This window comes from Marinagarivorans algicola (assembly GCF_001292705.1).
In the GTDB taxonomy this organism is placed as follows: Bacteria; Pseudomonadota; Gammaproteobacteria; order Pseudomonadales; family Cellvibrionaceae; genus Marinagarivorans; species Marinagarivorans algicola.
The window spans coordinates 1-57,671 of sequence record NZ_LGAK01000015.1 but is presented as its reverse complement, the minus strand read 5'-3'; the positions used below and the strand labels follow the sequence as shown (position 1 = coordinate 57,671).

The window sequence follows — 57,671 nt, the reverse complement described above, 5'->3', positions numbered from 1 at the left end:
CCGGGGTTTTTCATTAAAAAGGATTGCGCCAACAAGCCGACTAAGTAATAGCCTTCCATAAAAGCGCCATTTTCATCAAAGAAAAAACAGCGGTCAAAATCACCATCCCACGCGATACCGAGGTCGGCACCATGCTTTTTAACAGCATCAGAGGTAACACCTTGGTTTTCGAGTAACAAGGGGTTTGGGATACCGTTAGGGAAGCTGCCATCTGGCGTATTATGAATTTTGATAAATTCAAAGGGCAAATGCTTTTCGATGGCGTCCAGTACTAAGCCGGCTCCACCATTACCGGCATTCACAACAATTTTAAGAGGCTTTAGCTTGCTAACATCAACATAGGTCAGCAAGTGCTCAATGTAAGTTGGGCGCATATCTCTATGTGACACACTGCCTTTTTGGGCAGCTTTAAAATTACCCGCTTGCGCCATGGCCTGAATATCATTTAAGCCCGTATCACCCGAAATAGGTCGCGACCCCTTACGGACTAGCTTCATGCCGTTGTAATCCATAGGATTATGACTAGCCGTGACCACAATACCGCCATCAACACCTAGCTCAAATGTTGCAAAGTACACCTCTTCGGTGCCACATTCGCCAATATGAACCACGTCGGCACCGGCATCGGTTATGCCATTAACCAGCGCATCGGTTAATGCTGGGCTTGTTAAGCGAATATCGTGACCCACAACAACAGTTTTAGCCTCTAAAAACTCAACATAGGCACGCCCTATACGGTAAGCGACATCCTCATTAAGCTCATCAGGTACTCGACCGCGAATATCGTAGGCTTTAAAACAGGTAATTTCCATCAATTCACTTAACCTTTGTAAATGTTTTCGTAAACAAAATTAGTCGCACTCACAAACCCTTCAACACTACCGCAATCAAAACGGTTGCCTTTAAATTTATACCCCATCACACAACCTTGCTGAGCTTGAGTAAGCAGGGCATCGGTCAACTGCACTTCGCCGTTTTTACCGGGTGGCGTTTTTTCGAGGATTTCGAAGATATCGGGAGTAAGGATATAGCGGCCAATAATCGCCAAATTGGTAGGCGCTTCTTCTTTGGTGGGCTTTTCAACCATATCTGTCACTTGATAAATACCATCTTTGATGGCTTCACCAGCAATAACACCAAACTTATGAATTTGATCTTCAGGGACTTCTTGAATAGCCACAATACTACAACGGAACTGCTTATAAAGCGCGACCATCTGCGTCAAGACACCGTCACCGCCGTCATTCGCTACACACAAGTCATCAGATAACACAACGCCGAAGGGCTCATCACCAATCAAGCGCTTGCCGTTTAAAATAGCATCGCCCAAACCGCGCATTTCGCGCTGACGAGTAAATGAAAACGCCCCTTTTGCCATCACATCACGAATAGAACTCAAATATTCTTCTTTAGCAGAGCCTGCAATTTGATGCTCCAACTCATAGCTCACATCGAAATGATCAGCAATCGCACGCTTACCACGCCCCGTAACAAAGCCGATATCAGTCAAACCGGCTTCTAGCGACTCTTCTACTCCATATTGTACGAGTGGCTTATTCACCACAGGCAGCATTTCTTTTGGCATTGACTTAGTAGCAGGTAAAAAGCGAGTACCGTAACCGGCAACGGGAAATAAGCATTTTTTAATCATGATTTATCCTTAGATTTGAAGATCAATGACTTAGCAAGACATCGAATATACCACAAGGCATATTTCGATTGCATGCAAATAGGCGGCCGAGTGAGAAGACAAGCCAGAAAAAAAGCGCGACGCTGGACAACACCAGCTTTGACGTTAGAATGGCACCCCCTGAGTTTTGAATTGAACTTTCATTCTAAACCAATTACTTTTCAATAATCAGCCTTTGCACCTTACTGGAGCATTAACCCCAGCTTGGAGCATTAAAGGCCCCAGCGTCAAACATCAACGAGCTATCTATGCACACCTTTGAACCAAAGTCTTCTTACGAGCGCGATGAATTACTCGCCTGTGGTCACGGCGAACTTTTTGGCCCAGGCAACGCACAACTTCCTGTGCCTAACATGTTAATGCTCGATCGCATTAAGTTAATTAGCGCAACGACTGGCGAGCATGGCAAGGGCGAAATTGTAGCCGAGCTCGACATCACTCCCGACCTCTGGTTTTTTGACTGTCACTTCCCCGGCGATCCTGTGATGCCTGGTTGCTTGGGTCTTGACGCTATGTGGCAGCTGGTTGGTTTCTTTTTGGCTTGGAAAGGCAACAAAGGAAAAGGCCGCGCACTGGGCTCTGGAGAAGTGAAATTCACTGGGCAAGTTTTGCCGACGGCAAAAAAAGTAACCTACCGTATTACACTCAAGCGTGTCATTGAACGCAAACTGGTGATGGGTATTGCCGACGGCACAGTAGAAGTTGACGGCCGCGAGATCTATAGCGCCAAAGATTTACGAGTTGGCTTGTTTACCAATACTGATTCATTTTAATTGTAACAGTCTAGCTTAATACTCATTATCGCCGCCGGCAGTCGGTGGCGTCATAATCATTCACTATAGAGAGGGTCGCCATGAAACGCGTTGTGATCACAGGCATGGGCATTGTATCTTGCATAGGTAATGACCTAAGCACCGTCCTTAGCTCACTTAAGGAAGGCAAGTCCGGCATTCGTTTTAACGAAAGCTATGCAGAGCAAAAATTCAGAAGTCAAATTTCCGGCTCTGTTGATATCGACCTTGCAGAGCATATAGACCGCAAACAGATGCGCTTTATGGGTGATGCCGCTGGTTTTAACTATGTTGCCATGCAGCAAGCCATTACGCATGCTGGGCTTGAGCCTCATGAGGTATCTAATGAGCGCACGGGCATCATCGTCGGCTCAGGTGGTGCATCGACTCGCAGCGTTGTTGAGTCTGCCGATATTATTCGCAGTAAGGGCGTTAAACGTGCAGGTCCTTACCGTGTTACCCAAACGATGGGCAGCACCACGAGTGCCTGTCTGGCGACTCCCTTTAAAATCAAGGGTGTCAACTACTCCATTTCTTCTGCTTGTGCCACCAGTGCACACTGTATTGGCAATGCTATGGAGCTGATCCAACTTGGCAAGCAAGATATTGTATTTGCTGGCGGCGGCGAAGAAGAGCATTGGACTCTCACTGGCCTCTTCGATGCTATGGGCGCACTATCAACTAAATACAACGAAACACCCGATCAAGCGTCGCGCCCCTACGATGCCGATCGCGATGGCTTTGTCATTGCTGGTGGTGGTGGCTGTTTGGTAGTTGAGTCACTCGATCACGCTCTGGCGCGCGGCGCTAATATTCTCGCCGAACTTGTTGGCTATGGCGCCACCAGTGATGGCTACGATATGGTAGCCCCTAGCGGCGAAGGCGCAGCACGCTGTATGCGCATGGCAATGCAAGGGAGTGATTTACCTATCGATTACATTAACTCGCACGGTACCAGCACACCCGTAGGGGATATGGCCGAACTAGGCGCTGTACGCGAAGTATTTGGCCAATCTACCCCTCCTATTGCTTCAACTAAATCTTTGACTGGCCACTCACTGGGCGCCACCGGCGTACAGGAAGCCGTTTACAGCTTACTCATGATGCAGCACGGCTTTATTAGCGCTTCCGCCAACGTCAACACACTCGACGAGAAAGCAGCCGGCATGGATATTGTCAGTAGCCTGCGCGAGACACAGATCAATAGCGTTATGTCTAATAGTTTTGGTTTTGGTGGCACAAATGCCACTTTACTGTTTAACCGCTTCAACGGATAAGCCTCAACAGCACACCGCGAAAGGGCCTGCCGCCAATAGGTGCAGGCCCTTTTTTTATACGCCACTTGTTTGAGTCTGCGATGCCTGTTTATAAGTGATCTATTTTACAAACAATCCATTTTAGCCAAAATCACAGATCGAATGCCGGCTATTTCCATCGGCGATAAACCACTCACCTTGTTTAAATTAATCGAATGCAAATGCAAACTTGGCGTCCCCTCATCAAGCTCGCGAAAATCCCCCTTGACGAGTAAAGGGAGTAAAGGCTGATCGGGTGGGCGGCGGCTATTAATGAGTTTTAAGCCCTTATTTAGGGGAATAAAGCGATAGGGTTCATTCCCTTGACGCAACGGAATACGCAACATCATTTTTTGCTTCTTAGCGCTGTAATAATCCGGGATAATCATTAAACCTGTAGGCTTAACTGCAACCTCTGGCACCTCTTGAAAGATATCATGAAAAGCAAACGGATTCGGTAAGATGACTAACTGTCTGTTTTCTTCCTTTGGGAAAAACACATTGTAATTAGTATAAATTTTAGCCACCGAAGCTGAATAAATACACAGCCGATTTTCAAATTGTAGCGCAAACTCCTGTGCGAGTTTTTGCTGCTTAAATTGATCTAAATTCCAGACCAAATCACTGTTATCAATGTCGTCACCTGCGATAACCGGCTCTAAATCAAACGCTTGAGAAAGATTAACCCTTGATAACGCCATAATCTGCTCCTTCCTATTGAGTTTACGCAACCGTCATTCCAAAAGTAATGCAAGGCAGCGTATGCACACTGGATATAGCTCAGGCTTTTAAGGCCAGCCAAAAAAAACAAAAAAACGTGATGCTTATCACAAAAAAAGGGGGTTAATAACTTTTAAAGAGACAAAAAAAGCCAAGCACCTTTTGAGTACTTGGCTTTTTTTGGCACGGCACAACTAACGCTGTTAGGCGCTGTGGCGCTTTTTACCACCTGCTTAAATTGCGAGGGCCGTGTCGAGTTACGTAAGAGGCACCTTAGAGAGGTTACTGCTCTAGGGCAATAACATCATCAAGTAGCCCCACAAGATCACTGATTTTCTTTGTGCTTAACTTTGCACTCAGCTCATCATAGTTAGCTTGCACCTTAGGCTGAACCTTCTGGTGTAAACGCTTACCTTTAGCGCTTAACGAAATAATTAATTCTCGTTGATCGCCTGGCGAGACTTTACGTAACAAAAAGCCCTCTTCTTCTAAGCGATTTAATATACGCGACAAGCTAGGGCCTAAAATTGCACTTTGCGAGGCCAGAGTTTGTGCGTTTAATTCACCGTTAAGGTAAGTTGTGCGAATAACGCGCCACTGCTGCTCAGTGAGGTCAAAACCCGCGAGTGTTTTACGTGCAGTCAAGACTACTGACTCACGCGCTTTTTGCAAAAGAATTGGTAAACTTTCAAAATCGACTTTCATATAAATTCACATATCAACACAATTGTAGAAGAGGTTAAATTTTAACCAATTGTTGATTTATGCGCCACTCCGTTAAGTAACATGAGCGGCAATTTATGACAAAAAGCCCTACTTTTGCATGGGTTTCCGACGAATAACGCATTAGTTAGCATGATATGTAAGAGAAAGACTGCTTTTATTCCCGTTTTTGCCCCTAAACCCACCTAACGAATACATTAAAAATTATAGCGTCCCCTGTACAATCGGCTCAAATGCAGTCAATTGATCCATGCGCTCAGCCCCTCCTAAACCATGCTTAGGAAAAATCTCAATCAACCGGTTTTGATCGCCGTGCAAAGCAAGATAATTTAACACTACCGTTTCTACTAAAGAATTGACGTTATTAGCTGCGGGGCTAGAAGAAGTTTCAACATCTCCACTAGCACGCATGAAACCAATTTGCTGATGTTGCTCAGGTGTTTTATTGCCAGTTTGCAGTAAGGTTGCTCGAGCGCCGGGGTTAAAGACTAAAAAGAAGGCACTGGCGGTTTGTTGGTCATCACCTGTCCACACCCCCTTACCGCGGCCGCCCTCGCTACTATCGACTGTACCATTAGAAAAAACAGAGCCATCACTAAAGACATACATCATAACGGGTTTACCTTTACGCGCAGCATACTCCAATACGGCTCCCATACAGCGCCCTGCACGTAGATCACGGGCCTCACCCGTTGAGCGATCCCCGGTGTGATAGTCATAACCACCAAGCGTCACAGTGCCTGCACCGGCATAAGCGCCTGGCTGACCATTACTACGAGAAGGGCCATCTAGCACCAGCTTCATCACCGATGCTGTTTTACTAAACTCTCTATCGCCCATTTCTTCAATGCTAAAAATACCTGTCTCACCAACAATATCTGGATCAGATAAAGGGCTTAAATCTAAGCCGCCAAACTGCGAGACGATATCGGCACTTTTCGCATAACTACACCGTACATGCTGTTTGATCACGGCATCACGCGCGCGCTGCGTCTCTACGGCACCCAGCTTGGCATCACTGATGCGATACATCGACTCCATAACCGCAACGGTATCCTCTTTTGATAGTAAGCCAACGAGCCCTCCGGTATCGACTAAGCCTGTCACGTCCGTAGGGCGATCAATTTTGGTTGGCCGAGCTGCGGGGTCTATCATGCTCGCCGGTGCCATTGAGTTACCGCCAGAGACGCTACTGGTAGACCCACACAGTGGCAATAAAGCACCCGCCGCACCGGCCTTATAAATACCGTACATAGGGTTATGGGGGTTATTACCTGTATCATTCTCACTGCGTGCCGCGATCACCGCGCCATTAATCAGCGAGCGTGTTGCCGCAGAGGTTTTTTCAAGAATACCCGCCAAGAATTGACTGTCAGAATGGAACGCTAAGCCAAGCTCTTCATTAATAAAGTCGTTTGTCTCGGTATCGGGGTTCACAACCGAGGGCGCCATATCGCCTGGTAAGCCTTGCTTAGAATAACCACTAGCACTTAAAAAATCTTTTTGCCCGCCAGGGCCACCAACTAAAACATTACTACCAGCAATATTAGCGCCGCCAGCCAAATCAAAGCAGATGAAAGGAATCTTATTGGCCCCTCCGTATTCGAGCTGACAGTTGTTGCCATTATTTCCTGTGACTACATCAGACGACAACGCGGCCATTGCCTCATTGGCTAACCAGGGTGCACCTAAAACACTGGCGGCACCGGCGACAAACCCTTGTGAAATCATATCGCGGCGTGTTTTGGGCTTGTGATGGTCGGGGTGTGCCAAGGCATCATCAGGGTGAAAGTGCTGTGTTTTAAAACGCTGCTTTTTCATGGTTTATCTCCTACTGCACAAGCATTGCAGCACTGCCTAAAGCAGCGGCACAAACGGCGGTGGCGGTATTAAGGGTTGTGCCTGCAGGGCAAGAAGTGCCACAGCGGGTCATAATATCAACGAGTTTATTTAGCTCAGTGCGCGTTGCCTGCACAGAGGGACCTGAATTCAACTCCCCAGCGCTTGATGTAATAACCAAGGCATTTAATAGAGGGGTAATCATTGCCGCTCGACCCCTCACACTGAAAGCTGTACTAGGCTGAGCATTAAAGTCAAAGTCGGGGAATTTGGGATTACGTAAGGCAGGGCTATTAATCAGTGCATTACAATAAGTCACCGCCAACTGCGTCACTCCCATATGATGAGCGGGTAAAAAGCCCTCCATATTTTCATCAACAGGCAATTGTTGTCTTACTTTTTGATAGGTTTCTTTCACCGCTGGGTTTGTTGCGCTGACGCCCGTCATTTGCGCTAAGCTAGCGTTAATTTCAGCGAAGGTTTTAACACCTACAGTCGCTGGCTGATCACCCTCGGGAGTATCCTCTGGCTCGACCTGCGGTGCTGTCACTTCGGCAGGACGAATAAAGGTTTTTGCCTCTAGCGTATCAAACGTCAAAAAGAACTCATCCAATGACTTCCCTTGCTCTACAGGAATCAGAGCACCTAAAGACGACAGCGACTGCCCTTCACCTGCGATATAATTTTGTGTATTGATCAGCGCTTTGACATTGGCATACGCTTGACCAATCAGCGTTTCACGACCATTTACACCAATGCGCATGCCCTCTATCTGGATATCCTTCAGAGGTACAGGTGCTGTCGATGTCGCTGTTTTATTTGGATCGAGAATATAAAAGAAGGGGTTGGCAAACAAATAGCTATAGCTATCGTAGGGTTCTACCTCAAAAACCACATAAGCTTCTGCTCCTTCACTAATAGCACCTGCACTTAGGTTATCGGTCACGCGAAACAATAAGAAGAACTTTTCGCCAACACCCGCTTCATAGTTAGCCATAATGCTTTCAGCTGTCAGCGCACGACTGTGTATCCCCAAAAACCGCATAGAACCCAGCCAAGGGTACATGCCTGAGGTCTCAACACCCAAAATTAATGCGAATGTGTCATCCCAATTACTGATGCTATTATCGACGTCGTCGACCACTGGCTCTTGAGTAATTAACTCGCCATTAACATAAATACGGCGCCCCTCTAGACTGCTAAAGGTAATCACAACATGTTGTAACGTGGCCTGTAGGATCTCATCGGCATTAGGCGTAGAAACTCGAGGCTCGCCATTTAAGTCTGTAATAAGAGTGCGGTTCATAACGTCGTAGTTGTACATTGACTGTCCAAGCGTAAAATTACGGCTATTATTACCACCTGAATAACTGACTATCCGTGCAGGCCCCTCTTGGGTTACATTGGCCGGTGCTACCCACGCTTCAATAGAATACTCTTGGGTAAACGTTATTTTACGGTGAAGTTTTTTGCTCACAGCAGTAGCGCCTTGCGCTCGCCCACCTAAAAAGCGTAGCCCCCAAACACCACCCTCTAACCACGCAACATCACCACTTAGGTTCAAATTAAGCGCAGGCTCTTGACCCGAGGTGTCATAAGCTACCTGGCCATGGCCGGTTTTAAATTCATACTTCGCAATAATATCTGGCTCTACGCGCCCACCAGTATTGGCAACAATGCCGTCAGCGGCCAATTGCAATGCGTTGCTAACCACTAATTTGTCATTCACCTTGACCGCTTCAATGCCGCTGGCAAATTGCTCAATCGCCTTTTGCAAAGCAACCGCATCATTGGCACAGCTAGCACTCCAGCAATTGTGCGATTCCTCTTGGAGTCGAGCCACCATGCGCGAGCGCTCGGGTGCATTTAAGTTGATCTTGCTTTTTGCCGCGGTATAAGCGGCATCAACTTGGCTGCCCGCAAAATAAGGTTGCTGAGGGGTGGGACTATCAGCCGCATGACACTCAGCACAATAACGCCGCAAAAAAGGGCTGTATATCGTTGACTCAAAGTCAGTACTGGCTTCGGGAAACGGCTTACTATCTTTAACCGGTTTAACCTCCGGCGGCAATAAAGTAATGACGCTTTTTGCTGCGCCCTCTCCTGCGGCGGCATTGGCCGCATTGGCCCAAGCCGAAATCCATGTCACTAACGTATCGGCGCAGACACTCGCTTCAGGTAACCAGCAGTTATGGCCACCTGCCACCTTCGCAACCATACGCGAGAGTGAAGGCGTTTCTAAATCAACAACCGTACTAGCCGCAACATAGGCTTGATCAATATCATCTCGCCGTGCGAACTCTGGCATTTGCCCACCCTCTATGTGGCATGCACCGCAGCGGCTGTCCAAGGCTATATTGCTCCATACATTCACCATAAAACGCTGAACATCGGCTGTCGTGGGGCTAGGGCCTTTGTAAACAATGCCCACGCCGTCATCTTCTACAACCGCAGGAGGGTTAATATCATTTGTTGGCGCACTATCTTGACTGCATCCACTTGTGGTCAACAGTATTGCGCCATACATCCACCATAAAGCACATACATTTAAGGCTAATCGTCGTATATTTAGTCGTCTTTTTCGCAGACTCAAATTCATTGCTACTCCCCCATACAGTAAATAGCGGCGTCAGCGAATAGTTCTTTGGCACTATAAGCTTTTGCTTTAAAGTTACTCACCATTGCAGTGATCTGGTTTCGGTCAGCCTGCTGGCTTGGCTCTCTAAAACACATGGCCTTAAAAACTTTAGTCGCCTGACAGCTAGCGAATGCCTCACTACTGGCGAGTTCTTGCCCCATACTTTTAGCCCCAATGCCGGTACCGGGTAAGCTTGTACTCCACCCTAAATTAGCATTGACACCCTCGCGCCAATAGTTACGCCACTCATCATCTGGCGTGATAAAACCGGGCCTGAAGGTAGCTGCATTAAAGTGATATTTAGCCTGTACACGTGTACCTGTGGCAGTATCCACCATACCCACTTGATTGTACTGCAACTGACCTTGCTCACCTGTGAGATCATTATCGGCATCATAGTCATAGTTGTAGTAAGCAAAGGCTTGCGCTAATGGGTCCATACCGCTGTGACAACCAAGGCAGCCATTTAAAAAAGCTCTAGAGTCGCCCCCTGGTGAACGCGAAACATCTTGGCGAATACGGTCGGGCACTCTTGTGACATCGTGTAGCTGCTCTAAGTCATGGCATAAATGGTTAAGTAAGGTAAAGCGTAACTGAGCACGATTGGTACCCGCTTTAAAAAAAGCTTTTGCACCAGCACGGGTTGTCATAACACCGGCGGTAGCTTGCGAAGGTAAACCTGTAAGCGTAGATTGTACCGCCTTGGTCAGTGTGGTTTGCAGCGGTACACCCGCTGATTCTATCGCCTCATAATGAGCGTTATTATTAACTGCGTAAGCTGGGGTGATACTCGGTGCATGATAAATAATATCGCCGAACAATAAAGCTCTGAAGTCGGCATCGTCTCTTACTAGACCCACAACCGTTGCGGTGTAATCGTTAAGATCAACAAAAACATTTTGCTCGCGGTTAGTCCATGGCGCAGCCCAATTGACTAAAGTGACATTATAAAATGCATCATTTTGCATAGCGGTATACGCAGCTTTTTTAGCGTTACCGGCAGCAATATCATCTGCCATGGACTGTAAAACACTACCGCTATCGCTCGGCGGCACGCCGGCAATACGCTCATGCAATCGCTTAGCTTGCTCCACAGCACCTGCTGTGGCTATGCTCGCAGCCAAACATCCCACCCCCAAAATTATAACGCGTGCCGCAGTAATCCAGCAACGACTGTTGTGCTTTTGTAAAACCATAATGAATACCTAATGCCCAATCATTTTTAAGGGGAATAAACAGCAGCTTTCATTCCACAATAATACAAAAGCGTTGAACCGAAAATGAAAAGAGTGCCAAATATAGACTCAACACACATTTAGCTCTAAAACATATAGCAGAGCGAGATTCAGCGCAGAAATTGGAAACAGAACCTATAGAGACAAGGCTCATTAAATACGGCACATCCCACTTTATAAAAAAGCGGTAAACACATGGAGAGCTAACGCTATTAACATTCCATATTAAAATGGCACGTCACTCTAACAATCAACATGCAAACTAAAGACAAGTCCCATATTAAGATTAAGGACCAGTTGAGTCAGGACCCGCAAAGCAGTAATAAAAAGCTAATCTTAAGAGTGTAAATAGTCTAGGTGATGCATAAATATGGTACACAGCGCTAGAAAATAGACAATTGATCACCTATATGGGACGGCTTTAAGTTAGCTTAGCGGCATTAGCTCTGCCCACACTCGCGCTGTGCAATAAAAAGCATGATTGCAATGAATGACAGCAAAGTTTTGCGCACAATTGAGTCATTGGTAGCCGCAAACAACGTCATCAAAGGTTACAATAGTTAACGTTAAAAAAACCTTTGCCTACACTGTAAACACAGCGTGAGTGCTTTACTGCATTTTAGGCGTTAATTAGGCGCTAAACGTCAACTTATGACGAGAACAGTACGTGTAAGAGCACACCCAAAACCGCCAAAAAAGAATAGCCCCATAGGATAGAGAGTCTCATGCCAATGCTTCACCCCTTAATTCAAGCGATCACCTGTCGTGTCGGTTCCCACTTTAAAGACCTCCTAGGTTTAACAGTGTTGGCGTTAGGCCTTGCCGGTTGTGATGTCAGCAATGAGGCCAATAACACGCAAAGGCAACAAGACGAAGACCCCGTTGTCGTAGATTACCCTTTAGCTTTTGTATCCAGAAGTCTTCCTATCGATGAGGAAGGTATAGTGCGTGAGCAAAACATTCTCGATCCCGCAGCTTTTTTCCCTGGCGCCAAACTCATCATCAAAGACCGCGCTAAAAGCTCTGCCCTAGAAAAAATAATCACCGAGGACCTATTCCCTAAGGTGAATATCGATCCCGAAGACCCAACCAGTGAACTCACCCCAGCACTCATCGACATAAAAGATTTAGAGCCCTCACACGATGGAACAAAGCTATTATTTGCTTTGCGCGCACCCGCAGATCCAAATGCTGGCGATAATGAACAGCCCACTTGGAATATCTGGGAATACAACCTAGAGGAAGACACTCTAACGCAGCTGATTAAGCCCACTCAGGCAGAGCTAGGCCATGATGTCTCACCGCACTATTTGCCCGATGGCCGAATTGTTTTTACATCAACGCGACAAAAGCGGACTAAAGCTATTTTACTGGATGAAGAAAAAGCTCAATACGCTGGCCAAGATGAAGACCTCACAGCCGATGCATTTAACTTACATATTTACGATCCGCTCACCGAAAACATTAACCAAATTTCATTCAATCCAAGTCATGACTTACAGCCTTCGGTGCTCAGCGATGGTCGCATTGTATTTTTGCGCTGGGATAACATGCTCAATCATGACAGCTTGAGCTTTTACACGGTTCATCCCGACGGCAGTAACGTGCAAAAGCTGTACGGCTTAAATGGCCAAACCACCGACGATACTGGGGCTACTTTTTGGGAGGCCCGGGAAATAACTGATGGACAATTACTCGTCAACCTCCGCGCGCGCCAAAGCAACAACTGGGGCGGCGATATCATTACCATCGACACCGCTCATTTTATTGACCTCGATACGCCAAATCCGCAAAACCCGGGCGTAGGCAGCACTCAAGCCTCGCTAGCCCCCCTTTTGGTTAATATCGATGAGAGCGACCCTAAGCCGCTATCAATGGGCGGATTTTATAATTCTGCCTTTGCACTAAATGACGGTACCGGACGCTATATAACGAGCTGGAGTCCATGCCGTTTATTTTCGGCTGATGAAGATAAAATTTACCCCTGTGAAGAAACCTTCCGCAACAAACCCGATATTGTGACAGCGCCCCCTAATTTTGGCCTCTGGGTGCTTAACAATCGCGCAGGTACCATGCAACCGCTCAAACCAGCAACCGAAGATGAGATGTACACCGAAGTTGTGGTATTTTTCCCCAAAATGCTGGCCACAAGCCCATCATCAGAAATAGACAACGCACTTAAAAGCGAAGGTGTTGGCATTATTAATATTCGCAATGTCTATGATATGGATGGTATGTTGCCAGCTGATTTAAGCCCTAACCCTGCAGATGTCGAACCCAGCATGCGCCCTGCTCGCTTTATTCGTATCGTTAAAAATGTTGCTATTCCTAGCGACGAAGTATTGGATTTTGACCGCTCAGCATTTGGTGTCAACCGTACGCATTTAATGCGTGATATTGTCGGTTATGTGCCAGTTGAAGCCGATGGCTCAGCAAAATTTAAAGTACCTGCCAACATCCCCGTAATGCTCAACTTAGTCGATGCAACGGGCAAGCGTTTAAATAACACACTCTTTGGTGATGCTCGCCACGAAAACTGGCTCTCAGTACAAGCTGGCGAAACCTTTGAATGTACTGGCTGCCATGATGCGAGCCGTGAAGAGCCCTCTGGACATGGCCGGCGAGACGCCGAAGCCAGCACAGGCTTTACCGCTGTCGGCGAAACGCTCGCCGAAACATTTGACACAACTTATGGTCAGGTGCGCACCCCGACCATTGATGTACTCTTTCAAGATATTTGGAGCCCACCCGAAAGCTTAGAAAAAGAGATCGTTTTAGCCTACGAACTCATTGCACCAACGAGCGCCGATAATCTACCACCATTTTTTGATAATAACTGCCTACCAACCGATGGTAGCGCAGATACTAAAGAACCAGTCAGTTGGCAAAAGCCTACTCAATGCGCCAGTAGTACTAATCCTTCAGCTTTCGCTAAATCTCAATGGAATAGTCTGTGCCGTATTACGATTCACTATGATGCGCATATTCAGCCCTTGTGGGAGCGTGATAGACGCCAATGCAGCCCTGGCGCCACCGATATGGATCCTAAAACACTCATCGCTGACTATACCTGTACCCGGTGCCATAGCGCTGACTATAAGAATGCCGACGGAATGCCCTTATTAACGGCAAGCAGCTTATTTTTAACACGAGAAATGCCAACAGTTGTCGTCCCACCAGAAGCAGATACCGGCGCTGTTACCGAGGATAACAACTGCAACCAAAACCTCTCGATGGACTTTGTTGCTTCTTATCGTCAATTGCTTAATCCACGCTTAGCACTTACTCTTAACGAGGCGGACGGTAGTTTATCGCCGATTTATACCTCGATGCAGCAAGATACTGTCGATGATGAGGGTGAATTAGTGTTAAATGACGACGGTAGTATACGCCAAACTGTCGTTCGCACTTGTCGTCGCGAAAGCAATCCTATGCGCGGTGGTAGTGCAACAGCGAGCCGTTTTTTTGAATTATTTACCGGTGATGATGTGATTCACAGCGGAATAATGTCAGCAAGCGAACTACGCCTCATCGCGGAGTGGCTAGATATAGGCGCGCAGTATTACAATAACCCCTTTGATGCGCCACTAGATAACTAAGAATAACTGATGATCAAGCTTTGTACACGGGGCGCAGGCCTAATAAAGAAAGTCACCCAAAGTGCCCTTTATTTAACAGTGGGGTTAGCGTCTGCTCGCGCCTTACTATTTGGCTCGTTAATCAGCATTACCGTTTCAGCTTTCGCTCAAACTACTCAAATTACTCAAACTACTCAAGATTTGAATGGTTACAACATTCAAAGCCATACCGAGCAAGGCTTCACCCAAACCGCACTACCCGCGCACTGGCAAGACAAACAACGCATACTGACAATTACTGCCCCGTACGTAGATTTACGGACGTTTGCCGGTCGCGGTTACCCTATTTTTCATGTTATTGAAAAAAACCATGCTGTTTATCTTTATAAACGTCGCAACGACTGGTTTAAAGTAGAGACGCAAGACGGTAAAATAGGCTGGATAGCACGTCAAGACATGGATCACACCGTCAATCAAAATAATGCGCGGCTAAATTTTGGTAATAAAGGCTGGCAAGACCATCAAAATAACGCCTATGAAATTGGTGTTACAACCGGTAGCCTTGATGGTGCTATTGCCTATACTTCTTATTTGGGGTATCACTTTACACCCAATATTCAAGTAGAGCTCAATTACACACAAGCCTTTGGCAATTACTCCAATTTAAAAACAGCCAGCTTAAGTGTGATACACAAACCATTCCCCGATTGGCGCGTAACTCCCTTTATCAAGCTCAGTTCAGGCGTTATTCAGACCAACCCTAGTACAATTATTGTACAGCCCGTTGATAGAGAAGATCCTCTGTTAACCGTCGGGGGTGGCTTGTTTTTTTACCCATCTAACCGCTTGGTATTGCGAGTGGAATACGATAAACATACGATATTAACCACCCGCGACGTAAATGAGGAGGTAGAAGAGTGGAAAGCTGGATTCGGGGTGCTGTTTTAATTGCACTGGTAAGCTGTGGCATCACTGGTCATAACGCAGTCGCACAAGACTCAAGTACATTATTGGCCGATGTTGTACAGCCTGATATAGAGCGACGCGACATCGAAGAAGCCGAAATTGATGCTGAAAACTGGGAATTTGGTTTTTATGCTGGTGTTTTAAGTTTTGAAGATTTTGGCAGCAATGACGTTTATGGCGTTCGTATTGCTTACCATATTAGTGAAGATTGGTTTGCTGAAGCCAACTACGGTATTTCTAAGCTACAAAAAAGCAGTTCAGAAAAAATTGCAGGCTTCCCACCGCTGCTGACCGACGACGAGAGAGACCTCAGTTATTACAACCTTAACTTAGGGTTTAATTTACTACCCGGTGAGCTGTTTATTGGGAAGTGGGCATTTAATAGCAGCTTTTATTTCATACTTGGTGCAGGCAACACCTTATTTGCTAGCGATGAATACTTCACTTACAACGTTGGTGGTGGCCTTAGACTATTTGTAACCGACTGGATTGCCATGCACTGGGATGTTCGCAACCATTTAATGACTCATGCACTATTTGGTGAAGATAAAGACATCCAAAACTTAGAGACACACCTCGGCGTCACCTTGTTTTTCTAGTGTGCTCAGTGAGTATTGAATAAAAGCCAAACATTATTGAAGTTATGCAGTCATATTTATGTCGTTATATAAGCGACTGAACATACCCTGCTATTGATGAACATCGTATTTGTGTGTCATTCACACTGGAGAACCACTATGAAAAAGCTTTTAACCACCCTAGCTGCAACACTATTTGCGGTCAGCGTTAGCGCTGGCGAACTATCAGGTAAGGCACCTGATATCACCCTTAAATCGACAACAGGCAAAAATGTTCGCCTTGCCGACCTCAAAGGCAAAGTCGTGATGGTAAATTTTTGGGCATCGTGGTGCGGTCCTTGCCGTCAAGAAATGCCCTTGCTCGAAAAAATGTATAAAGACTATAAAGATGCAGGATTTGAATTGTTAGGTGTCAATATTGACGCTGAAGTTGAGGATCGTGATGGCTTTTTAGCCGATACACCGATTAGCTTTCCAGTACTCGATGATAGCGCCAACCTCGCCAGTGAAGCTTTTGATGTAGAAGCGATGCCCTCTTCTTTTTTTATTGATAAAGACGGCAACATGACCTACCTGCACAAAGGCTATAAGCCCGGTGAAGAAGCCGCTTATATCGCTCAAATTAAAAAATTACTAGCTAAATAATTGGTGCGCCACCACTAATGAGAGTGAAAAATATTTTTATCGCTATATTACTGCTAGCGCTAACTGGGTGCTCCAACTTCAAGCCATGGGTTAAACCTTATCAGCGGAGTTATCTGGCCGATGAGCTTATGGCCTTTGAAAAAGACCCAGTGTCCACGCGTTATATGAACCACGTCTACGAGGCAAGGGAAGCAGGGCGAGGCGCTGAAGGGAGTTCAGGGGGTGGTTGTGGCTGCAATTAACCATCATCGCCTGACCTCGCAGATACGCTTAGCAGGCATCATTCTAGCCTTGACTATACTAGCGCCTGTAGCGCTCGCGGCTAATCTACCCAAAGATCGCTCTGATGTGCTTTATCACAGCTATGATGGTGGCGGCATTCAAATTAACGGGCCTTCTGTTTTGGTGCGTAAAAACATCAAAAATAAAGTCTCGCTTTATGGAAATTATTATGTCGACCAAGTTTCTAGTGCCTCAATTGATGTCATTACCTCTGGCGCCAGCGCCTACGAGGAAGAGCGCACCGAGTACAGCTTAGGGGCCGACTACCTTTACGACAAAGTCATCATCTCTATAAGTGGAGCGCAATCAACCGAAAACGATTACGAGGCTAGCACAGCCAGCTTTGATATTAGCCAAGAGTTTTTTGGGGATATGACCACCTTATCGCTAGGTTACACACACGGCGACGATACCGTAAGCGAAAAGGGCAACGAGAGCTTTGAGGCAGAGTTAAGCCGTAGGCGATTTAGACTCGGTATTAATCAAATTTTGACGCCAAAATGGATGCTGGGCTTAAGTGCCGAGGCAGTCTCTGAGCAAGGTTTTTTAAATAACCCCTATCGCTTTGTGCACTACCTCAATAGTGATGGCTCAGCAGGCTCACAAAAAGAGCGCTATCCCAGCACACGCAACAGCGATGCTATTGCTTTGCGTACTATTTATCGCTTACCCAATCGCGCCTCTATCCGAGGAGAAGTACGCAATACGTCGGATAACTGGGCGATAAAAGCCAACAATTTTGAACTGAGATACTTGCAACGCTACAAGGAACAGTGGACATTACAAGCGAGTATTAGAAGCTACAACCAAAGCCAGGCGAACTTTTATTCTGACCTTTTTGAATACTCAAATGCACAAGAATTTTTAGCCCGGGATAAAGAAATGAGCAAATACAGCTCATTGACTTTGGGGCTAGGCGTTTATTATGAGGTTGAAAGGAAATGGTGGTCGCACATAGACCGCACCACCATCAACCTTCAAATTGACCATATGCGCTTTGATTACAAAAATTTTCGCAACGCCACAGGTCGTCTTGATGGGTCGTCAGCATATAGCCCTGGTGAAGAGCCTTTGTATTCATTAAAAGCCAACGTTATTCGATTTTTTGTATCAGTTTTTTACTAATAGCTCAACATCAAAAAACCGCCATCAAACCTGAAACCAAGGCGCCACAAAATCGGGGCCTTGGGCATGGCTTGGAATCTCAGGATAATCAGGATAATCCACTCCGACGAAATACAAACCTGTGGGTTGAGCTGTAGTACCTGCCGCAGCACGCGAGCGCTCTGCAAGCACCTCAGCAATCCACTGAGGCGATCGAGCACCACGACCAACATCTATCAACGAGCCAACAATATTGCGTACCATATTATACAAAAATGCCGTTGCTTTAATTTCCATCACAATAAAACCACCGCATTGTACAAAGTGAATATGCCGAATATAGCGCACCGGGCTAGAAGCTTGACAAAGCTTGGCCCTAAACGATGTGAAATCATGCTCACCCACTAAATAATTAGCCCCTTGCTGCATTAAAGCAATATCCAACGTATATTTAGTCCAACTCACGTTATTGCGCATTAAAGCAGGCTTAACTTCGCTCGGGCATAGCACATAACGATAGGTCCTACCTCTTGCCGAAAAACGAGCATGAAATAATGGGCTAACCTGCCCCGACCACTGCACACGAATACTGTCTGGCAGCTTCGTATTGATACCCTCTCGCCAAGCTTTCAGTGAGCGCACCGCACGAGTATCAAAGTGGACCACTTGCTGTGTTGCATGTACGCCAGCGTCTGTTCGGCCAGCACATGCTAGAGTGATCGCTTCATTTGCGACATTACTCAGTGCTTTTTCCAACTCACCTTGCACTGTTTTTTTGGCTGATATCTGCCGCTGAAAACCTTGGTATTCATTGCCTTGGTACTCTACAACCAGAGCAATGCGCTGCATGCCCTCTGGCCAGTTGGCCATGTCCCTAATTTCTGCATTACGCTTGTACTCCCAAACCTTATCGGGAGCGTTGATCTCATTATTCATGATTACCGCTCAAAATACTTCTTAACAGCGCAGCATTCAAAACTCTACGCCCAAAACCAAAAAACCCCGCCCCCTCATTAAAGGGGCGGGGTTTCCTATACTGTTAACCTAGCCTAATTCAGCAAATAAGGCTTCAGCTTCTTGCTTTTGATTATCGTTACCCTCTTCTCGAATTTCTTCAAGTGTGTTCAAGGCTGACTCAGTATCCCCCATATCCACAAATACACGGAGTAGATCAATTTTAGTCGCGACTTCGTCACTATCACCTAAGAAGCTAGGCTCACTGTCGTCATCTGAATCTGCATCAAACTCAGGCAACTCTATTTGCGCAGTAGGCTTCTCCTCAGTCAGCTCACTCACAGGCTCAGCGCTCAATGCATCAGGCTCAACAGTTAGTGAACGGTCATCAGCTAAGTCATCTAAATCATCTAAATCAGCTAAGTCACTATCTAGGTCAGCCAAATCGCCTTTAAAGCTTGACGATAACGCTTCTAAATCCCCTTCTAAATCACCCAGTTCCTCATCCAATGACTCATCAATAGCATCATTAACATTAGCGATTTTAGGTTCTACCTCATCGACAACATCCAGCGCTGGGGAGTCAAACTCAGTAATATCGGTATCATTTGCATCATCTAAAGACAGCGCTGCGCCAGCTTCAATATCTTCTAACGCTAAATCGTCATCGGCTAAGTCGTCCAACACAGCATGAGCATGAGGCTCGTCTTCGTGGCCCGTATCATTTAAATCATCGCCCAAGCTCAGCTCGTCATCTAAGCTCAGCTCGCCATCTAAGCTCAAGCTGTCATCTAAACTGACATCATTATCCAAGCTTAAATCATTATCTAAAGCTAAGTCTTCATCCAAGCTTAGTTCTAAATGCGCTAAATTATTTTCAGCATCAGACTCACCCGATGACAAGTTACTGAGATCAAGTTCATCATCATCTTCAGCAATCGAACTACTTTCTCGGATCTCAATATCTAAGTCATCATGCCCTTCGAGCAAGCTTGATGCTGTAATGCCTGCATCATCTGCACTTTCGCCAAAGTCTTCGAGGTCTAAGTCCAATTCGGGTGCTTCAACACTATCATCTTCTAGATCAAGCGCTAATGGCGAAGGCTCCGCTTCTAATGAAGGCTCATCAATTTCGATACTTGGTGACAAATCACCGGCTTCAAGGTCATTATCAGGTGAGGTTATTTGGCCATCGAGATCAAGCGCTGTAAAATCAAGGTCTTCCGAAATACTCTCTTCGGTCGGCTGCGAGCCTAGTTCAACTAACTCATCATCATTGAATTCAAGGTCTTCACCCAAATCAAGATCAAGACTAGCATCCAAACTCTCTAACGACAGCTCCTCTTCTAAACTCTCTAAGGAAAGCTCATCGTCTTGTGTATTATTAGGCGTTGTTTGTGATGCGGCCTCTTCAAGCTCCGCCTCAGTAATAGAGTCAAATTGTAAGGTGGTATCTAAATCACTCGCATCAGGCTCAGCCTCTTGATCTAAGCCTGCAACGCCACCAGCCCCCAGCATGGCTTCACTCAACAAGCCCCGTAAGTCTTGAGCACGCTCAACCTGTTCTCCGGTTGCACCTAATTCAAACTGCGCATATTGTTTATCAAAAGCATCTAAATTATCTTGTTTTGCAAAGACCTCTAAGCGCTTTAGTTGCGTCACCGATGAGTCTTCAAGGCCGCTTAATACCACAAGCGCCTCAGGGTATTCACCTAGTGCAATGTGGTTATCAGCAACATCTAATGGATCGGCAGTAGGATCATCGTCTAATAGTTGCGACCCTAAACCCTCTAGGGTCAGTTCATTTTCGGGCTCGAGATGATCCGGCTCTGAGGTAAATGCCAATGCATCACTCGGTTCAATATCTCCTAGATTATCAGCACCCTCCGACAGATCAGGGGTCTCATCAAAATCCTCATCAAACTCAAAGTCTTCATCTTTTAAAGTATTGTTACGCGTAACTAAAAAGTACACCACGCCAGCAATTAATAAGACAATACCACCACCAATGTATAGTAAGTTCTCCATGATAATATCCATGAAGCTTTTCTTTTTGGCGATCGGCGCTGGCTCAGCTTTAACGTCCTCTATGACCGGGGTGGGCTCCGAGTCAACAACTTCTATTTCACCTTCATCACTCATTAACTCCGAAGGGTCATCAAGCATTTCGCCATCAGTATTATTTTCTTGCTCCAGCACTTGTGCGCGAGCCTCATCTAAAGCCTCGGAGACATCTAATGGATCGAGCGTTTCTGAAAGTTCTTCCTCTTCGGTGATTTGTGTAGCGCTTTCTACAGCATTACGCTCTTGCTCAAGGCGCTCTTCTTCTAGGCGGTTTTTCTCAATAATGGCCAATTCAAATTTACGTAAATCGCTATTGGCAATTTCCAGCAGGCGCTCTACGGTATCAACTTGCTCATCCATCGCTTGTATACGCGCGTTAAGATCAGCTTTTTCTCGCTGCGTTGATGTGAGCTCTTCTTGTGTATTTAATAACTGCGAGCGCAATGCTTCGGTATCTTGACTACCATCAGCACCACCACTACCAGATTTGCTGCCGGCAACATCCGTAGTCGACGACAGTTTAACCCGGCCCTGTACTTGCTCAAGCGCACCACCACGATCAACTTGGCTACGGCTGGCATCAATTTGCGCCTTAGGCAGCCTTGTTTTAATTGAATTATTTTGATTAGCGACTTCACGCTTAGCTTGAATAGGGTCAAAATCAGTAATATCGCCTAGTGAAGGAAGGCGCAAGACTGCACCTTTTTTCAGTAAGTTAATATTATTATTGATGAACGCATTAGGGTTTAAACGCTGTATGGCCAACATTGTCTGTTGGACACTCACACCGCTATCAGGTCGAACCCGTTCAGCAATAGACCAAAGGGTATCTGTTGAAGATACAGGGCCATAGGTGTCACCATCGTAGCTACTGACCGGTGAGCGCTGAGCGGGTTGCTGACGCACTGGAGCAGGTCTAGCAGGCTGTGTTTGGGCCTTCGCGGCGGTTACAGCCCTAGCAGGTTTTTCTGAGAACACAGGTAAATCGAGCAACACCGTATATTCGCGAAGCAATTTACCGCTGGGCCACTGTGTTTGCACAATAAAATTCAGAAACGGCTCACGAACCAAGCGAGTTGATTTTACTCGAATAACAGGCCCATTCGGGCTTGCCATATCAACCGTGAACTTAAGATCATTCAAGAAAAAAGGTCTATCGACACCCACACGAATAAAATCCTCTCGACTTCCTAAGCCGACAAGAATCTCTTGTGCTGTCAATTCGCGTGTTTGCAATAATTGTATTTCAGCTTCTAATGGCTGATTAAGGTGAGATTTGATCTTAATCTCACCCAAACCCAACGCCAAGCCTAACGGAGAAACTAAATATGTTGCAACGCCAAGTACTATAGCTCGTGTGCGTAAACCCATAGGATAACCCTTGTTGTTTTTTATCGGGTGGCTAACCAGTTTTGTGTCCCTATACGCAAGGAAACATCTGTATAAATGCCGCTTACGTCAAAATACAATAAACGGTGTCAACCTTAAGGCGACAGTCGCTTAAGTATTCAGGATAAACAGTCTTTTTTCAACTTTATGTCCAATATGACCAAAAGGATGGCCCGCTAATCATCATTGAGATACGATTATGCCATTGTTATAGTCTTTTTTTTGGCAAAGTGTGCAGAAAAGTTACGCTTTATCACTCTTTGCCAATATTAAGGCTTACCCAAATAGAACGGCGCCATTGTACAGGCTCCATAAAGCCTGACAATAACGCCGCACCGCAAGCTGTGAAACACGACAACTGATCGTCGTATAACACAGGGTTACACTCTTCTTTTAGATTTAAACTGCGCGTGTATGCCATGCACATGGCACGGTACCGGTGGCTTTCTCACTTGACTGAGCATGCCACCCATCGCCGTTTACTCCTGATGGGCTGACGCTGACTAACGCTCTTGCAAAATATTTAACATGCGACGTAGTGGTTCAGCCGCGCCCCACAATAACTGATCGCCCACAGTAAACGCACTTAAATAGTCAGGACCCATATGCATTTTACGTAAACGGCCAACAGGTACACTTAACGTGCCAGTCACTTTAGTGGGCGTTAATTCTTGTAATGTCATATCACGCTCATTAGGGATAAGTTTAGACCAATCGTTAGCTTCTTCTAGTAAGCTTTCGATATCGCTCATCGGAACATCTTTTTTGAGCTTGATAGTCAATGCTTGGCTATGGCAGCGCATGGCGCCAATACGTACACACAAGCCATCAATAGGGATGGGATTGGTGCCCGTCGCTAAAATTTTATTGGTCTCGACACCACCTTTCCACTCTTCTTTACTTTGGCCTTTGTCCCACGCTTTATCAATGTAAGGCAAAAGGCTACCAGCTAAAGGCGCACCAAAATTATCAGCGGGGAAATCATCGCTGCGCATTGTCGCGGCAACAGCGCGATCAATATCTAAAATTGGGCTACGGGGGTCGGCGAGTAAATCAGCAACGCTGCTATGGATTGCCCCCATTTGGCCAATCAGCTCACGCATATTTTGCGCACCAGCGCCCGAGGCCGCTTGATAAGTCATGGAGCTGGCCCATTCAACCAGCCCTTCTTGAAACAAACCACCCAAACCCATTAGCATCAAACTCACGGTACAGTTACCGCCAATATAGTTTTTGACGCCATCTTCTAAGCCTTTTTTGATGCTCGCTTTATTAACAGGGTCGAGGACGATAATAGAATCATCGACCATACGTAAGCTAGAAGCTGCATCAATCCAGTAGCCACTCCAGCCAGTATCACGCAGTGGCTGAAACACTTGATTGGTATAATCCCCCCCCTGACAAGAAACAATAACGTCCATTTCTTGCAGCACCGCAAGGTCGCTTGCATTTTGTAATGTGGGTACCTCTTTACCCACATTGGGCGCTTGGCCGCCTACATTTGAGGTGGTGAAAAATACCGGGTCAATATTGGCGAAGTCATTTTCTTCTCGCATGCGGCCCATTAATACAGAACCCACCATGCCACGCCATCCAACAAAACCTACTTTCATCTGCTCTACCTCTTATTAAAATCATGTAATACAGCGTTAACATACAACCCTGCAATCAACCCGCAATAGGCTACACATAAAGTGCGGGAGTTATTCTTTAAAGTGCGATCAATGTTAAAGCGCCGCCACCACCGCATCGCCCATGGCTGTACAGCCGGTTTGCACAAAGCCTGCTGTATAAATATCGGCCGTGCGTAAGCCTTTATCTAAAACGGTACCTACTGCCGCCTCAATGGCATCAGCGGCAGCACTTTGGTTAAGCGAGTAACGCAGCATCATAGAGGCCGACAAAATCGTTGCTAGAGGGTTGGCAATACCCTGGCCAGCAATATCAGGGGCGCTACCATGCACCGGCTCATAAAGGCCGTTGCCACTTTGGTTTAATGACGCTGAAGGTAGCATGCCAATAGAGCCTGTTAACATGGCAGCAGTATCAGATAAGATATCGCCAAACATGTTACCTGTCACAACCACATCAAATTGTTTAGGTGCACGCACTAACTGCATCGCGGCGTTATCCACATACATGTGACTAAGCTCTACATCGGGGTATTCAGGTGCTAAGCGCTCCATGACTTCGCGCCACAAAACAGTCGCCTCTAGGACATTAGCTTTGTCTACTGAGCACACTTTTTTATGGCGCTTTTGGGCCATTTCGAAGGCGGTACGACCAATGCGTTCAATTTCGTGCTCGGCATACACATAGGTGTTATAGCCTTGTTTTTCGCCATTATCTAGAATGCGAATACCGCGAGGCTCACCAAAATAAATGCCGCCGGTTAATTCCCGCACAATAAGAATATCTAAACCCGCAACAACCTCAGGTTTGAGCGAAGAGGCATCGGCTAATTGCGGATACAAAATAGCAGGGCGCAAATTGGCGTACAAACCCAGCTCGTAACGCAATTTTAACAAGCCTTTTTCGGGCCGCTTGGCCGCTTCGATAGCATCCCATTTAGGCCCACCTACCGAGCCCATCAAAATAGCATCCGCTTTGCGACACTTATCTAAAGTGCTATCAGCCAATGGCACGCCGTATGTATCAATCGCGGCGCCGCCTAAAAGATCTTGTTCATACGTTAAATTCAAACCAAACTTGGTATCGGCGGCTTGCAAAACTTTAATGGCTTCGCTGACAATTTCGGGGCCGATGCCATCACCGGGTAATACAACAATATGGGGCATTATTTTTCCTTAGAAAACTAACTTCGCCCTAAAAAACACTAGAGCGATATAAAAAGATACTCAACGTGCGTCGGTTACGCGCCAAAATTAAATAACCAAGGCGCCGTCTTTTTGCGCGCCTGCTCATAGGCTGTGATTTTATCGGCATCGCGTAACGTTACACCAATCTCATCAAAACCATTGAGTAAGCAATGTTTACGAAACTCATCAACCTCAAATGCAAGGGCTTCACCGCTGGGCTTAACAACAACCTGCCGCTCTAAATCTACCGTTAAGCGATAACCTTCTTGTGCATACATTTCTGCAAATAATTGCTCGACGATATCGTCGGGTAATACAATAGGTAATATGCCGTTTTTAAAACAATTGTTAAAGAATATATCGGCAAAGCTTGGCGCAATTATTGCCCGAAAGCCATATTCATCAAGCGCCCAAGGGGCATGCTCACGGCTAGAACCACAGCCAAAATTTTTGCGTGTCAATAATATACTCGCGCCTTGATAACGCTCAAAATTTAAAGGGAATTGTGGATTAAGGGGCCGACCATCGTTGGGTTTTTCTGGCGAGCCTTCATCCAAATAACGAAGTTCATCAAAGGCGTTAGGGCCAAAACCGCTGCGTTTAATCGACTTTAAAAATTGCTTAGGGATAATTAAATCAGTATCCACATTAGCGCGATCGATTGGGCCCACTAAGCCGGTATGTTGCGTGAACGCTCTCATTACACTTCTCCCATTGTACGAACGTCAATAAAATGACCAGCAATACCTGCTGCCGCGGCCATCGCTGGGCTCACAAGATGCGTGCGCCCCCCATAACCTTGACGACCTTCAAAATTGCGATTAGAGGTCGAGGCGCAATGCTCGCCATCATTTAACCGATCGGCATTCATCGCCAAACACATACTGCAACCGGGTTCACGCCACTCAAAGCCTGCCGCGACAAAAATTTTATCTAAGCCTTCCGCTTCGGCCTGCTGTTTCACCAAACCCGAGCCAGGTACGACAATAGCCTCTTTCACCGATGTAGCTTTTTGCCGCCCTTTAACCACCGCAGCCGCGGCACGCATATCTTCAATACGCGAATTAGTACAAGAGCCAATAAATACACGGTCAATACGAATATCACAAATCGCTTGCTCAGCCTTGAGTCCCATATATTTAAGGGCGCGCTCGATACCCGCTTTTTTCACCTCATCGGCTTCATTGGCGGGGTTAGGTACTACACCATGAATTGGTAAGACCATCTCGGGTGAAGTACCCCAGCTGACTTGTGGCTCGATAAGCGCGCCATTTAAAACCACAACTTCATCAAACTTCGCGTCACTGTCGCTGTGTAAATGGCGCCACTGCGCCACTGCCATATCCCAAGCTTCGCCTTTAGGTGCAAATGTTTTATTTTTCACATAATTTAATGTGGTGGCATCAACAGCCACCATGCCTGCACGGGCCCCAGCCTCAATTGCCATATTACATACCGTCAAACGGCCTTCCATCGTCATCGCTTTAAAAACATCGCCGCCAAATTCAATCGCGTAGCCGGTACCACCGGCAGTGCCAATTTTGCCAATAATCGCCAACACAACATCTTTAGGCGTCACACCTAAACCTAGCTCGCCATCAACACGCACCAACATGTTTTTCATTTTTTTAGCCACTAAACATTGCGTGGCTAGTACATGCTCTACTTCGCTGGTACCGATGCCAATCGATAACGCACCTAGCGCACCATTGGTAGAGGTATGCGAGTCGCCGCACACAATCGTCATACCCGGTAAGCATGCGCCACTTTCTGGGCCAACAACATGCACAATACCTTGGCGCTGATCATTGATTTTAAATTCTAAAATGCCTAACGCCTCACAATTATCATCTAAGGTTTGTACCTGAATTTTAGAAGTCGGATCGGCAATACCGGCAATACCGCTAGCACGCTCAGCACGGGTTGTGGGCACATTATGATCAGGGGTTGCTACCACGCTATCAACGCGCCAAGGCTTGCGCTTGGCCAAACGCAAGCCTTCAAACGCTTGTGGCGAGGTTACTTCGTGTATGATATGGCGATCAATATACACCAGTGCCGAGCCGTCATCGCGCTGCGAGACAACATGTAAATCCCATAATTTGTCGTATAACGTTTTACCCGCCATTGCCCTATTCCTAGATGAATGAACTGCACTTTTATTAAATGCAGTATTTTTACCGGTCAGTACAGCTTTATTAAGTTCAGTATTTTGTAACTATTCAGTCAAGGTGAAAATCTCATTTGACAGGGTGCTGATGGATTATTTTCTGGATATTTAAGTGCCCATAGATGGCTTGAGCGGCCCAGACAATGATTCATTAATACCCGATTTCGGTACCTCTAAATAGTTACAGTATGTTTTAACGCGAGTGTTGTTAAACCTAGCACTTTAAAGCCCTGATCACGAGTGTGTTGAAATTTTAACCGCAACCTTTACAATAACTCAAATTCATTATTTTTATAATCACCATTCCAAATAGGAATGACTTAGTGGCAAGTTTTAAATCATGGATACAGAGCATTTAAAATCTTTTGTTGTGGTGAGTGACTGCGCATCATTTTCACAGGCTGCAGATAAACTTTTTATTACTCAACCGGCGGTGAGCAAGCGCATAGGTGTCCTCGAGCGCCAGCTTGATACCCGCTTATTTGATCGAATAGGTAAACAGGTACAACTGACCGAAGCTGGGCGCATTTTGCTACCTAAAGCCTTAAAAATACTGACTGATCTTGATGATGCGACACGCGCTGTTCAAGATCTAAGCGGCGAGGTGCGTGGCGATTTACATGTTGCCACCAGTCACCATATTGGTTTGCATAAACTGCCGCCAGTATTACGCGATTTTGCAGCGCGCTACCCAAATGTTAATCTGCGCTTTGAGTTTTTAGACTCCGAAATAGCCTGCGAGCGCTTACTACAAGGTAAATGTGAGCTAGCACTGGTGACGCTACCCCCACGCATTAACCCACACCTACAAGCAATTACCATTTGGCGTGACCCGCTCGTTTTTATAACCAGTAATCAAAGTGATATCACCACCCGCTGCACACTTTCTCAGCTTAGCCAACAGCCTGCTATATTGCCCGATTTAAACACCTACACAGGCCAGCTGGTGCAGCGTTTTTTTAATGAGCAAGGGTTAAGCTTAAATATCAGTATGGCCACTAATTTTTTAGAAACGATTAAAATGCTATGCTCAGTAGGACTAGGCTGGAGCGTATTGCCAGCAAGCATGGTTGACAACCAGCTTAAACAATTGACCGTGAAAAACGTTAAACTTGAACGCGATTTAGGTATAGTACGCCACACTGGCCGCACGTTAAGTAATGCTGGGCGGGCTTTTGTCACCAGCCTCAACAAAACCGCTTCAAAAAAACATAACAATGCGATGTAGCGCCAAACTCAACGCTTCAGTTCTGCTATAAGAGCAGCTATTGTTTAATAGGGGAATCAAATGAAAAAAATACTGTTAGCATCACTAATGGCACTACCTAGTTCTGCTTTTGCAGATTTTATTGGTATTCATGGTCAGTTAGGTGGCTGGAATGCAGATTTTAGCGGTACAGTTGCAAGTACACTCGCCAAAGACTCGAGAGAAAAGCTAGGTCAAATAATCCCTTCTTTTGAGGAGAGAGGCTTTGATAAAGATAATCATCTCACTGGCTGGATCGCACTCGAGCACCCCATACCGTTTTTACCCAATGTACGATTAGGCTACACCAATATAGAAACGGGGTATTTAAGTGCCATTGATATCAGCATCGATAAAGTCACCGGGGTTCCTTATAACAACATCCCCGGTGGTATTAACTATGACAGCGGCCAGCCTATTTTCACCGAGCTCAATCTTGATGTTATTGATGGATCGATTTATTGGGAGCTTCTCGATAACTGGGTGAGCTTAGACTTAGGCCTCACAGTCAGAAACCTAAACGGTGAGTTTGTAGAAACTATTGATGAAACACCTTTGCCAATTCAGGCTTTTGGGGGCAGTGATGGGTGTGGTCCATTTGAGCCTGCACGTGTTGAACTGGTTAATGTTGGTATTGTCGTAGATGGCTGTATACGCCCTAGCAGCTCTACGACAACCCCTATTGATTTAACACTGCCGATGCTATACGGAAAAGTTAGATTTGATATTCCCATGTCTGGCTTTTATGCCGCAGGGACGTTTCAGGGGGTTTCTTTTGACGGCAATTCAATGACTGATTTTGATGTTCAAGCGGGTTATATGTTTGATTTCACCGTCATAGAGTTAGGCGCATCAATTGGCTATAGACGCTCATCATTAAAGTCTAACGATTTAGATGGGCTGTATGCCGACTCCGATCTCACAGGTAGCTACGCAAGTCTTAATATCCACTTTTAAAAGACATAAACCGTTATAAGCCGCCTTAAAGTGTTTACTTTTTAGCGGCCATACAACAACTGTTAATGCGCTCCCAAAAAAGGTTCGATTTAATACCCTGTCAACAATAGCTCGGCTGTTTGAATAGAGTGCGTAAGCTGATCAGTCTTTGTTGTTTCCATCCAATAAAAACTCGCCCTATTCCAGCGCGCTGCGCTTTGGTAGCGATAATAAGCTACGCGCTTGCGACTATTGCTGGTCGCTTGCTCTTTAGCCATTAAGTCAGATGCGATCAGTGCCGAGTGCTGCCACGCTTTTGCCGCTCCTTCGGCGTTGCCCTCACCCGCATAAGCCTGTGCATACTGCTCACTTAACGTGCTTGCACTACGCCCAACCCTCATGGCCAATATGCGATACGCTTTTTGCTTCGCGGGCTCTTTCACCGTGTGCATCTTAGACCACAAAACCTTAGCGTAGCCGTGAAACGCAACGACTAAGTCGCCCAACTCTTCGCGATACTCGCGCCAAATCGCTTCGGCAGCATTGTCGCTCACACGCTGGCGCTCGCCTTCTGCGGCGCGGTACTGAGTCAAATACAGGCGCTCAATATTACGGTCTAACAACTTCAGCACCTGCAGAGCATCACCAAACGACTGCTCTTGTTCACGGCCACGCACATTGTCTAAATCATCCTTGATTGACCACATTAACACAGACGCTTGACGCTGATGGAGGCGCAATGTTTTGGCTGTTGTAGCGGGCACTGCCGGCCTAGCAACTGTAATGGCAATCGGGGTGGCATCGGGGCCATGCAACGTGCAATATTGTTGTGGCACGCCTTGATTAGCCGCACAATGTTGCTTAACTTTCAGCTCTGCGGCTAAACAACGCTGCTGCCAAGAGGCTGATTTTATCGCACCACAGTCACACTTAACAGCAGGGCATATTGCCGCGCCCTTTGCGATCAAAGAAGATAATGCCGCTGAAGTGATGGTGGAATCGGACTCGGAAGGCTCTAATACCTTTTGGCTGGCACGGATTTTAGCAGACCTTAAGCGATGAATATTCGCGTCAACCGCTGACTGATCCGGCTCTTGGTTAAAGTCATTGGCACTATGAATCCCCGCATCATTAGTATCAACATGATTAACATCAATGCTATCACTCATCGACTCTTCAGCCTGAGCCGATGAGCTTCCAGCAACCTCAACTAATACCAGTACTGATACAAGCACCGCCACAAGAATATTCATCGGTCGATAATGAATAAAGATCATACGAATCCTAGCCTCAATAGTGAGAAAAAATACGCCACGCCTAAATATACCTATCTCTTATAATTGATTTTTAATAAGTATAAATAACAAAAATGACCAACTTGGAATATGACAATAACTCACGTGAAGAAATGGCGTTTTTTACGCCAGATAACAAAAGACTAACACAGATACCCCGCGCTGCCACCGGAGGTTGCACAAAATGAGTACCCTAGCAGCAAGCGATTACGCCTTATCAATAAGCCTGTGATGATCATCAACCACAGGCTTATTGGCAGCGCACTGGGCACTAAAATAAAAAGCACATCATGTAACGATTCAGGCACCGAAAATAGCTAGGGCCACACACTACAGAAGCGGCTTACACCGAGCCAGGCACCACCGGCTTCACCTGAGCGCCGCCGCCATTTTGCCCACGCTGACGCAGTGCATGATCCAATAAAATGATGGCCAGCATCGCTTCAGCAATCGGGGTAGCGCGAATTCCAACACAAGGGTCGTGACGGCCGGTGGTAATAATATCGCAGGCTTCACCTTTCACATCAACACTACGGCCAGGCAAACGCAAGCTAGACGTAGGCTTAAGCGCCATGTGGACGACAATATTTTGCCCACTAGAAATGCCACCTAATACACCACCGGCATGATTACTTAAAAAGCCTTCTGGTGTGAGCTCATCGCGATGCTGTGTACCTTTTTGCTCGACACTCTCAAAGCCATCGCCCACCTCTACGCCTTTTACGGCATTAATTCCCATCATGGCATGTGCTATATCGGCATCTAGGCGGTCAAAAACAGGCTCCCCCCAGCCGGCAGGTACACCTGTTGCGACGACAGTAATTTTAGCACCAATAGAGTCACCCTCTTTGCGCAACGCATCCATATATGCTGCCATCTCGGGCACCTTGGCCGCATCAGGGCAAAAGAAAGGGTTGTTATTAACTTCGCTCCAATCAACACTATCGACTTTAATAGGACCCAACTGGCTTAAATAACCGGCAATTTCAACACCAAACTGGGTTTTAAGCACTTTTTTAGCGACAGCACCAGCAGCGACACGCATCGCGGTTTCACGCGCTGATGAGCGGCCACCACCACGATAGTCGCGAATGCCATATTTATGATGATAGGTATAGTCGGCATGAGCTGGGCGAAACTGATCTTTAATTTTGCCATAATCTTTTGAGCGCTGATCAGTATTGCGAATGACCATACCAATAGAGGTGCCGGTGGTTTTACCCTCAAATACACCCGATAAGATTTCCACTTCATCCGCTTCTTTGCGCTGTGTAGTATGGCGAGATGTTCCGGGTTTACGGCGGTCTAAATCAAGCTGTAAATCCGCTTCGGTTAAGGGGATACCTGGTGGGCAACCATCTACAATGGCACCGAGTGCTAAGCCGTGGCTTTCACCAAACGTAGTGACAGTAAACAATTTACCAATGGTATTTCCCGACATAGCCTAAACCTACACTTATTAATCAATGAACTGCGATTATACGCAATTGCACATTCGTATGGGTAAGAAACTGTATCGACGCATTTGCCTCGCAAACGCACACTACCAAGCTTGTATTATATCGCCCACACTCACAATACCAATAGGCAGATCTTTATCTAGTTGTGCGACACTGCTCAGTGGAAAAACCCCCATAATCGTTATCGCCCCATAATACTGCCAGCGATAACTTGGCATACCTTGAGTATCTAGCCCAGCAGGCTCTTTGTGAAATACGCGCAGACGATCGCCGGGCATAATGCGCGAATCAATACCCACATCTATTTCAATCATCTCACCGTTAACCCGACTCACCTGCGCACGTAACGGCAAGCATTCTACAGTACGATTGATAAGTGTTGCTTGCTCATCGAGTGTGCGGGACATAAGCTGGCCATAATCGCTCTGCCAAAAATAGCCCGTATCTAAGCCTACTTCGCCAAGGCCCGAGCGCCTCGATCGGTGCGTGCGCTGACCATTAATCACATGATTAGCCGCTGCATTGTAGCGCTGACGCTTTAATAATAGGCCGCTGGGTCCATCAAAAATACTCAACTCCAAATGCATTTGTCGCCAATAGCTATCGGTACCACGTTGATAAATTTGCCGCCCTAAGCGCTTCCAACTTTGTAGGCTAGTCACCAAGTCAATAGCATGGGTTTGAGTGCGGTCAAACGATAAATCCAATAATCGCCCCGCCACTAAAAACTGCACATTCAAATCTTTTGCGGTACGCCGAACCAACTCGGTACTCATAGGGCTATGCATACGCGATTGCCGTGAGTAGATATTGAGTGAATGATAATTCGAGGCATCTAAAGGGATCAGCTGATCGGCCTGATCTAAACGTCGCACTAACGCTTGCGCATATTCTCGCTCAACATATGGGATATCAACGGCATCTTGGCGGTGCTGTAATATCATGGGTAACACCCCTACCCGTTTGCGATAAGAAAAGCTTGGATGAGCATCGGCCAAGCAACGCGGAGTGTCGGCCTTGTGACTATTAAGGCTAACGGAGGCTGGATGCGCATCATCACCAGTAATACTAGGTAACGCATGATCAGTGGCCGAATCACTTATAACCGCTTCATCAATCAGCACAGAGTCAGCCCGAGCAATCGCCTCTGGCTCGCGACGACTGAGGCCATCATGATGCCGTGCATCTAGCTTGCTGGGCTCTTGAGTGTCAATAGCGTAATCATCATCCATAAAAGCCTCTACGGAGGATTGCTTGGGTGCGACACCACAACCCAATAGATGACTAAGCCCAATAACCAACACAATTGCTTTTAATATTATGAAATCATCATTGTTCATAGGGTTGACTAATAAACCATATAAAAGCAGTGGGCTGGGCGTTTTCGCGTTTTATTTTGGCCAGTGCGGTAACAAGACACTAAAGAATCTTGTACTGTCGGCACAGGCACAGCCTGCTCTTTCACCGGCGAGGGTGATACCAATAATGGCTGCTGATGCGCTTGTAATGATGGACTGGGTAACTGTTGCAGCGGCGAGGGCGCAGAGGGCTGAGAAAGCGGGGAAGACTGTGAGCGCAATTGCGGTTGTATCGTTTTTTTTGTCATTATCATTTTTTTAACGGGCAACCCAGCGCGCGCGGTTTTTTCCGTATTTAGCGGCTGGTCAAGCGGCTTGCTTGCAGAGCTAAAAGGCGGGATAACCGCCTGTAATGTCGCCGCAGTTTGCGGTGAAGGTTGAGTATTAATAAGCGAGTTATTGGTAATAGCGCCTGACTCTGAAGCGCTGTCATCGATCGGTTTTTTATTTTTTTTTATCTTATTAAACATGCCCCCGGCCACACCGCCCACTAACAAACCCGCAGGGTGCGATGTGACCGCAGCGGTCAACACAGAGCCAATCGCAACATTACGCCACGAAGTATTATCAATAATACGAGAAAACTGTGAGCGGGTATCTGCCTCTTGGGCTACCGGAGCGACCCCGCGTTTATCAAGTTCTTGCTGTATTTCATTTAACATCAGCTGGAGCTGCGGCGTACTATCATTCGCCACATCACACACGCCCTCATGTATTATCCCATACAAAATAATCACTACTATGCACCGACAGGTACCTTTCATTTTATATGCTCCGCCCTATTCATAAGCTTAAACGTTTGGTCACTATTCAGAGGTACCGAAACTGGGCACTAATGCATCATTGTCTGGGGCGCTATACAGCCACCCAAAATAGCTACCCAAAATCAACGACAAAATACCACCGCCTCAAAATCATATTGCTAACAACGCAAAAGCAATGCCAAGGCACGGAGGTGTTGGCGGCAACAAAATCAATAACGACTGACTAACCTTATAAAAAATACCAAGTGGCAGCATTTTCATTATGCTGCCGTGTACATTAAGTGGTTTTAAGCCGTAGCCAAAAGCTTAAGCATTGTGCTTACCAATAAAAACGCAAACCACTCTCATTCACAAAAGCGGCTGCATACCAGTCCCGTTTTGTACTCTTCCCAAACACAGAGTAAACTAAGCTGAGTATCAACGCCTTTGCGCTACCCAATATCAAGTAGGAATCCTTATGCAAGCTGCACCCAATATATTAAATACACTCAATAGCGTGTTAACCACCGAACTCACTTCCATTAATCGTTATTTTTTACACGCTCGCATGTACCGTAATTGGGGTTTTGAAAACCTTAATAACGTGTCATTTAAAAAATCGATTAAAGACATGAAGCAAGCCGACGAGCTCATAGAGCGTATTTTAATGCTCGGTGGATTACCCAACCTACAAAAACTGGAAGCGCTACATATTGGTGAAAACACACAAGAGATGCTAGCTTGCGACGAAAAATTCCAAATACAGCAAGTGGCACAACTCAAAGATGCCGTGGCCGTTTGCGAAACCGCTCAAGATTATGTGAGCCGCAATATTTTGAATGACTTATTAGCTTATGAAGAAGACTACTTAGATTGGATCGAAACACAACAACAGTTAATTAGCACAACCGGTGCCGAAAATTATCTACAATCACAAATCAGCAAAGGGGAGTAATATGAAAGGTAATAGCGCAATTATCGATGCACTCAACGGCCTACTCGCTTATGAATTAGCCGCGATGGACCAATACTTTATTCATGCTGAAATGTATGCCGATTGGGGGCTTAGTAAACTGCACGAGCGTATTGCTCATGAATTTGACGACGAAAAAGGCCACGCCAAGCAACTCATAGAGCGCATGTTATTTTTAGGCGGCAAACCCGATATGGTCACCCGTGACGGGCTAAATATCGGCCACGATGTACCCAGCATGTTACAAAGCGATTTAGATGTCGAGGTGGCAGTAGGCAACGCCCTTAAAAGCGCTATTGCCCTTTGCGAAACCCACAAAGACTTTGTAACCCGCGAGATTCTTGAGCAGTTGTTAGACGACACCGAAAAAGACCATGCTTTTTGGTTAGAGCAGCAGCTAGGCTTAATTAAAATGGTGGGTTTACCCAACTATCTACAATCGCAAATGTAAGTGATTAGCCAGCAAGCTTGCCCATAAAAAAGCCCTCACTTGAGGGCTTTTTTATGGGCTGTATTACAGTTTCACTATCAACTGCTTAATGGCCAACCGCTTAATTACCAACAGTTAACAGCGTCCGTCCCGGTCGCTGTTTGCCTTAACGCATGATCAATCGAAAAACTCGTGCAGCGCGTATCATTAGCTTGTGCCCCAATAGCTGTTGCTGTGATAGTAAAAGCACTGCATGACAAGCTTGTACCAGTGCCTGTACAGCCAGGTGTATGAGTCATAGCAATTTGATACCAACCTTCAGGTGATAGCGCAGGAGTCCCTGCAACCCCTAACTCAGTCAAATCGTTCGTGTAACTCGATCGCTGAAAAAAGAACCGCTCTTGTAAAGTTGCCAATCGCATAAGCGTTTCTTTCGCATCTACCCTGCGGCTTTTTTCAATATACTGCTGGTACGAGGGTATCGCCACAGCGGCAAGAATGCCCACAATAACAACAACAATCATTAACTCTATTAAAGTAAAGCCTTGTCTATTTTTTTTCATAATATATACACTTTAATAATTATAAGCTTAGCCTCCATTACCTTTTAAAAAGGTAATGGAATTTCTCGCCAGGAATAACGTGATGAGCCTTTAGGGTCAAGCAGGCTAGGTGTCTTTTTGAGCCCTGAATCACCACCAACTTCATAGCCGCTCTTAGGATCGCTGGGTCGAGGTGAACCGTCTGAAGGCGTTTTAGGGCTAACCCCTTTAGCAACAACTGTTCCGTCAGGAGCCTTTTTGGGCATGTTATTAGTATTCCCAGATAAAGGTGAAGCTACGCCAGATAGAAAATCAATTTCATATGAGTAGCCAGCAGCGCTCACGTCGCAGCTGCTTTGCTGATTGGTCGCAGGGTTTGCCAATACACTATTAAAAAATAAAACACCCGTCGAGTATGCAGCCTCAGCAAGCTGTCTTTCGTTGGAGTCTAGTTTGATTTGCCAGCCATCATATTCTCTAGCCGTACCGGCAGCACCTCTACTTGTATCGCCATTGGCAATCACATCACGTAGCTCTTCGATAGAGGTCATTGCTGTGCCATTTAAAAATTTGACATTTCCTATTGAATTATCCTGATAAACCTGAATCCCCGTCGTATCAAATAGGTCATTCAACAAAAACATTTTATTGGTCACGGTACCCGCTGCGCGAGGAGGTGTCTCATCAAGGCCTTTAGCCTCTTTAATACCCACATACACATTCCCGTTATGGGTATAGTCGCCCTCTTTCGAGGTGTAATAACGACCCGTACCGGCAAAAACCCAGTAATTTTTATCGGCATCAAGCAAGGTGGTAGGCCGGCCAATAATCGGTTTATTGGTATCAAGCATCGTTGATGGTGTCATCGTTACCGCTGCGAGTGTAAAGTCAAGCGTGGCACGCATTAATTTACCATCGGGGTTCTGCCCTGTGCCTTCTATTAAGCCAAAATAAATGGCATCGTCTTTATAGTCCCGGTTCCAATCCATACCATTAATACCACCCACAAACGAATCAAGCGCTGAGTGGGTAATGGCGCGTACTTTTAATGCCGTATTAGTAATTTTAGGTGTTAGCTTTACCGAAAAGAGCCGCGCTCTTCTTTTGTTATTAGCTAAAGCTGTATTAGCCGTGATTTCGTAATTGAGCTGTGCCGAGCGCCTGCTGGTATCATCATACCCGCGCGGCCCCGAACCAAAAACTAAATGCCAGCTACTCGTACCAGATGCTTTATCGACATGACGAATAACATCTGGCTCGCCTACCGTAAAGCCTAGTTCGTCATGCGTAATTTCGCCCATTAGCTTAGGTGGGCCATTACGATCCGTCACATCCAAGATAACGTACGCGGGGCGTGTCGTCACATCGGTATTGCCATCACCATTAGTATCAATCGGAAAGTGGCCGCCACCTTGGCCGGTACCGGCCACCAAAATAGTCCCCCAGCCACCGACATGCACGGCATCAGGAGGGAATATTTTGACATCAAAAGTACCCAAAAAACCATCAACATAAGGGACATGGGTATAACCTGGATCACTTAACCACTGTAAATGCGGTAATACATTGAAGGGGACATAAGCCCACAACTCGGCACCTAAGTTACCGTTATATTGCTTAGTCGCAAAATCAAAAGTACCCGCATCAAATGCGTGAATCATTCCATCGTTCGCAGCGGCGTACACCACTTGGCGTGCATTTTTGTATTTCGCTTTATAGGCTGCATACTCTAGGTCACCAAATTCATCATCGTAACTATAACTAGGTGCTGAGGCAATAACGGGGCTGGAGCCTAAAATATCACCTAACAAGTATTTTTTGGGTGTACCGGCCTGAGTCAGCGTACGGTTACGCATACCCGTAATACCTTCTTCACCGCGAATATAATTCACAAGGTCATCAGTATTAGTCACTCTACCTAATAAAGGCGCTTTATCGGCATTAGCCCCCTTAAATAGGCCGGCAACAAATGGCTGCAAATTACCATTCACCACATTAGCAATTTTTGTGTACTGCTTGGGAATACGCGTATAAATAAAGCGCTGATTAACCCCTGCCTCCGCCTGAATATAATTCGTGCCCTGGGTCGTATAGTTTGCAACCTTATCTAAACGATCAGCCGCCGACCATACATATTTGATACTCTCGAGCGGTTGCTTATCAACGATGGCACCTGCGAGTGTTTCATAGCTAACTTGCGCTTGCCCTCGCACATCATAATCGCCGTTAAATTTAACGATTCTATCAGTGTCTGTTAATTGACTATTGCCGTCGGTATCTTCACGCAATCGGCCCTCGGCATCAATAAATAAAGCGCCAATGCTACCAAACCAAGTGACCGACTCTTTTGTGCCCGAATTATTGTTTTCTTTTAGGGCGGCAAAGTAGGTGTGCAAAATAATATTCGCGCCTCGGCTGCCTGTTGTTGCTGTCACACCCGAAGTACTCGCAGCGGGGGTTGGGCCATTTAACCCAAACAAGGCATTGAGCCCCTCTTCGAGTTTTTCGGGGTTCTCGCTTTTATAATACGATGCCTCGGGTGCGGCACTGGCGTATTTTGTGGCAAGCTCTAAAGGTGAGGGGAGTGGTGTAACCTCGCCAGAGGTAGCAAGTGTGTATTTTTTTGAGCTTTCAGCATTAGAAGCTCTACAGTTATTACACTCGGCCTTATCATACCCATTAATGCCTGAATGAGCATGAAAGCCAGGGTTAGTCACGCCGGTAATCACATAACCAAAAGCCAATGGGTAGGGCGTTGACTCCCCAATCACATTGGTGGTGACTGTAATTTCGCTAGCGCTTAGTTGATATTTTAATACACCATGCATATCTTGGTCGTAATCGCCACCTTGCTCACTATCTTCATAGTTAATATACACGGCACCCGAGGTCGCTGTTTTACTCAGCACCTTAAAGTCAACAATCGCGCAGTTACCACTACCACCGCCTCTTGTATTCTGACATGCCGGAATAATAGTCACCGTCTTGGTGCCACTCCCGACAACCACTTTAGGCAAGACCGCCGCAAACTCAATACCAAAAGTTTGTACGCGCTGCTCTACCTCGTAGCGTCCCAACCCTTTACTTAAATTATCGTAAGTATTAATGTCATTTTCAAAGGCATACTGCGCCATACCGGCAATGTCCCAACCACCTTGTAAACGCGGGGTTTCTGGGCAAGCGCCTGTCGCGCTAGTTAAAGCGGTTAATGATTTAGGCGTACACAAGCCATTATTATCTGTGCCATTACCACCCACAAAAAATTTCCCAGTATACAAGCCTTCTAAACGCCCAATATCATTGGTGAGGCCATTCAAAACTGTGTTAGCTGGGGTTGCATCAGAGGTTGCCTTACTCAACGTTAAGCCGTTGTTATCGTACGATTGCGCACTGGTATTCATACCCAATATACTTAATTTTGCACAGTAATTTTTGCTGGCATCCGCACCTTTAATCGGCGGATTCCAAGGCGCCTTTACCACACCCGCAGGTACATTACCTGCTTCTTTAATAACATTAGTACCCGTGTGTTTTGTGTAGGTATCTGCTGCCTCTTTTGCCGCAAAATAACTATACGCTTCTTGCATAATCTCACCGAGTGGGTTGCCCCAATCTCGGCACTTGCCATCAGGAAAGCTGGCTAGTCCATAACCACACTCATTTCTATAGCCCTCTGAGCCAAAGTCCCAACCGGCAATTCGCAAGGCATCAATATGGCCAATCAAACTCTCACCACTCGCGGGGGTAATAAATAAACCATTGTTAGGGTTTATCTCATCGGTAATAAAACCAACGTTTTTGCGTAAATACCCACCAGTTTTATTTTCTTTATAGCTGCCCGAAATAAGACCAAATTTAACCTGATCATCTTCGCCGTGAGTATGTAATACTCCAATGGGGCGCCATGAGTTGTTAGGGTATTGTTTACAACCGGTTAAAGCTTCGCTATCGGCTATCGCTTTAGGGCACGCCTCTACTTTTACCGTGAAATCATTTTTCACAGCCGGCTTAGCGGGCGAATTAAACGCCGGTGAAAAACCAAAGCTTTTAAAAAGTGTTTCTACTGTCGCTTTATTATTGCTCACGGCAACACCGTGATTACCCGCACGTAACTCGTCTCGGTATAAACATTGCGCTCGCTCGCCAGAGGCCCATAAAGAGTAATTACCTCTTATCGCGCGCATTAAGGGCGGGTTATCATTTCTATAGCTATAACGCTTGATATTATTTGTACCCTTTCCCGTTGTATTATGTAGCGTCGTATTACAAAACGTTATGCCATCACCCGCACCACCACTAATACTCGAGAAAGGCACTAAGCGGGCTAAGTCGCTGCCGTTATAATATTTTGCAAAACTGTGAGCATCATTGGGTAAATAGCTTCGCTCTAAAATAGTTTGCCTATAGCTCGTTTTTGTTCGCTTACCGCCATATAAAATTTTGCGCAACACGTCAATACGTGTCATTGTTGCCCAGTTTAAAAAATTACCACTCCATAAGGTTCCAGTACTACCGGTATTACAATATGAACCCGCTGGGTCAGCGAGTTTATCCATTTTAAAGTACGCATCTGCTGCGCCTTTTGTGCCTGTATAGCGATAACAACGGGTATTATCAAAGTAGCCAATGTAGCGTTTGGTTGCCTCAAAACCCACTACGCTGTCGTAGTCGGTATAGGCTTTAAAATATAACTGATGATCGTTGGACATTGCCAACATCATCATCGGCTCGACTCCAGCACTAACACTGCGCGGTAATACAGCGTATTGCCCCATCGTTTTATCGAGCGGGCCAGCAATGGTGATATTGATACCACAGGCTAATAGTACTGCTAAACCGACGGCGCCTTTTTTGATTGCGGCATAAAACATATCTTTCATATTAAAAGGCCTTTGGTAAATTGATTTTAACGATCGACTGCGCCATAACACGCGAGCGACCACCCGAACCCTCGGCGAGTGCAGTAATGCGGTAGATAGGCTCATGAGTTTTTTCATCGGGGCCATTGTTTTTATCATCTACAGTGACTGATAAATCTGCTCTTTTAAGCGTAAAGCACATAAATTCAACAATGTAACGCACAACGATACCGTTTTTTGCGATGTTTGGATCGACCTTAACCGTCTCAGTCAAAGAGGCGTTCTCCCAAATCGCTTCATCTTCCCAAATCGGTTTAAGCTGCGGGGTTGCTGGGTTGTAGGTTTTACACTCATAAGGCGCGCTTTCATCAAAAAGCCCGCGAAAACAAAAGCCTTTTTTACCGTCACGGCAATTAGCCGCAAACACTCCCTTCACATCGGTCAAGTCAGGTAAAGGGTTTGTGATTACCCCGGTAGGTAATGCGACTTTTGTAGGGGTCGCCAAATTTTGAAAGTACTGCTCTACACCACGCAAAGCCGACTCGGCTGCCTCAAAGGCTATTGCCCTATCACGTGCACTGGCAATCATTTTCATTTCTAAGTTAGTCCCGCGCATACCAGCAATACCCACAATGGTGACAATGGCCAATAATACCAACGCAACAATCAAGGTTGCGCCTTGCTGCTTTGCTGAGCTTTGCATTGCCATCATTACAGATAATTTAGTCATCGGCGGCTTCACTCCAATACATTTAAGGGGGGTAGTCAAAAAGTTCATTGGTTACGTATCCGCACAGTTGCACTCACCACTTGACGTAAGTAACGGCTTGCTGGCAAGGACGCCCCAAGAAAAGTAACAGGTTCAGGTTTATCGTGTACTGGCTTTAAGGACTGCATAAGCAAATTTATTTGTACCACAACGACTTCATCCCATTTAAGATTTGCAATGTCTGTTGACGTTTTCGCGTATGTCATGGTTTTACTACTATCTAGCGTACCATAGGCCAATTGCATATCCGCAATACCTAGGGCGAGCTCTTCGGAGCGTGTTTTAAGCGTACCGCTCTCGACCCACAGCACTTTGCGCATCAATGCTGGCATATTTTCTACAACATTAGATGTACCAATATAATAAGCATCACTCACCAGCTCAGCCAAGGTCGAACCCGCTTGAAAGTAGCCTAAAAGAGCCTCGGATGCATCACCTGGCTTAGGCAAGCCTGTAATGATTTTTTCAGTGCCAGCAGTCGTAGCATCTGCGGTTGCTCTAAACGCTAAACCTCGTGTGCAATCCGGTGATATTAAAATTAAAGGTTGCCCAGCTTTTATATTGCTCAGGGTATCACTACCGCCTGCGACCTTAACGGTACTAACCACTGAGTCAACGGCACCTTCACCAAGAATACCTTCACTTAAAGGATTGGTGCGGCGCACAATAAGAGCGTCGGTTTGCCCGAAGCGATCGGTGCCAATAAAAACGCCTGGTGCTGGATCGCCGCCGTCATAGCCATTAATACCCAGTAAGGCTGGTTGCCCACTGGTTGTTGTGGGGACCAACATTGGGCTGGCCCCTACAATAGGCGCAATATTAAATATTCCCGCAGAGCCAGGCGCACAACCAAAATAACCCGCCATTCTTAACTCGCGGCTTAAAATATCAATGGCAAAGCGTGCGTTTTCTTGAATTTGAGAAACTTCTTGGTTATCTAAAAAGCTGCGTTTACTATTCACAACTATTTGGATAACCCCGTTTAAAATAATCAAGCCAATTAAAATAGAGATCATTAACTCTATTAATGAAAAACCACGGGCTTTTTTAGTCAATACACATTTAGCAAATACAAAGGGCATCATTTAAAGCCTCACTGTTAGGGTGTAATCAATCGGATCAATACCGCTTCCAGCACCTGCATCAAGACCTTCATTTTTTAATTTTTGCTGGTTGTAAGTTATTTTAATAGTAAAGAGATCATTAACTCCTGTGACGGGGGTAATCACACCCGTACCACCGGGCAATCGCTCTGCGACCTGCGTGCTCCAAGCGGTAACATCAGCACCCGTAGTCAGTGAAGGCGCACCCTTATTGGCTCGCATACGCTCGGCCATCTCATTGGCTAAAAACAATGCCTGTGTCGAACTATAAGACTGCTGGTTGAATTTAAGTGACTCGGCCTGTAAAGCGATAACACCCAGTAGCCCTACCGCCAATACAAATAAAGCCACTAGAACCTCGAGAATAGAGGAGCCAGAGATACGTTTATGACACATTGTCTTGTTCACAGCATGCTTACCTTTTTTAGTATTGTGTGCGGTGGATATTGCCTGAGACTTAATAAAACTCTTCATCATCAACACCTAGGGCTTAACGGCAAACTTGGGCTTGTGCCGCCAGCGGTTGGTGTATGGAATTTTTCATTATGGAGGTTAGACTTATCTTGCGTAAATACCGTACGCCCACTAAGCTCCACCATCACGCCCTTTGCATAAGTCGGGTCAACGGATTTATCGCATACCACAAATGTGAAGCGCTTGCGCTCTGCATTATAACCTTGCGAATTAAATGTGATTTCAGCAACTTTTGTCGTCGTGCCGGCCTCAAAAACACCTAAGGGGTAACCGGGTTTATTCTTAAACTCTGCAATCATCTGAACCTTATCTGCCGAGTCAACATAAAAAGCTACCCAGCCATCAGTTGCCCAGTCTTTTTTTACGCATTTACCAGTCGCTGTTGTGGGCATAGGGCTAGGGCATAACCGCACTTTTACACCGCGGCTTGCCGCTTCTGTTCTGGCAGTAATCACCGACAGCGCAAATTGGTCTTGTAATGTTTCGATATTTGAGCGCGCAATGAGCCCTTTAAATGATGGCGCTGCGACGGTTAATAAAATAGCCGCAATAGCAATCACAATCATTAGCTCGACAAGCGTCATACCTCTTGATGAATTAATCATATTACTAGCACTTTATAATTAAAAAATGACACAACTACGCATGTATGCGTGAAAACACTCTGCGCCCCATTAGAGACATAAACAAATGAAGTAAATATTTTCAAGTGAATTGTAGCGTTAAAGCGGAGTAGACCACTTTTTTGACGCAAAAGATGCGATCACGGCAGCAAAAAACAAAAACAACGGCAATATGTCACAATACTGAAAATAATAGACTAATGCAAAAGAATTAAACTTAAGAAAAGTAATTCATGCTTAAATTTATTTTTACACTGAAAAATGGCTTGAACTACAACAAAAAGATTGCAAATAGATCACAGAGAACGCTAATTAGTCAAAAAGACTATAAACTACACAGATCGCCGCAACAACAAAACACCAATGGCAAAACTGAGAAGAATAGGTGCCAATACAGCAATCAAAGGAGCAAAACCAAACAAAATACTACTGGGCCCCAGCAAGTCTTGTGCCGTTTGAAAAACAATACCCACAATAACACCAGCAAAAACCCTAAACCCCATCGTCACTTGGCGCAAAGGGCCAAATACAAAAGAAATGGCAATCATCACTAAGCTTAAAGTTGCCAGCGGCTGAAAACTTTTTTGCCAAAAGGCCAACCGGTACTCTTTGCCGTTTTGACCTTGCTTTTCGAGGTATTCCGCATAAGGCAACAGCCTTTGCATTGGCAAGTCGCTGGGTTTTAGCGCAATCACAGAGAGCAATTTAGGTGATATTTCGGTTTGCCAGCGGCGACTGTCGAATTTTTCGGTGTGTATGCCCTCTGCCGTTAATTGTGTAACTACGCCATCTTGCTCAAACCAATGGTCGCCTTGGTAAATCGCCGACTCGACATACGTCATAGTCAGTAAGCGCCCATGCTCATCAAACAACATGCGCGTTAAGCCCAGCAATTTACCATTGGGTAGCACGGCACTAAAGTGCATATATTCTTTGCCCTCGCGATTCCATACGCCTCGCTGCCCAGTCAAGGCAGTAGCATGCCCTAGCGCAATTGCGCGCCGACTCTCAGCATATTGGTTTAAGGTGGGGGTCACATATTCACCCAGTACGAGTGCAATCGCTACAAACAATAAAACAGGCCGCATAACAGCCCAAATAATACGTACCACCGAGACCCCAGCGGCACGAATCACCGTAAGCTCACTGGTATTCGCTAGCAAACCTAAACCAATCAAGCAGCCCACCAATGAGGCCAGCGGTAAAAACTCGTAAATACTAGAAGGCATAGACAGTAACGTAAAAATTACCGCCTCAGAAAACACATAATTGCCCTTGAGGTTATCGAGCTGGTCAACCAGCATCGCAATCACATCTAAAGCGACAATGACTAACAACACCACCAAAATAGAGCCGGCAACACTGATGCCAATATAATGATTAATTCTGCGCATAAAAAACCTTAAGCATTAGAGCTATGCTGCTTGGCTACGGGGCGAAACCACCCGCTAATAGCATGAGTAAATGAAGGCCAAATCAACAAAATTAGCGCTAAATTCAAAAAGCCCGCATGCACAAACCACAGCAACCAAGGGGTTGGCGCACGGCCCTCATCAAGCATGCCACGGGCCGCGTTACAGGCCACAAGGTAAATCACATACAACAATATGGCAGGAATCATTTTATTGTAGCGGCCACTGCGTGGCTGCGTTCGGCTTAACGGTACAGCGAGCATTGCCACCACCATAACCAGCAGCGGCATCGATAAACGCCACTGTAGTGCTGAATTGGCTTGAGGGGTATCGGCTTCGATTAACTGCAAAGTGGTCATACCATCAATGATATCGCGCTGCTTAGCTTCGTAATCACTATCGGGCAAGTACTGCGCGTAAGAGCGAAAACTCACCACCTCATAGTTAGACTGGCCCGGCGTGCCATGATATTGATAGCCATCACTCAAGACCAAATAACGCCTGCCCGATATTTTATCAACAACGGTTTCGCCAGTTTTGGCAGTCATTAGGGCCACGCGTCGCTCTTCATCACCGGGACTGGCTAAAAACACTCGTTGTAAGCGCTTTTTATCGTCGCTGACTTGCTCGGCATAAGACACACCGCCACCACTCAATCGATGAAATTGCGCAGGCTTTAAAGTTTCGAACTCTGTGCGACTGCGCTGCTCGTCAATTAAAGCGGCCGAGGCCCTAGCGCCCATTGGACCTAAATGCAAACTAAACACCCCCACCACAACAGCCACTAATAACGACGTGGTAAGCGTATAGCCAAGCAGCGTTTTTTCACTCATGCCGCACGCTTTCAGCACAGACATTTCGCTGTCGACATACATACGCCCATGTGCCAGCAAAATGCCAATAAACAGCGCCAGTGGGATAATAAGCTCTAAATAAGACGGCAAGCGAAAGCCAATTAAAGCAAACAGTACAGACGCCTCTAATTTACCTGCGGCCGCCTCGGCCAGGTAACGTACAAATCGCCCGCTCAGAATAATCATTAATAATATGGCGCACACAGCCACCATACTCATTAATATTTCCTTAGCGATATACCGAAAAATAATCACAAAAAAAACCTTATAAGCGAAAGCCAATAAAGAGCAAAAGAATAGGACGCTTAAAATAGCGTGAAACGCCAGATGACGCTTGACCAGACTTCCCTTAAACTATAAGCCAGACCTAAAATAATAAGTCTTAAAACAGTCTGGCGATTATGGGCGTAAGCGGCGATCAAGTCTACGACAAATGCTCTCTCTACATCACCTTTGAGCGTTAACGAGTACCCACCGTTAAATCCGTACTTTGCATAACGCCGCCAACTACCGTAAAACACTCACGCCAGACAACTCAACTTAGCCTACAAACGAGACCGACTATGGATTTTTTGTGCAAAACAGCCGACTTTAATCAATTTAAAACAGAATGCACCGTCATTTTTACCGCGGCCACAAATACGTTATCCGCCATTGCGCAAAATGCTGATACCTTATGTGAAGGTCAAATAAGCCGTCTTATTAAAAGTGGTGACTTTAAAAATCAAGTGGGCAATAGCGCATGGTTTTACCCGAGCACAGGTAAAAGCGCACGTATTTTGGTCGTTGCCACCGGGTTAAAAACAGCGAATGCATCGTTAGATAGCGAAACATTCATCAGCCTAGCTGAAGCCACAGCGCAGGCGCTATGCAGCAAAAGCCTCAAACAGGCGAGCATCCATTTAAACGATATTGCGGTAGAAGATCAACCCGTGCAATGGATCAGCCAAACCCTCAGCTCACGTATCACAAGTGCTGCATACCGCTACACGCAAACTAAAAAAGTCGATGAACTGCCCTTGCTTGCCAAAGTGACTTTATGCACCGATAAAGCTCAGCTCACCGCCGCGAAAAAAGGCGCGACCTTAGGCGCAGCTGTAGGTCAAGGCATTAACACCGCACGCACGCTCGGTGATTTACCAGGCAACATCTGCACGCCCACTTATTTAGCTAACGAAGCTAAATTACTGGCCAAAAAGAGTACTAAGTTCACCACCAAAATTGTAGAAGCCGCCGAAATGAAAAAGCTAGGTATGGGCTCTTTATTGAGCGTATCTGCCGGTAGTGATCAGCCGCCTAAGCTCATTGTGATGGAATACAAAGGCAAAGCCAGCAAAGCACCCAATGTTATTGTAGGCAAAGGCATCACCTTTGATACAGGGGGTATTAGCCTTAAGGCCGGCGCAGGTATGGATGAGATGAAATATGATATGTGTGGCGCAGCCAGTGTACTGGGCACAATGCACACATTGGTTGAGCTAGGCGCACCGGTGCATGTAGTGGCCGTTATTGCCGCCGCCGAAAACATGCCCAGCGGCCGCGCCACTAAACCTGGTGATGTCGTTACCTCGATGTCGGGTAAAACGATTGAAGTGCTCAATACGGATGCTGAGGGCCGCTTAGTACTGTGTGATGCTTTAACCTACGTCGAGCGCTTTAAGCCAAAAAGTGTCGTCGATATCGCCACCTTAACCGGTGCTTGCGTGATTGCACTGGGCCATCATGCCACAGGCTTGTTTAGCAACGAGCAGGCACTCGCCGATAAACTCCTCGAAGCGGGCAAGCAAACACACGATCGCGCATGGCAAATGCCACTATGGGATGAGTATAAAAAATCACTCAAAAGTAACTTTGCCGACCTTGCCAATATTGGTGGACGCGAAGCCGGTAGTGTCACCGCCGCCTGCTTTTTATCGTACTTTACCGAAAGCTACCCTTGGGCGCATCTTGATGTCGCGGGTACAGCGTGGAACAGCGGCGCTAACAAAGGCGCAACAGGCCGACCCGTCTCGTTACTGGTTAACTACTTGCTCAACAACGCCTAATGCGACGCGTCTTATTTGAACAAGGATGAAAACACTGCAAGGATGCATAAAAAGATCGCTAAAGCTTAATAACACTTATAACGTTTAACTTTTTAAGGCTGGCTTGAGATAACTTAAGCCAGACACGTCATGGCTAGAATCGATTTTTATGTATTGCCACAAAGTACCCACGAGGCGCGTCTACACTTTGCCATTAAACTGTGCCAAAAAGCACTTAATCACCATCTCAAAACGGTCATTTGGCTAGACAATCATGCGCAAAGCGCAGAGCTAGATGCACTACTATGGCAAGCGCAGCCCGAATCCTTTTTACCCCACGCACTACTCCCCGCTAGCGAACCGTTGCCGCCTGTGCTTTTATGCTCAAACCAAGATATCCCTACCGATAGGCAGTACCTAATTAACCTCAGCAGCCAAGCGGCACCTAACATTCAACACTTTGAGCGCACCGCCGAAATTGTTATTCAAACCAGCCCCATACTCGAAAATACGCGCAATCACTATCGTCAATACAAACAAGCTCATCACGAATTGCATATGCACAATTTGTAGTTTTGACAATAAGGTCTATAACCATAAAGCACAGTAAAGAGCATCTATGTGCAATAACGCATAGATAAGTGCTGAAAATCGTCGATTTGTGCCATTAAAATGACACAACGGTTAAAAAGCAGGCTATATTATGCACGCGTCAAACTTTAGGGCATTCACATAATGAGCAGCAATACTAAAATACACCTCCTCAACGACTTAGAAGCACTCAGGCAACAACTTGCTGAGTTAGAAGCCTATCATCCAGAAGATGGCTCAGCACAAGAGAGCGTAACAGAGGCGCAAAACGACAATATCCCGTTGCTCGGCGATGCCGTTCTTTCTGAAAGAGAAGAAGCCATTATGGCTCGTCGTGAAGCGGTCGCCATACTTGATGCCGAGCTAAAAGAACTCGATGAAAACAACAGTCTCTCAAGCAGCGACACAGTGACACAACAGCCACTCTCGACAACGCAGCCTCTAGACGATCCATCGTCACCAGCCATAACATTCGATGACGACCTTATTAGCGATGACATAGACATTCCAGAACTCATCACAGAAGACAATGAAGACCCTCACAGCCCGCCGCCACACTTAAGCTCGAGCGCTCAGCCCGAGTCACTCATCTTAGAGATTCCCACGGTACCTACTGAGCCAACGCAGGTACCTGCTGAGCCATCATTAACTGAATCACCGCAAGCACTTGAAACTAGCCCCACAGAAGTAGACGCCAGCCCCGCTAAACTCGGGCCCGTAAACGTCGAAGCGCAACGCTCAGCCACCGAAACCCAGCTAAGCCAACACAAGACATTCAGCACCCACGAGCCCCCCCTACACGACAACACCTTTAACAATGCCTCCTTAGAGGTAGACCCCTCTATTTTAGAAGTAGACCCTACGACACTCAAAGCCAGCCCCAGTGCCTCAAACTCTAAACCCAAACCAAGCACCCACATAAGCTTTGAAGCAGAACTGACAACCGAATTAAAAACCGAGCTAAAAACTGAACCTAAAGCCGCACCAAGCCGGCAGTCCATCAAAAACGATGCTGGGCCATCTATCGCCATTAGAGAATATGCACCGCACCCCAACACAGCGCAAACGACTAGTACACAGGAACTCCCTGCTTTTTTGCAAACCGACAGTTTAATGGCAAATACGCCACCAAAAACGCAGGCAACGCTAGGCTCAATGCCGCTGCAAGTGAGCCCCGAAGACAACCCGTTTTTACCGCTTCATTTAAGAGAGAGGCTGAGTAAAAGTAAAAACTCACTACTAGAAGGGATTGCCAAATCCAGTGAGTCACTCGATGCATCAACGGCTTTACTACGCAATTTTGGGGGTAAAGCCCAAGCCGAAGAAAACATGCAACCGATGACCAGCAAAGTCACAACAGCACAACATCAGGCCCTAATTAATCACTTGGTTGCCAAATACTTGCCCGTGATAGAGGCCGAATTACGCCAGCAATTGCACGCCTCACTAAGCCCGCAGCCCAACCATCGGTATTCCACACCAGAAACCACAATGTAACCCTACAACAAGAGGAACTTTTTACTCATAACCTAACCTAAGCTGGCTGAGAATAGGATTTATACAGCGAAGAGTTATGCCTAAATTAACCTCGACACTCAAAAACAGCCACTACACCGATCGGGCTTGGGGTACACAAACATGTAAGGTAGGCGCAAACTTGCGCTATAAGCGTTATTGCCAAAACCTAGTGGCGACAATTGGCCTAGTGCTATTATTGGGCCTATCAATGGCAGGCGCGGCTGAACCCACGTTAAAAAAAGGTGATCAAACACCCAACTGGATGCTGCGAGATACCACAGGCGAATGGCTATGGCTGTATAAAGTTCTCCCACAGTATGATGCAACGATTCTCTTTTTTTGGGCCTCATGGTGCGAACAGTGCCGCGGCCTTTTACCCAAGTTACAGCAACTGCAAAACGATAATGCCAATATTAAAGTATTAGCTTTAAATGTCTGGGAGACCCAAGACCCTACCGCGTACCTCGATAGCTTAGGCATTAGCCTCACGCTCCTACCTAAAGCCGAATCAGTTGCGCAGCGCTACCAAATGGCTGGCACACCGAGCATCGTCGTTATCAACAACCAGCGACAAGTTTTATATGTTGAACAAGGAGCCAATAAAGACTCCAAATTACTACAAGCGCTTAGCCCTTTTATCACGCCAAAAAATCATACTCAGCAAACCTCTAGCTCATCGCCTCAAGCGCCCACAAGACCAGCCCCAGCAGGCAAAACCTAGCAAAGCAAGGCTTCTTTAATCGGTCGATACCGAACACTAGCTCTCATCAAACTCTTCCAGTAAATCGAGAGGTTCCATTTCATCGCCCTCCATATCAGCATTCCAGTTCACCCCAACCAATAACACATCTTCATGCATTCCCGGTAGCCACTCGTCGAGCAATTCAGCCAGTGAAACCGGTACAGGCTTATAACTCTCCCATTCATCAACACAGTGCGCTTGTGCAAACTCAGGCTGCGACCACATAGGCATTACATCGACGCTTTCGCTAATATTTGAAGGGCACAAAGCAAAGCCCTCATCCCCTTCAAGTACCCACACGCACCCGGTATCTTCTGCCTCAACCATAAAGCGTTCAAAGTTTTCATCTAAATTATCAGACAGCACTAAATCACTCATACTCACATCACCTTAAATTAGCCAAAAGCGCTTTAGTTAGCACTACACATTATATTTGCTCGCAACCGCCGACAAGCTATCGACCCTGTTAACCAAAGTTCTTATCGGCCACAAAAGGATTGCTCTTGCGCTCTTGCCCAAATGTTGACATAGGGCCATGCCCAGGAATAAAACGCACATCGTCGCCTAAAGGCCAAAGCTGGCTCACAATAGAAGTGACCAATTGTTCGTAATCACCACGCGGGAAGTCACTCCGCCCAATTGAGCCTCGAAACAAGACATCACCCACCCAAGCCAGCCTGTCTAGCCGACTAAATAAAACCACGTGCCCCGGTGTATGGCCAGGGCAATGCAGCACTTCTAAAACACTCTGCCCTACCGTCACCGCATCACCACTTACCAGCCAACGGCTTGGCGTAAACACTGGTTGCGGCTCAAACCCCATCATTGCCGCTTGCTGATCCAATATATCAAGCCAAAAAATCTTCTTTGTGCGGCCCCTCAATAGGAACACCGGTACGCTTTGCCAACTCAAATGTACCGCCCACATGATCCATATGGCCGTGCGTTAATATAATTTTTTCTAGTGTTAAACCCAAACCCGTCAACTCAGCCAACAGCTTATCGACCTCGCCACCAGGGTCGACGACTGCCGCGCGCTGTGTTTTTTCGCACCAAATAATGCTGCAATTTTGTTGATAGTGCGTCACTGGGACAATTTTAAATTTCATAATCCGCCATCAATCTACGGTATAGTCAAGCCAACACAGCTCGCCACAAACCGCTGGTTACATAATAAAAAATACTGCCGCTATTCAGAGGCCCTTCAATCAAAGATACCTTAATCAGAGATACCCGCATCAGGCGCCAATAATGATGCGTTGACTAGACCCACAAGCCACCTACGACTTTAATATGCCTAGGCTTTATGCCGCCTGCAACGTTTAACCTTACCGATCGCACCCGTGCAAGTACACCAGATAACGACTCGCACCCGACAAAGAAGGTTAATACACTTGGCGACATAGCGACAAAACTTGATGTGCCATAAAAAGCTTAACACTCGCGTGTAACCCAAACTGATTAACGCCAAATCAGCAAAGTTAAAAAATAACCCAGCATTCTAACGTGAGCTGGCTAGAATAGATATTAATAGCAATCGTTTTGGGGTTAGCAGCGCATGAGCGCAATTATTAACATGAGCGAAGATCAGCGCGACGCCTTACAAGAGGTCACCAATGTCGCAATGGGCCAGGCAGGCGACCGATTAGCGAGGCTACTCGATACCTTTGTTGTGCTCTCTATTCCTCATATCGACATCATGGAGCCGCAAGATATCGCCATGGCCTTGCAGTCGATTGACACCACCGATTCTATCTCGGGAGTTTGCCAAGGGTTTATTGGCGGGGGCATTGCTGGCGAAGCGATCTTACTATACAACGATACCAGCTTTACTGATCTTGCACGGCTACTAAAATTTGAAGGTGATCTAGATGAGCGAGCCGAACGCGAGCTTTTAATGGATACCACCAATGTACTCTTTGGCGCCTGCATCAAAGGGCTTGCCGAGCAAATTGATATGGGCTTTAGCTTTGGCCCGCCCATGGTGCTGGGTCAACACCAAAAAATCAGTGAAATGTTCGACCCAAACACCAGCGTCTGGAAGCATGCTCTCGTAACCGAAATCAACTACAAGTTAGAAGGCTATAACGTCAATTGCGACCTTCTAATCTTAATGACAGACGAGTCCATCACCCGCTTGATGCATAAAATTGACTACCTTCTCGAGTAAACTATGAGCGATAATGACTTATTGGAAAACTTCCACTGGCTAATGGACGTTCTCCAAAATATTGATGTTGGCTTAGTAATACTTGATCAAAGCTACAATATCGAGCTATGGAATAGCTTTATGCAAAATCACAGCGCCAAACAACCCTCAGATGTTTTAGGGAGCAATATTTTTAGCACCTTCCCCGAACTCTCCGAAAGCTGGTTTAGACGCAAAGTAGAGTCAGTCAAAGTATTGCGCAGTCCTTCATTTACCACATGGGAGCAACGCCCCTACCTATTTAAATTTAGGAACTACCGACCGGTCACAGGCATGACCGAATTTATGTACCAGAACTGTACTATTATGCCCATCACCAACGCGCGCAGTGAAATCACCCAAATTTGCCTCATTATTTATGACGTCACCGAAGTCGCCGCTAACCGCCTGCAGCTACAACGCGCCAACTCCAAGCTCCACATTATTAGCAAGACTGATGGCCTCACCGGCCTACTCAACCGCAAATATTGGGAGGAAGGCCTAGAGCATGAATTTAAACGCCATCAGCGCTACCAACACACCTGCAGCCTATTAATGTTTGATATCGATCACTTTAAGCGTATTAACGACACCTACGGCCACCCCGCTGGCGATGAAGTGATTCGCCAAACAGCTGCCGTAGTAAAAAAATGCGTGCGCGATATCGATATTTGCGGGCGCTACGGCGGCGAAGAGTTTACCGTTATCCTCGTTGATACCAACCAAGAAGGTGCCATGGTTGTTGCAGAGCGCCTTCGCAAAGCCATTGAAGCCAATACCATCTATTACGATGAACACGTCATTAACTACACCATCAGCTTAGGCATCTCAGAAATAAACAGCGAAATATCCAACCATACCGAATGGATAGACGCCTCTGATCGGGGTCTATATCGCGCCAAACGCGCAGGGCGCAATCAAACTCAAATTTACAACCACAATTGATTATTTCAACAAAAAATCACCTTGCAAGCACCAACCCTCTCGCTAAGACTTTACAGCGCGCACTTTAAGCTTTACCGTGCCACCGTCTAACCGATTTGGCCCAAAAACTATGTACAATCTAGCCAACCAGCTCACCCTTTTTCGCATCATCCTACTGCCTTTACTGGCAGTCATCTTTTACCTACCCTATGACTGGCGATTTCCAGTGTGTGCTATCTTATTCACCATTGGCGGTATTACCGACTGGGCAGATGGCTACATAGCGCGCAAATATAATCTGAGCACGCCTTTTGGCGCCTTTTTGGACCCTGTTGCCGACAAACTCACAGTAGCCGTGGCTTTAGGTTTATTAATCGAACTACACAGCTCCATTTGGTTTACACTTCCAGCGATTGTCATTATTTGTCGCGAAATCGTGATTTCTGCCTTGCGCGAGTGGATGGCCGAAATTGGCGCACGGGCCACCGTTGCCGTCTCTATGATAGGCAAAATTAAAACAACCCTGCAAATCATTGCTATTGTTGTGCTACTCGCTTTTGATCCTCGCCAGTTCGAAATCATGAAACTGCTTGGGCTCACTATTTTATATGCCGCGGCCATTCTCACTTTATGGTCAATGATTGTTTATTTACGCGCCGCCTGGCCAACATTCAAACAGGGCGCAGAAAAATCCAACAAGTAATACCAAAAAAGAAATTTTTTTAACAAAAACTGACTTTTTGTTAAAAAAAGCTTTGGTTTAAAAATTATTTTGTATACAATGCGCGTCCTCTTAAGCAGTAAATAAGAGGTTGAGCGACACAGCACACTAAGAAATACTTATAAGTACTTGATTAATAAGAATTTATAGGTAAAATGCCAGCCCACAAGCTAGCAGCTTAGTAAGGTTTAACAGCCTAAGCGTCGCGCAAAAAAGTAAGGCGCGATAGCAAAGCGGTTATGCACTGGATTGCAAATCCACGTAGGCCGGTTCGACTCCGGCTCGCGCCTCCAATTTTAGCCAATGCACAATTGCATAGACTAAAAAGTAGGGATCCACACCTACTATAAAAAACCCTGTATGCCCGGGTGGTGGAATTGGTAGACACAGGAGACTTAAAATCTCCCGACTTCACGGTCGTGCCGGTTCAAGTCCGGCCCCGGGCACCATTATTCTAACCCCCCGTATCATAAGGCTTTCAGCCCGATTGATACGGGGGTTTTTTATTGCCTATCACTTAGCAAATAGCGATTAAATGCCCGCTAGGTGTCAACCAGGTGTCGACAAAGCCCAAAAAGTGTCCATAGAGAATATTTAAGGCAGTTCAACGTGCACACAAAAAACCCCTCCCGCACCAACACGCCAAACGCACTCCCTCCCCCTTCAAAAACACTCACTCCCTTTCAAAACCTGAAGACCACAACAGCCCCGCACCCCAAAAAAAACAGGCGCGCAGAAGGCCAGTCGTGCCCTACCAAATCACAACACTAGGACAGGCACTCTGAAAAAACTGCTTGTCGCTAAAAATTATTTAATCGAGTCACTTATACTTTTAGGTAATTAAAGCGAGTGTATGCCCCCTGCCGGTGTTTTTAAATGCGCTAAAATTAGCTTATTAATGGTTATGCACTTCAGAGTTGAATACTAGAGGTTAGTAGCCTTGCCAATACATAAAAAATAGAAATCGAGTATATATTTAATTTAGGTCAGCTTTAGGACTTAATTATTAGTGCCGTAAACGTTTAGATCATAGATCAGACTTTTAACGATGAGGCAATGATCATCCGGTATTTTTTGAGTCAAAAATCCCAGCTTCTGTCATGACTCGTAGTTTAATTGAACGCATATGTAATGCTGGTCGTATTAATGCCTACTCCTAAAATCTCAATGAAAACCCTAAATATACCGGTGAATTATTATTTTCTAGTGTATTAGAGATGATGAGTTTGGTGGTATTACGAATATTTTCTTTGATTAATTTTTACTATAAAAGTAAAAGGGATGACATCCCTATATCCGCCAAGGCGATGTACGAAAAAATGAGTGGCAGTGACGTAAAAGTATCCGCTTTAGTGAAAAATACTGGCGCAGAATTGGCTAATATGATTATTGATTTAAAGGGTGTTATTAGGTGATGTTCGAAGGCTAATTGACCTTGATAATATTCTGGGGTGGATAGAAATTATTGTATGAAATTATACTTGGCCATTGGCAAGGACGTGTACTCGTTTTAATTATCTAAAAATATAAATAACTCGATGTAATATTTTTAGTGATAAACAGTTTTTCAGAGTGCCTGTCTTCAGGCTGTGCTGGTATTATCTTTAGTACCCAAAAGATAATACCAGCAATAATACAAGGATACTCACTCCAAAAAACACCTGCTAGAATAGCTCAGCAATTAACACCGCCCAACCTAAAGCACTCTTAAAAATTTTTGAGTGAGTGTCCCTGCAAGTGTTTTAGTTCGTGAAAAACTAAAAAAGCCGCTACACCTAGGCGTAGCGGCTACAAAATTGCGCCGTATTTAAAACCTATTACAATACGTCAGGGTCATTTAATAAAGCATCATGCATCTCGGGTATTAGCTGTCCTTTTTGCCCTGCGCATTCACTGGTACTGGGAAAGCCTTTTGGCCACGTGAGATTGCTGGTTTTTAACCAGTTTTTTATCGTTGCGCTGTCTGTTTTTTGTGGGAGGTATTCGCCGGTTACGCCAGTTTTGAGTGTAGCTCGGGCTGTAAGGTCTTGCTCATAATGCACAAATGTATCTTTTAGTTTAGTGAAGCCTTGAACGGGATTATTGATTAAATGAGATTCATATAACTTGCGCCACACTAAAATGTCAGGGTGCATATCACCATCAAAATTGCCAATAAAAATTTTGGCATAACCACGGTAACCCGGCAGGCGATAGGGGTGTAAAGAGCTGGCTACCATGGCAGATTGATACTGCGCGGTAGCGTCTGCATTTTTTAATGGGCGCTGATTAAACGTTGCTGTTTCCGTAGTACTTAACCAATCAGTAATGCTGTAACGTATCATAAATACCGTTTTTTCATAGCTAGGCGAAAACATCACTAAGTCATTGCCTAAAAAAAGAATCAGCTCAGCAGCCCCATCACCC

45 protein-coding genes, 2 tRNA genes and 2 pseudogenes (1 of these 49 running past the window's edge) are annotated in these 57,671 nt (G+C 46.0%); 21 read left to right on the top strand and 28 right to left on the bottom strand.

Annotation, left to right across the window (positions count from 1 at the left end; translation table 11 throughout):
• Nucleotides 1-812 carry the 5' portion of a phosphohexomutase domain-containing protein gene (locus tag AC438_RS06705; RefSeq protein WP_053980477.1) on the bottom strand. The gene continues 535 nt to the left of window position 1, outside the view, so 812 of the gene's 1,347 nt are visible here — the first part of the coding sequence; the start codon lies at nucleotides 810-812; its stop codon lies off the left edge, out of view.
• An 8-nt stretch (nucleotides 813-820) separates the two neighbouring features.
• A complete protein-coding gene (gene galU, locus AC438_RS06700; protein WP_053980476.1) occupies nucleotides 821-1,651 on the bottom strand; it encodes a UTP--glucose-1-phosphate uridylyltransferase GalU in 831 nt (276 codons plus the stop codon).
• 287 nt (nucleotides 1,652-1,938) lie between these two features.
• On the opposite strand from galU, the gene fabA reads away from it, so the two are divergent.
• On the top strand, nucleotides 1,939-2,463 hold the full coding sequence (gene fabA, locus AC438_RS06695; protein ID WP_053980475.1) for a 3-hydroxyacyl-[acyl-carrier-protein] dehydratase FabA: 525 nt from the start codon (nucleotides 1,939-1,941) through the stop codon (nucleotides 2,461-2,463).
• Between the two features lie 80 nt (nucleotides 2,464-2,543).
• Nucleotides 2,544-3,758: a beta-ketoacyl-ACP synthase I gene (fabB, locus tag AC438_RS06690; protein ID WP_053980474.1), complete on the top strand. Its 1,215-nt coding sequence runs from the start codon at nucleotides 2,544-2,546 to the stop codon at nucleotides 3,756-3,758.
• Between the two features lie 104 nt (nucleotides 3,759-3,862).
• Here the strand turns inward: fabB and AC438_RS06685 are convergent, their stop codons facing one another.
• The 5 genes from AC438_RS06685 to AC438_RS06665 all read right to left on the bottom strand — a co-directional run bounded on the left by AC438_RS06685 (nucleotide 3,863) and on the right by AC438_RS06665 (nucleotide 10,892).
• Nucleotides 3,863-4,477, bottom strand: coding sequence for a hypothetical protein (locus AC438_RS06685; protein WP_238376336.1), 615 nt, complete (start codon nucleotides 4,475-4,477; stop codon nucleotides 3,863-3,865).
• Nucleotides 4,478-4,778: 301 nt separating this feature from the next.
• Nucleotides 4,779-5,201: a homoprotocatechuate degradation operon regulator HpaR gene (gene hpaR, locus AC438_RS06680; RefSeq protein ID WP_053980473.1), complete on the bottom strand. Its 423-nt coding sequence runs from the start codon at nucleotides 5,199-5,201 to the stop codon at nucleotides 4,779-4,781.
• A 222-nt stretch (nucleotides 5,202-5,423) separates the two neighbouring features.
• Nucleotides 5,424-7,040 (bottom strand): hypothetical protein, encoded by a 1,617-nt coding sequence (locus tag AC438_RS06675; protein ID WP_053980472.1) that lies wholly within the window; start codon nucleotides 7,038-7,040, stop codon nucleotides 5,424-5,426.
• A 10-nt stretch (nucleotides 7,041-7,050) separates the two neighbouring features.
• Nucleotides 7,051-9,657, bottom strand: a complete 2,607-nt coding sequence (locus AC438_RS06670; RefSeq protein ID WP_238376335.1) for a LamG domain-containing protein — start codon at nucleotides 9,655-9,657, stop codon at nucleotides 7,051-7,053.
• 2 nt (nucleotides 9,658-9,659) lie between these two features.
• The gene (locus AC438_RS06665) at nucleotides 9,660-10,892 is read right to left on the bottom strand and encodes a hypothetical protein (RefSeq protein WP_238376334.1); all 1,233 of its coding nucleotides are present in this window, start codon (nucleotides 10,890-10,892) and stop codon (nucleotides 9,660-9,662) included.
• A gap of 770 nt (nucleotides 10,893-11,662) precedes the next feature.
• Between AC438_RS06665 and AC438_RS06660 the strand changes: the two genes are divergently transcribed.
• The 6 genes from AC438_RS06660 to AC438_RS06635 all read left to right on the top strand — a co-directional run bounded on the left by AC438_RS06660 (nucleotide 11,663) and on the right by AC438_RS06635 (nucleotide 18,105).
• The gene (locus AC438_RS06660; RefSeq protein WP_162230700.1) at nucleotides 11,663-14,530 is read left to right on the top strand and encodes an HzsA-related protein; all 2,868 of its coding nucleotides are present in this window, start codon (nucleotides 11,663-11,665) and stop codon (nucleotides 14,528-14,530) included.
• A 9-nt stretch (nucleotides 14,531-14,539) separates the two neighbouring features.
• Nucleotides 14,540-15,457 (top strand): SH3 domain-containing protein, encoded by a 918-nt coding sequence (locus tag AC438_RS06655; RefSeq protein WP_053980469.1) that lies wholly within the window; start codon nucleotides 14,540-14,542, stop codon nucleotides 15,455-15,457.
• Entirely contained in the window at nucleotides 15,427-16,074 is a 648-nt protein-coding gene (locus AC438_RS06650; protein WP_053980468.1) for an outer membrane beta-barrel domain-containing protein, read from the top strand. The genes AC438_RS06655 and AC438_RS06650 overlap by 31 nt, the downstream gene beginning before the upstream one ends.
• A gap of 138 nt (nucleotides 16,075-16,212) precedes the next feature.
• Entirely contained in the window at nucleotides 16,213-16,698 is a 486-nt protein-coding gene (locus AC438_RS06645) for a TlpA disulfide reductase family protein (RefSeq protein ID WP_082354010.1), read from the top strand.
• A 17-nt stretch (nucleotides 16,699-16,715) separates the two neighbouring features.
• Complete coding sequence (locus AC438_RS06640) at nucleotides 16,716-16,940, top strand: DUF4266 domain-containing protein (protein ID WP_053980466.1); 225 nt, start codon at nucleotides 16,716-16,718, stop codon at nucleotides 16,938-16,940.
• Nucleotides 16,927-18,105, top strand: coding sequence for a DUF3570 domain-containing protein (locus AC438_RS06635; RefSeq protein ID WP_053980465.1), 1,179 nt, complete (start codon nucleotides 16,927-16,929; stop codon nucleotides 18,103-18,105). The genes AC438_RS06640 and AC438_RS06635 overlap by 14 nt, the downstream gene beginning before the upstream one ends.
• 24 nt (nucleotides 18,106-18,129) lie before the next feature.
• On the opposite strand, the gene truA is transcribed toward AC438_RS06635, so the two are convergent.
• From truA to leuC, 6 genes are all read right to left on the bottom strand, one after another.
• Complete coding sequence (gene truA / locus AC438_RS06630) at nucleotides 18,130-19,020, bottom strand: tRNA pseudouridine(38-40) synthase TruA (RefSeq protein ID WP_053980464.1); 891 nt, start codon at nucleotides 19,018-19,020, stop codon at nucleotides 18,130-18,132.
• Nucleotides 19,021-19,128: 108 nt separating this feature from the next.
• The gene (locus AC438_RS06625) at nucleotides 19,129-22,473 is read right to left on the bottom strand and encodes a FimV/HubP family polar landmark protein (RefSeq protein WP_053980463.1); all 3,345 of its coding nucleotides are present in this window, start codon (nucleotides 22,471-22,473) and stop codon (nucleotides 19,129-19,131) included.
• 521 nt (nucleotides 22,474-22,994) lie between these two features.
• Entirely contained in the window at nucleotides 22,995-24,104 is a 1,110-nt protein-coding gene (gene asd, locus AC438_RS06620) for an aspartate-semialdehyde dehydrogenase (RefSeq protein WP_053980462.1), read from the bottom strand.
• 114 nt (nucleotides 24,105-24,218) lie between these two features.
• Nucleotides 24,219-25,289, bottom strand: coding sequence for a 3-isopropylmalate dehydrogenase (gene leuB, locus AC438_RS06615; RefSeq protein ID WP_053980461.1), 1,071 nt, complete (start codon nucleotides 25,287-25,289; stop codon nucleotides 24,219-24,221).
• A 74-nt stretch (nucleotides 25,290-25,363) separates the two neighbouring features.
• Nucleotides 25,364-26,011, bottom strand: coding sequence for a 3-isopropylmalate dehydratase small subunit (gene leuD / locus AC438_RS06610; RefSeq protein ID WP_053980460.1), 648 nt, complete (start codon nucleotides 26,009-26,011; stop codon nucleotides 25,364-25,366).
• The gene (leuC, locus tag AC438_RS06605) at nucleotides 26,011-27,438 is read right to left on the bottom strand and encodes a 3-isopropylmalate dehydratase large subunit (RefSeq protein ID WP_053980459.1); all 1,428 of its coding nucleotides are present in this window, start codon (nucleotides 27,436-27,438) and stop codon (nucleotides 26,011-26,013) included. The genes leuD and leuC overlap by 1 nt, the downstream gene beginning before the upstream one ends.
• A gap of 382 nt (nucleotides 27,439-27,820) precedes the next feature.
• Between leuC and AC438_RS06600 the strand changes: the two genes are divergently transcribed.
• Nucleotides 27,821-28,708, top strand: a complete 888-nt coding sequence (locus AC438_RS06600; RefSeq protein WP_053980458.1) for a LysR family transcriptional regulator — start codon at nucleotides 27,821-27,823, stop codon at nucleotides 28,706-28,708.
• Nucleotides 28,709-28,768: 60 nt separating this feature from the next.
• Complete coding sequence (locus AC438_RS06595) at nucleotides 28,769-29,683, top strand: TIGR04219 family outer membrane beta-barrel protein (protein ID WP_053980457.1); 915 nt, start codon at nucleotides 28,769-28,771, stop codon at nucleotides 29,681-29,683.
• An 89-nt stretch (nucleotides 29,684-29,772) separates the two neighbouring features.
• On the opposite strand, the gene AC438_RS06590 is transcribed toward AC438_RS06595, so the two are convergent.
• From AC438_RS06590 to AC438_RS06575, 4 genes are all read right to left on the bottom strand, one after another.
• Nucleotides 29,773-30,939 (bottom strand): hypothetical protein, encoded by a 1,167-nt coding sequence (locus tag AC438_RS06590; RefSeq protein ID WP_156317015.1) that lies wholly within the window; start codon nucleotides 30,937-30,939, stop codon nucleotides 29,773-29,775.
• A 361-nt stretch (nucleotides 30,940-31,300) separates the two neighbouring features.
• Nucleotides 31,301-32,398 carry a chorismate synthase gene (aroC, locus tag AC438_RS06585; RefSeq protein ID WP_053980455.1) on the bottom strand — a complete coding sequence of 366 codons (1,098 nt, stop codon included), beginning with the start codon at nucleotides 32,396-32,398 and terminating at the stop codon, nucleotides 31,301-31,303.
• A gap of 102 nt (nucleotides 32,399-32,500) precedes the next feature.
• Nucleotides 32,501-33,757 (bottom strand): flagella assembly protein FlgT middle domain-containing protein, encoded by a 1,257-nt coding sequence (locus tag AC438_RS06580; RefSeq protein ID WP_053980454.1) that lies wholly within the window; start codon nucleotides 33,755-33,757, stop codon nucleotides 32,501-32,503.
• Nucleotides 33,758-33,765: 8 nt separating this feature from the next.
• Nucleotides 33,766-34,539 (bottom strand): hypothetical protein, encoded by a 774-nt coding sequence (locus AC438_RS06575; protein ID WP_156317014.1) that lies wholly within the window; start codon nucleotides 34,537-34,539, stop codon nucleotides 33,766-33,768.
• 457 nt (nucleotides 34,540-34,996) lie between these two features.
• On the opposite strand from AC438_RS06575, the gene bfr (AC438_RS06570) reads away from it, so the two are divergent.
• Together bfr (AC438_RS06570) and bfr (AC438_RS06565) are read left to right on the top strand one after the other, a co-directional pair.
• Entirely contained in the window at nucleotides 34,997-35,473 is a 477-nt protein-coding gene (bfr, locus tag AC438_RS06570; protein WP_053980452.1) for a bacterioferritin, read from the top strand.
• A 1-nt stretch (nucleotide 35,474) separates the two neighbouring features.
• The gene (bfr, locus tag AC438_RS06565; RefSeq protein WP_053980451.1) at nucleotides 35,475-35,942 is read left to right on the top strand and encodes a bacterioferritin; all 468 of its coding nucleotides are present in this window, start codon (nucleotides 35,475-35,477) and stop codon (nucleotides 35,940-35,942) included.
• 104 nt (nucleotides 35,943-36,046) lie between these two features.
• Here the strand turns inward: bfr (AC438_RS06565) and AC438_RS06560 are convergent, their stop codons facing one another.
• From AC438_RS06560 to lptF, 8 genes are all read right to left on the bottom strand, one after another.
• Nucleotides 36,047-36,484 (bottom strand): type IV pilin protein, encoded by a 438-nt coding sequence (locus tag AC438_RS06560; RefSeq protein WP_053980450.1) that lies wholly within the window; start codon nucleotides 36,482-36,484, stop codon nucleotides 36,047-36,049.
• A 44-nt stretch (nucleotides 36,485-36,528) separates the two neighbouring features.
• Entirely contained in the window at nucleotides 36,529-41,343 is a 4,815-nt protein-coding gene (locus AC438_RS06555; RefSeq protein WP_053980449.1) for a pilus assembly protein, read from the bottom strand.
• A 1-nt stretch (nucleotide 41,344) separates the two neighbouring features.
• Entirely contained in the window at nucleotides 41,345-42,052 is a 708-nt protein-coding gene (locus tag AC438_RS16940) for a pilus assembly PilX family protein (RefSeq protein WP_162230699.1), read from the bottom strand.
• Between the two features lie 44 nt (nucleotides 42,053-42,096).
• Nucleotides 42,097-43,176 carry a PilW family protein gene (locus AC438_RS06545; protein WP_053980447.1) on the bottom strand — a complete coding sequence of 360 codons (1,080 nt, stop codon included), beginning with the start codon at nucleotides 43,174-43,176 and terminating at the stop codon, nucleotides 42,097-42,099.
• Nucleotides 43,177-43,602: a type IV pilus modification protein PilV gene (gene pilV / locus AC438_RS06540; protein ID WP_162230698.1), complete on the bottom strand. Its 426-nt coding sequence runs from the start codon at nucleotides 43,600-43,602 to the stop codon at nucleotides 43,177-43,179.
• Nucleotides 43,603-43,670: 68 nt separating this feature from the next.
• A complete protein-coding gene (locus tag AC438_RS06535) occupies nucleotides 43,671-44,273 on the bottom strand; it encodes a GspH/FimT family pseudopilin (protein ID WP_082354011.1) in 603 nt (200 codons plus the stop codon).
• A 350-nt stretch (nucleotides 44,274-44,623) separates the two neighbouring features.
• The gene (lptG, locus tag AC438_RS06530; RefSeq protein ID WP_053980444.1) at nucleotides 44,624-45,685 is read right to left on the bottom strand and encodes an LPS export ABC transporter permease LptG; all 1,062 of its coding nucleotides are present in this window, start codon (nucleotides 45,683-45,685) and stop codon (nucleotides 44,624-44,626) included.
• Between the two features lie 8 nt (nucleotides 45,686-45,693).
• Entirely contained in the window at nucleotides 45,694-46,812 is a 1,119-nt protein-coding gene (gene lptF, locus AC438_RS06525; RefSeq protein WP_082354008.1) for an LPS export ABC transporter permease LptF, read from the bottom strand.
• 308 nt (nucleotides 46,813-47,120) lie between these two features.
• On the opposite strand from lptF, the gene AC438_RS06520 reads away from it, so the two are divergent.
• The 4 genes from AC438_RS06520 (at nucleotide 47,121) to AC438_RS06505 (ending at nucleotide 51,411) form a co-directional block, all read left to right on the top strand.
• A complete protein-coding gene (locus tag AC438_RS06520) occupies nucleotides 47,121-48,602 on the top strand; it encodes a leucyl aminopeptidase (protein WP_053980443.1) in 1,482 nt (493 codons plus the stop codon).
• Nucleotides 48,603-48,731: 129 nt separating this feature from the next.
• Nucleotides 48,732-49,154 (top strand): DNA polymerase III subunit chi, encoded by a 423-nt coding sequence (locus AC438_RS06515; protein ID WP_053980442.1) that lies wholly within the window; start codon nucleotides 48,732-48,734, stop codon nucleotides 49,152-49,154.
• Nucleotides 49,155-49,316: 162 nt separating this feature from the next.
• Nucleotides 49,317-50,669, top strand: coding sequence for a hypothetical protein (locus AC438_RS06510; RefSeq protein WP_053980441.1), 1,353 nt, complete (start codon nucleotides 49,317-49,319; stop codon nucleotides 50,667-50,669).
• A gap of 76 nt (nucleotides 50,670-50,745) precedes the next feature.
• A complete protein-coding gene (locus AC438_RS06505) occupies nucleotides 50,746-51,411 on the top strand; it encodes a TlpA family protein disulfide reductase (RefSeq protein ID WP_053980440.1) in 666 nt (221 codons plus the stop codon).
• Between the two features lie 36 nt (nucleotides 51,412-51,447).
• On the opposite strand, the gene AC438_RS06500 is transcribed toward AC438_RS06505, so the two are convergent.
• Nucleotides 51,448-51,810: a DUF2750 domain-containing protein gene (locus AC438_RS06500; protein WP_172676754.1), complete on the bottom strand. Its 363-nt coding sequence runs from the start codon at nucleotides 51,808-51,810 to the stop codon at nucleotides 51,448-51,450.
• Nucleotides 51,811-51,898: 88 nt separating this feature from the next.
• Nucleotides 51,899-52,541: pseudogene (locus AC438_RS06495) on the bottom strand (MBL fold metallo-hydrolase).
• Between the two features lie 449 nt (nucleotides 52,542-52,990).
• Here AC438_RS06495 and AC438_RS06490 point away from each other — a divergent pair.
• From AC438_RS06490 to AC438_RS06470, 5 genes are all read left to right on the top strand, one after another.
• Nucleotides 52,991-53,602 (top strand): hypothetical protein, encoded by a 612-nt coding sequence (locus AC438_RS06490; RefSeq protein WP_053980438.1) that lies wholly within the window; start codon nucleotides 52,991-52,993, stop codon nucleotides 53,600-53,602.
• 3 nt (nucleotides 53,603-53,605) lie between these two features.
• Entirely contained in the window at nucleotides 53,606-54,565 is a 960-nt protein-coding gene (locus AC438_RS06485; RefSeq protein ID WP_053980437.1) for a sensor domain-containing diguanylate cyclase, read from the top strand.
• Nucleotides 54,566-54,674: 109 nt separating this feature from the next.
• Nucleotides 54,675-55,247, top strand: a complete 573-nt coding sequence (pgsA, locus tag AC438_RS06480; RefSeq protein ID WP_053980436.1) for a CDP-diacylglycerol--glycerol-3-phosphate 3-phosphatidyltransferase — start codon at nucleotides 54,675-54,677, stop codon at nucleotides 55,245-55,247.
• A gap of 237 nt (nucleotides 55,248-55,484) precedes the next feature.
• Nucleotides 55,485-55,558 (top strand) — tRNA-Cys (locus tag AC438_RS06475).
• A gap of 69 nt (nucleotides 55,559-55,627) precedes the next feature.
• Nucleotides 55,628-55,714: transfer RNA gene (locus tag AC438_RS06470), tRNA-Leu, on the top strand.
• Nucleotides 55,715-57,082: 1,368 nt separating this feature from the next.
• On the opposite strand, the pseudogene AC438_RS16935 reads toward AC438_RS06470, so the two are convergent.
• A pseudogene (locus tag AC438_RS16935) lies at nucleotides 57,083-57,671 on the bottom strand (hypothetical protein); the annotation flags it as partial.

Bases quoted from the DNA above. Each gene is read 5' to 3' on its own strand.
- galU (WP_053980476.1), bottom strand. From the start codon at position 1,651: ATGATTAAAAAATGCTTATTTCCCGTTGCCGGTTACGGTACTCGCTTT.
- fabA (WP_053980475.1), top strand. From the start codon at position 1,939: ATGCACACCTTTGAACCAAAGTCTTCTTACGAGCGCGATGAATTACTC.
- fabB (WP_053980474.1), top strand. From the start codon at position 2,544: ATGAAACGCGTTGTGATCACAGGCATGGGCATTGTATCTTGCATAGGT.
- AC438_RS06685 (WP_238376336.1), bottom strand. From the start codon at position 4,477: ATGGCGTTATCAAGGGTTAATCTTTCTCAAGCGTTTGATTTAGAGCCG.
- hpaR (WP_053980473.1), bottom strand. From the start codon at position 5,201: ATGAAAGTCGATTTTGAAAGTTTACCAATTCTTTTGCAAAAAGCGCGT.
- AC438_RS06675 (WP_053980472.1), bottom strand. From the start codon at position 7,040: ATGAAAAAGCAGCGTTTTAAAACACAGCACTTTCACCCTGATGATGCC.
- AC438_RS06670 (WP_238376335.1), bottom strand. From the start codon at position 9,657: ATGAATTTGAGTCTGCGAAAAAGACGACTAAATATACGACGATTAGCC.
- AC438_RS06665 (WP_238376334.1), bottom strand. From the start codon at position 10,892: ATGGTTTTACAAAAGCACAACAGTCGTTGCTGGATTACTGCGGCACGC.
- AC438_RS06660 (WP_162230700.1), top strand. From the start codon at position 11,663: ATGCTTCACCCCTTAATTCAAGCGATCACCTGTCGTGTCGGTTCCCAC.
- AC438_RS06655 (WP_053980469.1), top strand. From the start codon at position 14,540: ATGATCAAGCTTTGTACACGGGGCGCAGGCCTAATAAAGAAAGTCACC.
- AC438_RS06645 (WP_082354010.1), top strand. From the start codon at position 16,213: ATGAAAAAGCTTTTAACCACCCTAGCTGCAACACTATTTGCGGTCAGC.
- AC438_RS06640 (WP_053980466.1), top strand. From the start codon at position 16,716: ATGAGAGTGAAAAATATTTTTATCGCTATATTACTGCTAGCGCTAACT.
- truA (WP_053980464.1), bottom strand. From the start codon at position 19,020: ATGAATAATGAGATCAACGCTCCCGATAAGGTTTGGGAGTACAAGCGT.
- AC438_RS06625 (WP_053980463.1), bottom strand. From the start codon at position 22,473: ATGGGTTTACGCACACGAGCTATAGTACTTGGCGTTGCAACATATTTA.
- asd (WP_053980462.1), bottom strand. From the start codon at position 24,104: ATGAAAGTAGGTTTTGTTGGATGGCGTGGCATGGTGGGTTCTGTATTA.
- leuB (WP_053980461.1), bottom strand. From the start codon at position 25,289: ATGCCCCATATTGTTGTATTACCCGGTGATGGCATCGGCCCCGAAATT.
- leuD (WP_053980460.1), bottom strand. From the start codon at position 26,011: ATGAGAGCGTTCACGCAACATACCGGCTTAGTGGGCCCAATCGATCGC.
- leuC (WP_053980459.1), bottom strand. From the start codon at position 27,438: ATGGCGGGTAAAACGTTATACGACAAATTATGGGATTTACATGTTGTC.
- AC438_RS06600 (WP_053980458.1), top strand. From the start codon at position 27,821: ATGGATACAGAGCATTTAAAATCTTTTGTTGTGGTGAGTGACTGCGCA.
- AC438_RS06595 (WP_053980457.1), top strand. From the start codon at position 28,769: ATGAAAAAAATACTGTTAGCATCACTAATGGCACTACCTAGTTCTGCT.
- AC438_RS06590 (WP_156317015.1), bottom strand. From the start codon at position 30,939: ATGATCTTTATTCATTATCGACCGATGAATATTCTTGTGGCGGTGCTT.
- aroC (WP_053980455.1), bottom strand. From the start codon at position 32,398: ATGTCGGGAAATACCATTGGTAAATTGTTTACTGTCACTACGTTTGGT.
- AC438_RS06580 (WP_053980454.1), bottom strand. From the start codon at position 33,757: ATGAACAATGATGATTTCATAATATTAAAAGCAATTGTGTTGGTTATT.
- AC438_RS06575 (WP_156317014.1), bottom strand. From the start codon at position 34,539: ATGAAAGGTACCTGTCGGTGCATAGTAGTGATTATTTTGTATGGGATA.
- bfr (WP_053980452.1), top strand. From the start codon at position 34,997: ATGCAAGCTGCACCCAATATATTAAATACACTCAATAGCGTGTTAACC.
- bfr (WP_053980451.1), top strand. From the start codon at position 35,475: ATGAAAGGTAATAGCGCAATTATCGATGCACTCAACGGCCTACTCGCT.
- AC438_RS06560 (WP_053980450.1), bottom strand. From the start codon at position 36,484: ATGAAAAAAAATAGACAAGGCTTTACTTTAATAGAGTTAATGATTGTT.
- AC438_RS06555 (WP_053980449.1), bottom strand. From the start codon at position 41,343: ATGAAAGATATGTTTTATGCCGCAATCAAAAAAGGCGCCGTCGGTTTA.
- AC438_RS16940 (WP_162230699.1), bottom strand. From the start codon at position 42,052: ATGACTAAATTATCTGTAATGATGGCAATGCAAAGCTCAGCAAAGCAG.
- AC438_RS06545 (WP_053980447.1), bottom strand. From the start codon at position 43,176: ATGATGCCCTTTGTATTTGCTAAATGTGTATTGACTAAAAAAGCCCGT.
- AC438_RS06535 (WP_082354011.1), bottom strand. From the start codon at position 44,273: ATGATTAATTCATCAAGAGGTATGACGCTTGTCGAGCTAATGATTGTG.
- lptG (WP_053980444.1), bottom strand. From the start codon at position 45,685: ATGCGCAGAATTAATCATTATATTGGCATCAGTGTTGCCGGCTCTATT.
- AC438_RS06520 (WP_053980443.1), top strand. From the start codon at position 47,121: ATGGATTTTTTGTGCAAAACAGCCGACTTTAATCAATTTAAAACAGAA.
- AC438_RS06515 (WP_053980442.1), top strand. From the start codon at position 48,732: ATGGCTAGAATCGATTTTTATGTATTGCCACAAAGTACCCACGAGGCG.
- AC438_RS06510 (WP_053980441.1), top strand. From the start codon at position 49,317: ATGAGCAGCAATACTAAAATACACCTCCTCAACGACTTAGAAGCACTC.
- AC438_RS06505 (WP_053980440.1), top strand. From the start codon at position 50,746: ATGCCTAAATTAACCTCGACACTCAAAAACAGCCACTACACCGATCGG.
- AC438_RS06500 (WP_172676754.1), bottom strand. From the start codon at position 51,810: ATGAGTGATTTAGTGCTGTCTGATAATTTAGATGAAAACTTTGAACGC.
- AC438_RS06490 (WP_053980438.1), top strand. From the start codon at position 52,991: ATGAGCGCAATTATTAACATGAGCGAAGATCAGCGCGACGCCTTACAA.
- AC438_RS06485 (WP_053980437.1), top strand. From the start codon at position 53,606: ATGAGCGATAATGACTTATTGGAAAACTTCCACTGGCTAATGGACGTT.
- pgsA (WP_053980436.1), top strand. From the start codon at position 54,675: ATGTACAATCTAGCCAACCAGCTCACCCTTTTTCGCATCATCCTACTG.